This is a genomic window from Sphingomonas sp. CBMAI 2297 (assembly GCF_029870595.1).
Classification (GTDB): Bacteria; Pseudomonadota; Alphaproteobacteria; order Sphingomonadales; family Sphingomonadaceae; genus Sphingomonas.
This window is the reverse complement of record NZ_JAPDIR010000004.1, coordinates 171,419-226,951: the sequence shown is the minus strand read 5'-3', so window position 1 is coordinate 226,951 and position 55,533 is coordinate 171,419. Positions and strand designations below refer to the sequence as shown.

Annotated in this window: 56 protein-coding genes and 2 tRNA genes (1 of these 58 running past the window's edge); 18 read left to right on the top strand and 40 right to left on the bottom strand. The window is 68.5% G+C overall.

Annotated features, from left to right (window positions below; all coding sequences use genetic code 11):
* Positions 1–455: the beginning of a peptidoglycan DD-metalloendopeptidase family protein gene (locus OMP43_RS08010; RefSeq protein WP_280279288.1), read on the bottom strand. Its footprint begins 661 nt before the window's first position; the window shows 455 of its 1,116 coding nt (coding positions 1–455); the start codon lies at positions 453–455; its stop codon lies off the left edge, out of view.
* 85 nt (positions 456–540) lie between these two features.
* Entirely contained in the window at positions 541–1,845 is a 1,305-nt protein-coding gene (serS, locus tag OMP43_RS08005) for a serine--tRNA ligase (RefSeq protein ID WP_280279186.1), read from the bottom strand.
* Positions 1,846–1,934: 89 nt separating this feature from the next.
* Between serS and OMP43_RS08000 the strand changes: the two genes are divergently transcribed.
* Positions 1,935–2,378: a host attachment family protein gene (locus OMP43_RS08000; RefSeq protein ID WP_280279185.1), complete on the top strand. Its 444-nt coding sequence runs from the start codon at positions 1,935–1,937 to the stop codon at positions 2,376–2,378.
* 28 nt (positions 2,379–2,406) lie between these two features.
* Here OMP43_RS08000 and OMP43_RS07995 read toward each other — a convergent pair whose 3' ends face one another.
* Positions 2,407–3,294 (bottom strand): PEP-CTERM sorting domain-containing protein, encoded by an 888-nt coding sequence (locus OMP43_RS07995; RefSeq protein ID WP_280279184.1) that lies wholly within the window; start codon positions 3,292–3,294, stop codon positions 2,407–2,409.
* Between the two features lie 470 nt (positions 3,295–3,764).
* Between OMP43_RS07995 and dksA the strand changes: the two genes are divergently transcribed.
* Complete coding sequence (dksA, locus tag OMP43_RS07990; RefSeq protein WP_086130855.1) at positions 3,765–4,232, top strand: RNA polymerase-binding protein DksA; 468 nt, start codon at positions 3,765–3,767, stop codon at positions 4,230–4,232.
* Positions 4,233–4,368: 136 nt separating this feature from the next.
* Positions 4,369–4,746: a PilZ domain-containing protein gene (locus OMP43_RS07985; RefSeq protein WP_280279183.1), complete on the top strand. Its 378-nt coding sequence runs from the start codon at positions 4,369–4,371 to the stop codon at positions 4,744–4,746.
* Between the two features lie 126 nt (positions 4,747–4,872).
* Here OMP43_RS07985 and OMP43_RS07980 read toward each other — a convergent pair whose 3' ends face one another.
* Positions 4,873–5,025 carry a YdcH family protein gene (locus OMP43_RS07980; protein ID WP_280279287.1) on the bottom strand — a complete coding sequence of 51 codons (153 nt, stop codon included), beginning with the start codon at positions 5,023–5,025 and terminating at the stop codon, positions 4,873–4,875.
* Positions 5,026–5,204: 179 nt separating this feature from the next.
* On the opposite strand from OMP43_RS07980, the gene OMP43_RS07975 reads away from it, so the two are divergent.
* Complete coding sequence (locus OMP43_RS07975) at positions 5,205–5,402, top strand: DUF465 domain-containing protein (protein WP_280279182.1); 198 nt, start codon at positions 5,205–5,207, stop codon at positions 5,400–5,402.
* 71 nt (positions 5,403–5,473) lie between these two features.
* Positions 5,474–5,932, top strand: coding sequence for a DUF1465 family protein (locus OMP43_RS07970; protein WP_280279181.1), 459 nt, complete (start codon positions 5,474–5,476; stop codon positions 5,930–5,932).
* 50 nt (positions 5,933–5,982) lie between these two features.
* Here the strand turns inward: OMP43_RS07970 and OMP43_RS07965 are convergent, their stop codons facing one another.
* The 6 genes from OMP43_RS07965 to OMP43_RS07940 form a co-directional block, all read right to left on the bottom strand.
* A complete protein-coding gene (locus OMP43_RS07965) occupies positions 5,983–6,927 on the bottom strand; it encodes a nitronate monooxygenase family protein (RefSeq protein ID WP_280279180.1) in 945 nt (314 codons plus the stop codon).
* A 347-nt stretch (positions 6,928–7,274) separates the two neighbouring features.
* Positions 7,275–7,700 carry a hypothetical protein gene (locus OMP43_RS07960; protein WP_280279179.1) on the bottom strand — a complete coding sequence of 142 codons (426 nt, stop codon included), beginning with the start codon at positions 7,698–7,700 and terminating at the stop codon, positions 7,275–7,277.
* 77 nt (positions 7,701–7,777) lie between these two features.
* Positions 7,778–8,302, bottom strand: coding sequence for a gamma carbonic anhydrase family protein (locus OMP43_RS07955; RefSeq protein WP_280279178.1), 525 nt, complete (start codon positions 8,300–8,302; stop codon positions 7,778–7,780).
* A 5-nt stretch (positions 8,303–8,307) separates the two neighbouring features.
* Positions 8,308–8,538 (bottom strand): hypothetical protein, encoded by a 231-nt coding sequence (locus OMP43_RS07950; RefSeq protein WP_280279177.1) that lies wholly within the window; start codon positions 8,536–8,538, stop codon positions 8,308–8,310.
* Between the two features lie 113 nt (positions 8,539–8,651).
* Positions 8,652–9,581, bottom strand: a complete 930-nt coding sequence (locus OMP43_RS07945; RefSeq protein WP_280279176.1) for a hypothetical protein — start codon at positions 9,579–9,581, stop codon at positions 8,652–8,654.
* A gap of 114 nt (positions 9,582–9,695) precedes the next feature.
* On the bottom strand, positions 9,696–11,153 hold the full coding sequence (locus OMP43_RS07940) for an altronate dehydratase family protein (RefSeq protein ID WP_280279175.1): 1,458 nt from the start codon (positions 11,151–11,153) through the stop codon (positions 9,696–9,698).
* Between the two features lie 85 nt (positions 11,154–11,238).
* On the opposite strand from OMP43_RS07940, the gene OMP43_RS07935 reads away from it, so the two are divergent.
* Positions 11,239–11,658, top strand: a complete 420-nt coding sequence (locus tag OMP43_RS07935) for a VOC family protein (protein ID WP_280279174.1) — start codon at positions 11,239–11,241, stop codon at positions 11,656–11,658.
* A gap of 129 nt (positions 11,659–11,787) precedes the next feature.
* Here the strand turns inward: OMP43_RS07935 and OMP43_RS07930 are convergent, their stop codons facing one another.
* The 6 genes from OMP43_RS07930 to OMP43_RS07905 are packed head-to-tail and all read right to left on the bottom strand — an operon-like array spanning position 11,788 to position 17,675.
* Positions 11,788–12,672: an RDD family protein gene (locus OMP43_RS07930; protein WP_280279173.1), complete on the bottom strand. Its 885-nt coding sequence runs from the start codon at positions 12,670–12,672 to the stop codon at positions 11,788–11,790.
* Entirely contained in the window at positions 12,665–13,684 is a 1,020-nt protein-coding gene (locus OMP43_RS07925) for a stage II sporulation protein M (RefSeq protein ID WP_280279172.1), read from the bottom strand. Before OMP43_RS07925 ends, OMP43_RS07930 begins: the two co-directional genes overlap by 8 nt.
* Positions 13,681–14,973 carry a DUF58 domain-containing protein gene (locus OMP43_RS07920; RefSeq protein WP_280279171.1) on the bottom strand — a complete coding sequence of 431 codons (1,293 nt, stop codon included), beginning with the start codon at positions 14,971–14,973 and terminating at the stop codon, positions 13,681–13,683. The genes OMP43_RS07925 and OMP43_RS07920 overlap by 4 nt, the downstream gene beginning before the upstream one ends.
* On the bottom strand, positions 14,970–15,926 hold the full coding sequence (locus tag OMP43_RS07915; protein WP_280279170.1) for a MoxR family ATPase: 957 nt from the start codon (positions 15,924–15,926) through the stop codon (positions 14,970–14,972). Before OMP43_RS07915 ends, OMP43_RS07920 begins: the two co-directional genes overlap by 4 nt.
* Positions 15,916–17,061: a hypothetical protein gene (locus tag OMP43_RS07910; protein WP_280279169.1), complete on the bottom strand. Its 1,146-nt coding sequence runs from the start codon at positions 17,059–17,061 to the stop codon at positions 15,916–15,918. The genes OMP43_RS07915 and OMP43_RS07910 overlap by 11 nt, the downstream gene beginning before the upstream one ends.
* The gene (locus OMP43_RS07905) at positions 17,058–17,675 is read right to left on the bottom strand and encodes a hypothetical protein (RefSeq protein ID WP_280279168.1); all 618 of its coding nucleotides are present in this window, start codon (positions 17,673–17,675) and stop codon (positions 17,058–17,060) included. The genes OMP43_RS07910 and OMP43_RS07905 overlap by 4 nt, the downstream gene beginning before the upstream one ends.
* 132 nt (positions 17,676–17,807) lie before the next feature.
* Between OMP43_RS07905 and OMP43_RS07900 the strand changes: the two genes are divergently transcribed.
* Positions 17,808–18,590, top strand: a complete 783-nt coding sequence (locus tag OMP43_RS07900; RefSeq protein ID WP_280279167.1) for a hypothetical protein — start codon at positions 17,808–17,810, stop codon at positions 18,588–18,590.
* Between the two features lie 55 nt (positions 18,591–18,645).
* On the opposite strand, the gene OMP43_RS07895 is transcribed toward OMP43_RS07900, so the two are convergent.
* The 9 genes from OMP43_RS07895 to OMP43_RS07855 all read right to left on the bottom strand — a co-directional run bounded on the left by OMP43_RS07895 (position 18,646) and on the right by OMP43_RS07855 (position 31,522).
* Positions 18,646–19,992, bottom strand: coding sequence for an ATP-binding protein (locus tag OMP43_RS07895; RefSeq protein WP_280279166.1), 1,347 nt, complete (start codon positions 19,990–19,992; stop codon positions 18,646–18,648).
* Positions 19,989–20,669: a response regulator transcription factor gene (locus OMP43_RS07890; RefSeq protein WP_280279165.1), complete on the bottom strand. Its 681-nt coding sequence runs from the start codon at positions 20,667–20,669 to the stop codon at positions 19,989–19,991. Before OMP43_RS07890 ends, OMP43_RS07895 begins: the two co-directional genes overlap by 4 nt.
* Before the next feature lie 14 nt (positions 20,670–20,683).
* Entirely contained in the window at positions 20,684–22,111 is a 1,428-nt protein-coding gene (locus tag OMP43_RS07885; protein ID WP_280279164.1) for a TolC family protein, read from the bottom strand.
* Entirely contained in the window at positions 22,108–25,224 is a 3,117-nt protein-coding gene (locus tag OMP43_RS07880) for an efflux RND transporter permease subunit (protein ID WP_280279163.1), read from the bottom strand. The genes OMP43_RS07885 and OMP43_RS07880 overlap by 4 nt, the downstream gene beginning before the upstream one ends.
* Before the next feature lie 10 nt (positions 25,225–25,234).
* On the bottom strand, positions 25,235–26,314 hold the full coding sequence (locus tag OMP43_RS07875) for an efflux RND transporter periplasmic adaptor subunit (RefSeq protein ID WP_280279162.1): 1,080 nt from the start codon (positions 26,312–26,314) through the stop codon (positions 25,235–25,237).
* 134 nt (positions 26,315–26,448) lie between these two features.
* On the bottom strand, positions 26,449–27,147 hold the full coding sequence (locus OMP43_RS07870) for a hypothetical protein (protein ID WP_280279161.1): 699 nt from the start codon (positions 27,145–27,147) through the stop codon (positions 26,449–26,451).
* Between the two features lie 475 nt (positions 27,148–27,622).
* Positions 27,623–29,968, bottom strand: a complete 2,346-nt coding sequence (locus OMP43_RS07865) for a TonB-dependent receptor (protein WP_280279160.1) — start codon at positions 29,966–29,968, stop codon at positions 27,623–27,625.
* On the bottom strand, positions 29,928–30,860 hold the full coding sequence (locus OMP43_RS07860; protein ID WP_280279159.1) for a FecR domain-containing protein: 933 nt from the start codon (positions 30,858–30,860) through the stop codon (positions 29,928–29,930). Before OMP43_RS07860 ends, OMP43_RS07865 begins: the two co-directional genes overlap by 41 nt.
* Positions 30,861–30,934: 74 nt before the next feature.
* A complete protein-coding gene (locus OMP43_RS07855; protein ID WP_280279158.1) occupies positions 30,935–31,522 on the bottom strand; it encodes an RNA polymerase sigma factor in 588 nt (195 codons plus the stop codon).
* Between the two features lie 132 nt (positions 31,523–31,654).
* On the opposite strand from OMP43_RS07855, the gene OMP43_RS07850 reads away from it, so the two are divergent.
* On the top strand, positions 31,655–32,821 hold the full coding sequence (locus tag OMP43_RS07850; RefSeq protein WP_280279157.1) for a glycosyltransferase: 1,167 nt from the start codon (positions 31,655–31,657) through the stop codon (positions 32,819–32,821).
* A gap of 15 nt (positions 32,822–32,836) precedes the next feature.
* On the opposite strand, the gene rtcR is transcribed toward OMP43_RS07850, so the two are convergent.
* Complete coding sequence (gene rtcR, locus OMP43_RS07845) at positions 32,837–34,432, bottom strand: RNA repair transcriptional activator RtcR (protein ID WP_280279156.1); 1,596 nt, start codon at positions 34,430–34,432, stop codon at positions 32,837–32,839.
* A 261-nt stretch (positions 34,433–34,693) separates the two neighbouring features.
* On the opposite strand from rtcR, the gene OMP43_RS07840 reads away from it, so the two are divergent.
* The 6 genes from OMP43_RS07840 (at position 34,694) to rtcA (ending at position 40,341) form a co-directional block, all read left to right on the top strand.
* Positions 34,694–34,771 (top strand) — tRNA-Pro (locus OMP43_RS07840).
* Positions 34,772–34,788: 17 nt separating this feature from the next.
* Positions 34,789–36,339: an RNA-binding protein gene (locus OMP43_RS07835; protein ID WP_280279155.1), complete on the top strand. Its 1,551-nt coding sequence runs from the start codon at positions 34,789–34,791 to the stop codon at positions 36,337–36,339.
* A 478-nt stretch (positions 36,340–36,817) separates the two neighbouring features.
* Entirely contained in the window at positions 36,818–38,044 is a 1,227-nt protein-coding gene (locus OMP43_RS07830; RefSeq protein ID WP_280279154.1) for an RtcB family protein, read from the top strand.
* Positions 38,045–38,099: 55 nt separating this feature from the next.
* Positions 38,100–38,507 carry a hypothetical protein gene (locus OMP43_RS07825; protein ID WP_280279153.1) on the top strand — a complete coding sequence of 136 codons (408 nt, stop codon included), beginning with the start codon at positions 38,100–38,102 and terminating at the stop codon, positions 38,505–38,507.
* Positions 38,504–39,304, top strand: coding sequence for a nucleotidyltransferase domain-containing protein (locus OMP43_RS07820; protein WP_280279152.1), 801 nt, complete (start codon positions 38,504–38,506; stop codon positions 39,302–39,304). The genes OMP43_RS07825 and OMP43_RS07820 overlap by 4 nt, the downstream gene beginning before the upstream one ends.
* Positions 39,301–40,341, top strand: coding sequence for an RNA 3'-terminal phosphate cyclase (rtcA, locus tag OMP43_RS07815; protein ID WP_280279151.1), 1,041 nt, complete (start codon positions 39,301–39,303; stop codon positions 40,339–40,341). The genes OMP43_RS07820 and rtcA overlap by 4 nt, the downstream gene beginning before the upstream one ends.
* A 171-nt stretch (positions 40,342–40,512) precedes the next feature.
* Here rtcA and OMP43_RS07810 read toward each other — a convergent pair.
* The 6 genes from OMP43_RS07810 to OMP43_RS07785 all read right to left on the bottom strand — a co-directional run bounded on the left by OMP43_RS07810 (position 40,513) and on the right by OMP43_RS07785 (position 46,329).
* Positions 40,513–40,588, bottom strand: a tRNA-Lys gene (locus OMP43_RS07810).
* Between the two features lie 101 nt (positions 40,589–40,689).
* Complete coding sequence (gene rodA / locus OMP43_RS07805) at positions 40,690–41,826, bottom strand: rod shape-determining protein RodA (protein ID WP_280279150.1); 1,137 nt, start codon at positions 41,824–41,826, stop codon at positions 40,690–40,692.
* Positions 41,826–43,859, bottom strand: a complete 2,034-nt coding sequence (mrdA, locus tag OMP43_RS07800; RefSeq protein WP_280279149.1) for a penicillin-binding protein 2 — start codon at positions 43,857–43,859, stop codon at positions 41,826–41,828. The genes rodA and mrdA overlap by 1 nt, the downstream gene beginning before the upstream one ends.
* Positions 43,859–44,365: a rod shape-determining protein MreD gene (gene mreD / locus OMP43_RS07795; RefSeq protein WP_345851622.1), complete on the bottom strand. Its 507-nt coding sequence runs from the start codon at positions 44,363–44,365 to the stop codon at positions 43,859–43,861. The genes mrdA and mreD overlap by 1 nt, the downstream gene beginning before the upstream one ends.
* A 2-nt stretch (positions 44,366–44,367) precedes the next feature.
* Entirely contained in the window at positions 44,368–45,273 is a 906-nt protein-coding gene (mreC, locus tag OMP43_RS07790) for a rod shape-determining protein MreC (RefSeq protein WP_280279148.1), read from the bottom strand.
* A 15-nt stretch (positions 45,274–45,288) separates the two neighbouring features.
* Positions 45,289–46,329 carry a rod shape-determining protein gene (locus OMP43_RS07785; RefSeq protein WP_086129461.1) on the bottom strand — a complete coding sequence of 347 codons (1,041 nt, stop codon included), beginning with the start codon at positions 46,327–46,329 and terminating at the stop codon, positions 45,289–45,291.
* A gap of 152 nt (positions 46,330–46,481) precedes the next feature.
* Between OMP43_RS07785 and mutL the strand changes: the two genes are divergently transcribed.
* The 3 genes from mutL to OMP43_RS07770 are packed head-to-tail and all read left to right on the top strand — an operon-like array spanning position 46,482 to position 49,199.
* Positions 46,482–48,284: a DNA mismatch repair endonuclease MutL gene (gene mutL, locus OMP43_RS07780; protein WP_280279147.1), complete on the top strand. Its 1,803-nt coding sequence runs from the start codon at positions 46,482–46,484 to the stop codon at positions 48,282–48,284.
* Between the two features lie 14 nt (positions 48,285–48,298).
* Complete coding sequence (locus tag OMP43_RS07775) at positions 48,299–48,718, top strand: hypothetical protein (protein WP_280279146.1); 420 nt, start codon at positions 48,299–48,301, stop codon at positions 48,716–48,718.
* Between the two features lies 1 nt (position 48,719).
* On the top strand, positions 48,720–49,199 hold the full coding sequence (locus OMP43_RS07770) for a hypothetical protein (protein WP_280279145.1): 480 nt from the start codon (positions 48,720–48,722) through the stop codon (positions 49,197–49,199).
* A 148-nt stretch (positions 49,200–49,347) separates the two neighbouring features.
* On the opposite strand, the gene OMP43_RS07765 is transcribed toward OMP43_RS07770, so the two are convergent.
* The 8 genes from OMP43_RS07765 to OMP43_RS07730 all read right to left on the bottom strand — a co-directional run bounded on the left by OMP43_RS07765 (position 49,348) and on the right by OMP43_RS07730 (position 54,363).
* Positions 49,348–49,635: a hypothetical protein gene (locus tag OMP43_RS07765; RefSeq protein ID WP_280279144.1), complete on the bottom strand. Its 288-nt coding sequence runs from the start codon at positions 49,633–49,635 to the stop codon at positions 49,348–49,350.
* A gap of 44 nt (positions 49,636–49,679) precedes the next feature.
* Positions 49,680–50,399 (bottom strand): CAP domain-containing protein, encoded by a 720-nt coding sequence (locus tag OMP43_RS07760; protein ID WP_280279143.1) that lies wholly within the window; start codon positions 50,397–50,399, stop codon positions 49,680–49,682.
* A 109-nt stretch (positions 50,400–50,508) separates the two neighbouring features.
* Positions 50,509–51,111: a CAP domain-containing protein gene (locus OMP43_RS07755; RefSeq protein ID WP_280279142.1), complete on the bottom strand. Its 603-nt coding sequence runs from the start codon at positions 51,109–51,111 to the stop codon at positions 50,509–50,511.
* A gap of 345 nt (positions 51,112–51,456) precedes the next feature.
* Entirely contained in the window at positions 51,457–52,074 is a 618-nt protein-coding gene (gene rplI / locus OMP43_RS07750; RefSeq protein ID WP_280279141.1) for a 50S ribosomal protein L9, read from the bottom strand.
* A gap of 12 nt (positions 52,075–52,086) precedes the next feature.
* Positions 52,087–52,311: a 30S ribosomal protein S18 gene (gene rpsR, locus OMP43_RS07745; protein ID WP_010543816.1), complete on the bottom strand. Its 225-nt coding sequence runs from the start codon at positions 52,309–52,311 to the stop codon at positions 52,087–52,089.
* Between the two features lie 15 nt (positions 52,312–52,326).
* A complete protein-coding gene (gene rpsF, locus OMP43_RS07740; RefSeq protein WP_280279140.1) occupies positions 52,327–52,713 on the bottom strand; it encodes a 30S ribosomal protein S6 in 387 nt (128 codons plus the stop codon).
* A gap of 227 nt (positions 52,714–52,940) precedes the next feature.
* A complete protein-coding gene (locus tag OMP43_RS07735) occupies positions 52,941–53,897 on the bottom strand; it encodes a hypothetical protein (RefSeq protein ID WP_280279139.1) in 957 nt (318 codons plus the stop codon).
* Positions 53,898–54,030: 133 nt separating this feature from the next.
* Positions 54,031–54,363 carry an RcnB family protein gene (locus OMP43_RS07730; protein WP_280279138.1) on the bottom strand — a complete coding sequence of 111 codons (333 nt, stop codon included), beginning with the start codon at positions 54,361–54,363 and terminating at the stop codon, positions 54,031–54,033.
* A 221-nt stretch (positions 54,364–54,584) separates the two neighbouring features.
* Here OMP43_RS07730 and fabD point away from each other — a divergent pair, with 221 nt between their 5' ends.
* Positions 54,585–55,520: an ACP S-malonyltransferase gene (gene fabD, locus OMP43_RS07725; protein ID WP_280279137.1), complete on the top strand. Its 936-nt coding sequence runs from the start codon at positions 54,585–54,587 to the stop codon at positions 55,518–55,520.
* Positions 55,521–55,533 lie beyond the last annotated feature (13 nt).

Here is a 55,533-nt window from a genome sequence, read left to right as displayed (position 1 = left end):
TAGGCGATGGCGATGGCGATGCCGGTCTCGCCGTCGCGGACCAGGTGATAGCGGCCGCCCGGGATCGTCAGCTTCTGGCCGACGCGGATCACGAAGGGCGAGGGGATGTTGTTGGCGCGCGCGATCGCTTCCGATCCGGCGCCGGTCTTCACCGAGATCGAACGCAGCGAGTCGCCGGGCTGGACGGTGTAGCTGCTGCCCGCCACGACTCGCGAATCCGCCTGCACCTTGCGCGCCTGCCAGGCGGGCGGCGGGGCGGGGAGGCGGCGGACGTCCTGCTCGTTGCCGAGCGCGGGGCGCTCCCATCCGTCCTGCTCCGGCTGGGAGCGCGGGCGACGGTCCTGCCGCTGCGTGGGCGGGGCATCATAACCCCGATCGCGATAGCCGCCGCCGGTCTGCGGAATGCAGGCGGCCAGCATCAGCAGCGCCACCGGCGCCATCGGCCTTGCCCCCATCATCCCGACCCCCAAATTAACCATATCCGGTCATACCATATCGCGCATTTCCGCGCGCGTCAGGTACGTCTGAATGCGGAGGTGCTCAGTTTGCCGGTTCGAGCCGGTTCAGCCCCTTGAGATAGGGCTTGAGCGCCTCGGGGATCGCCACCGATCCGTCTTCCTGCTGGTAGTTCTCCAGCACGGCGACGAGCGTGCGGCCCACCGCCAGGCCGGAGCCGTTGAGCGTGTGGACGAAGCGGGTCGGGCTTTTGGAGGATCCGGCACCGCCGGCCGGCTCGCCCGCGGGCCGGTAGCGCGCGTTCATCCGGCGCGCCTGGAAATCGCCGCAGGTCGAGCAGGACGAGATCTCGCGATAGCGGCCCTGGCCGGGCAGCCACACTTCCAGGTCATAGGTGCGCGCCGCGGTGAAGCCCATGTCGCCGGTGCACAGCTTCATGCGGCGGAAGGGCAGGCCGAGCGCGGTCAGGATGCCCTCGGCGCACCCGGTCATGCGCTCATGCTCCGCCTCGCTCTGCTCGGGCGTGGTGATCGAGACCATCTCGACCTTCTCGAACTGGTGCTGGCGGATGAAGCCGCGCGTGTCGCGGCCCGCGGCGCCGGCTTCCGAGCGGAAACAGGCGGTGAGCGCAGTGAAGCGCAGCGGCAGTTCCTCCTCGGCGAGGATCTGCTCGCGCACGATATTGGTCAGCGAGACCTCGGCGGTGGGGATCAGCCAGCGGCCGTCGGTGGTCCGGAACAGGTCCTCGGCGAACTTGGGCAGCTGGCCCGTGCCGAATACCGCCTCGTCGCGCACCAGCAGCGGCGGGACGGTCTGCTCATAGCCCTGGGCCTCCAGCGTATCGAGCATGAACTGGCCGAGCGCGCGGTGCAGCCTGGCGGCGGCGCCGCGCACCAGCGTGAAGCGCGCGCCGGAGAGCATCGCGCCCGTCTCGAAATCCAGGCCGAGCGCCGGGCCGATCGCGTCATGCTCCTTCGCCGCGAAGGCGAGGACGGTCGGCGCGCCGACCGCGGCCATCAGGGCATTGTCGTCCTCGTCCGCGCCCTGGGGCACGTCGTCATAGGGAAGGTTGGGCAGGCTGGCGAGCCGGGCCTCCAGCGCCTCGCCGGCTTCCTTCTCCTCGGCCTCGAGCGCGGGCAGGCGCTCCTTGAGGCCGGCTACTTCGGCCATCAGCGCCGCCGCGGCCGCTTCGTCCTTCGCCGCCTTGGCCGCGCCGATCGCCTTGGAGGCTTCGTTGCGGCGGGCCAGGCCGGCCTGCACTTCGGTGATCAGCGCGCGCCGCTTCTCGTCCAGGGCGACGAGCGTGGCCGCCTGCGGCTCCAGTCCGCGCTTCGCCAGGCCGGCGTCGAAGGCAGCGGGATTCTCTCGGATGGCGCGGATGTCGTGCATGCCGGGCGTATGACCGGGCTCCCGCCCGGGCGCAACCCTGGCGCGCGTGGCGGCGTTCAATGTGGCAGGATCAACGAAGGAGACAGGATATGCGGGTTCCCCATGATGCGATCGTTCTGGTTGCCGATGGTCGCAAGCTGCTGATGCTGCGCAACGAGGGCGACGGGCTGCGCCCGAACCTGCAGGTGGAGCGCAAGGAGGAGCAGGAGAACCCGGCCAATGGCGCGCAGGCGAGCGATGCGCCCGGCCGCTCCTTCCAGAGCGTCGGCGCGCGGCGCAGCGCCTATGAGGAGACCGATTTCCACCAGCTCGAGGAGGATCGCTTCGCGGCCGACGCCGCGGCCCTGCTCAAGGCGCGGGCGCTGCGCAACGAGTTCGAATCGCTGATCATTGTCGCTCCGCCGCGCACGCTGGGCGAGCTCCGCAAACATTATCACAAGGAAGTGAGCGACCGCCTGCGGGCCGAGATCGCCAAGGACCTGACCCGCCACACGGTGCCGCAGATCGAGGAAGCGCTGATCAACGCCGAATAGGGCGGGCGACGGGCCGGCCGGGACGGGCTCAGTCCTGCGGCTGGTCGTCCGGCGCCTTCTTCTTCATGAAGCGCTTGCGGGCGACCAGCGCCGCCGCGGCGCCGCCGAACAGCAGGATCATCGGCGGGGCCGGCACCGGTGCCGGACCGCCTGAGCTGCTGCCGCCGCAGTCGCGCCGGCAGCCGCCATGGCTGCTCGATCCATGCCCGCCGTTCGAGCTCCAGCCGCTCGAATTGCTCCAATGGCCGCTCGACGAGGACGAAGTCGACGACGAGTTGGACGAGCTGGTCGAGGAGCTGTTGGACGACGAGGTGCTCGAGCTGGTCGAGGTGGAGGACGAGACGTCGCCGCTCGACGACGAGGTCGAGGTCGAGCTGATCTGGCCGCTCGAAGTGGAGGTGGAGGAGCCGCCCGTGGAGGTGGAGGTCGACGAGCCGCCGGTGGAGGTCGAGGTCGAGGAACCGCCCGTCGAGGTCGAGGAGCCGCCGGTGGAGGTGGAAGTCGAGCCGCCCGACGAGGACGAGTTGGACGACGAGATCTCGATGTTGATGCCGCTGGACCCGCTCGATCCGCCGGAACTGCTCGAGCCGCCGAAAAAGCCGCCGGCGAAGAAGCCGCCCATGAAGCCGCCGCCGCCCGAGCCGCCGATCACGCCCGAGGAGGAGCCGCTGCTGCTCGACGAAACCACCGGCATCTCGCCATAGGGCGGAGGCACCGGGATCGGCGCGCCCTGCGCGGCGACGACTACGACCTGGGGCTGGCCCTGGGTGGTGGTGGTGACCGTGCGCTTGACGACTCGCTTCACCGGGCGCGCCACGGTGCGCTTCACGACGCGCTTCTTCGTGACGGTGACGTGCTTCACCACGCGCGGCTGGTGGATGCGTTCGGTGACGTAGACGCCACCGCCGCCGATCACTGCGCCCCCGCAAGTGCAGGCGCACAGTTTAGCCAAGGCCATGCGAACCGACATTGTTCCCACTCTTCCCGTTGCTGGCGTGTCGCTCCCCGCGGGACCGTCAGCAGCTTCACGCTCGTCAATGCGCGAAAAGTGCAAAACAAATTGTTAAGTGCAATGCCGTTAAGGCCGCTTAACCATATTTACGCGTATTTTTCGGGCTCCGGATTTGTCTCGCGATGGTTAATGTTCTACTTCGGTACGGAACGGGCGCTTCCTGCCCGCCGGCCCGCGAGCATTGTCGGTTAATTCCCGGTGGACGGGCCCCCAATTCAGCCGCCGCTAATTTCCCTCCATTTACGGGGTATTACGCCTGTGGATTAAAATGACGGCGCGCTTGTTAACGCCGCCGCGCGTAAGTATAGGGCCGCGCAGGGCAAACGGTCTCCGTAAGGCTCGGGCCTTATTGAGGACCGTAGTGGAGAGTGGGGATGGCTACTGTTTTGGATCGCTTCGACGAACCGGGTAAACGCGTTCCTCCCGCCGCAAATGACGGCGACGACGGCTATCGGCCGAGCAACGACGAACCCTTCATGAACCCGCGCCAGCTGGAATATTTCCGCAACAAGCTGAACGCGTGGAAGGACGACATCTACCGCGAGGCCGCGGGGACGCTCAACCAGCTGCAGACCGACTCGCTGCGCGAGGCCGATCTCACCGATCGCGCCTCGAGCGAGACCGACTGGTCGATCGAGCTGCGCACCCGCGATCGCCAGCGCAAGCTGATCTCCAAGATCGACGCGGCGCTGCGCCGGATCGAGGACGGCGAATATGGCTATTGCGAGGTGACCGGCGAGCCGATCAGCCTCGGCCGGCTGGAGGCGCGGCCGATCGCGACGATGACCGTCGAGGCGCAGGAACGCCACGAGCGCAACGAGAAGGTATCGCGGGACGAATAGCGGGGGGCTGAAGGCCTCCTTTTTTGTGCCTCCTCCGTTCGGCGGCGGGGGCACATTTTCGGCCTTTGTTTACCGTTTCGACAAGGTTTGCTGCTCTATTCTGCGCGCGTAACCCCCTTGCGTTTCGAGCGACACGATGGACCAGTTTTCCTTTGACCCTCTCACTGCGCTCTCTGCGGACGATTTCGCCGCCAGCCAGCGCAACGGTTCGCGCGACAGCCTGATGCTGGCCGCGCAGTTCCGCGTGGCGGGGCGTCCGGACGAGCAGGTGCGGGTGCGCAATCTCTCGCAGGGCGGGCTGATGGCCGAATATACCCAGCCGATCGAGCGGGGCGCGCCGGTGGAAGTGGAAGTGCGCGGCGTGGGCTGGGTCAGCGGCCGGATCGCCTGGGCGACCGACGGCCGCGTCGGCATCGCCTTCGACACGCCGATCGATCCGCTGCTCGCCCGCAAGCCGGTGGGCGGGGGCACGCAGACGCCGACCTTCGTGAAGCCGATCTTCACGCGCCGCTGACCTCTTCGCGAGCCGGATATTTTCCCGAGCCGGATATCCATCGGCTCGAAGCATTTCGGAACCGGGTTTTGGAGATTTCGCGCAGTCGGGGTGCGGCTTGGGCCACACCCCTGTTGCGCGGCGCTGCTAGCGCGCCATTTCTTCCTTGATGCGAAGCTTCTGCTTCTTCAGGGAAGCCAGAACCAGCTGGTCTGGGCGGGGCCTTTGCGATTCGGCGGCGATTCGCTGGTCGAGCACTGAGTGCTTGGCCGAAAGTGCCGAGAAATGCGCGTTCTGCATCGAAGCAGTCTCCTTCTTCGGGTGGCCGGAACGCATGACTAGATCACTTTTCCACAGCTTTGTCGCGGGGGAAACGCGGCTAACCGGCGGCTAATCGACAGCCTGCGGAAATCGCGCGATGATCCGTTGCGGAGCCTCGCGGGCTGGTGCAGGGAGATCCCGCTACGGGGGCTTTCGCGATGGACGAGAAAGAGATTGTGCGACGGCTCGAAGCGGTGCGGACCGAGCATCGCGACCTGGATGCGGCGATCGATGCGCTGCTCGCCACGGGCACGTCCGACCAGCTTCAGATCGCGCGCCTCAAGAAGCGCAAGCTGATGCTGCGCGACGAGATCGTGCTGCTCGAGGACCAGTTGATCCCCGATATAATCGCCTGATCCGGATCGGGACGAAATCACTGCGAAATTAAGCATTTCGTTACCATGCGGGCTGTGGCAGCGTCATCTTCATGAAGAAACAGGGCGCGACGACGATCCATCGCAAGCTGATCGACACGCTCTATGTCGAGGCGATGCTGCTGGCCGACGAGGCCCGCGCCTATTTCGACGAGCTTGGCCGGGACGAGCGCGAGGCGCTGGAAGCGCTGAACCGGGTCGCCTTTTCCTGCGAGTCGCTCAAGGTGACGACGCGGCTGATGCACATCATCGCCTGGCTGCTCACCCAGCGCGCGGTCGATGCCGGCGAACTGACGCCGCACGACGCGCTTTCCTCCTCGCGCCGGCTGGGGGACGCGCCCGAGACCGAGGAAGCGCTGCTCGCCGCGATGCCGGCCCAGGCCGTGGCGATCATCAACACCAGCATCGATCTGTATCGCCGAGTCGCGCGGCTCGACGAGTCGCTCGAGGAGACGGTGACGATCGAGAGCCCGGCGCGCTCGATGATGGATCGGCTGGCGGCCGCCTTCTGACCCTTGGCACGCCGCCGCGGCCGGGGCGGCGGCGGCTCAGCCGCAGAGCCTTAGCCGCAGAGCGCCGCCCTGGCCGCGGCATATTCCCGCTTCATCCGCTCGATCTTCACCGTGGCGGGCTCGATCGCGTGCACCGCGCCGATGCCCTGGCCCGATCCCCAGATATCCTTCCAGGCCTTGGCCCCGCCGAAATTCATCGCGCTGGGGTCGCTTTCGGGAAGATTGTCCGGATCGAGCCCGGCATTGACGATCGACGCCTTCAGATAATTGCCGTGCACCCCGGTGAAGAGGTTCGAATAGACGATGTCGTCCGCCGTCCCGTCGACGATGCCCTGCTTGTAGGCGGGGGCGGCATTGGCCTCGTCGGTGGCGATGAAGGGCGAGCCGATATAGGCGAGGTCGGCGCCCATCGCCTGGGCGGCCAGCACCGAGCGGCCATTGGCGATCGCACCCGACAGCACCACCGGCCCTTCGAACCATTCGCGCACTTCCTGGACGAGCGCGAAAGGGCTGAGGCGCCCGGCATGGCCGCCGGCGCCCGCCGCGACCAGGATCAGCCCGTCCGCGCCCTTTTCGATCGCCTTGTGGGCGAAGCGATCGTCGATCACGTCGTGCAGCGTGATGCCGCCCCAGCCATGCACCGCGTCGTTGAGCTCGGGCCGCGCGCCGAGCGAAGTGATGACGATCGGCACTTTCCATTTGGCGCAGGCCGCCACGTCATGCTCGAGGCGCGGATTGGAGCGGTGGACGATCTGGTTGACCGCGAAGGGCGCGGCGGGCGTGTCCGGATGATCGCGGTCCCAGGCGGCCAGTTCCTCGGTGACCTGGTGGAGCCATTCGTCAAGCCTGGTGTCCGGCCGCGCGTTGAGCGCCGGGAAGGAGCCGACGATCCCCGCCTTGCACTGGGCGATGACCAGTTCGGGCACGGAGATGATGAACAGCGGCGATCCGATGACGGGAAGGCGCAGGCGATCGAAGAGCGGGGGCAATGCCATGGACCAGTTTTGTAGCGAAACCGGAATGGCCGTCCAGCCCGATGCCAGCGACGCTACGGCAACCCCGCTCGCGACGTGGTCTTGGCCTATGTCGGTGGAGCCGACTCGGGCGGGTGCCGCTTAGGACGAATCGACCTTCGGTTCTGTCCCTTCCACTCCAGGTGGCGAGGGAAGGAATTGAAGGTCGAGCCTTTCTTCCGTCATGCTGAACTCTTTCAGCATCCAATTCTCCACCCGTGATATCGCTCGTGGCACCTTGGACCCTGAAACAAGTTCAGGGTGACGAAGGAGTTGGTTCAAAGTTTTCCGATCCGCCAGCCACGCCCTTACCTGAACGTCGATTGGCCCTAGTCGAACGGCCGCTGCCAGATCACGAAGGTATCGATGTCGGTGGAGCGGATCGCATTGGCATAGGCATCGTGGCGGAAATCCGGCAGCGCGGCGATCCGCTCGACCATCGTGCCTTCGCCGCGCGCGCCCAGCGGCAGGGTGAAGGCGACATCCTCGTCCGGTCCGTAGAACAGCCACCAGGCGCCGCGCCCGTCCGGGCCGGCATCGCTGGTCTCGATCGCGATCGCCATGAGCGCGTCGAGCGCGGCAGCCCGGCGCCCGCCTTCGGGATCGCGGACCCAGAGGCGATCGGCTTCCACGCCGGTCTGCCACCGGCCCTCGGGCTCGGGCTCGGGCTCGGCAACGGCGGGCGGCGGCGCGATCGGCGCGGGCAGGGGGGCCTGCGCCCGGGCGCGGCGTTTCCACCAGTCGAACAAACCCATCGCAACCCCCGACCCGATTCGAAAGAGGTCCGGGCTAGGGCGATATTGTGACGGTTGTCCGAGCGACGGGCGGCGGATCAGTCGACCCGTTTCAGCCCTGCGGCATATTCGCGCTGCTTGGCGGCGTAGAGCGCGGCGCTGGCCTTGAGCAGCGCCTTCTGCATGTCGTCCAGCGGCCGGATCGCCTTGGCGGGCGAGCCGACGATCAGATGGCCGGCGGGGAAGGTCTTGCCCTCGGTCACCAGCGCGCCCGCGCCGACCAGGCAATCCTCGCCGATCGCCGCGCGGTTCAGGATCGTCGCGCCCATGCCGATCAGCGTGCGGTCGCCGATCGTGCAGCCGTGCAGGATCGCATGATGGCCCACGGTCACGTCCTCGCCCACGGTACAGGGCGCGTCGGGGTCCGAATGGAGCATCGCCCCGTCCTGGATGTTCGAGCGCGCTCCCACCAGGATCGGCGTATTGTCCGCACGGATGACCGCGCCGAACCATATCGAGGCCAGCGCGGCCAGGCGCACGTCGCCGATCAGGTCGGCGCTCGGCGCGATCCAGGCATCTTCGGCGATCTGGGGGCGGTGCCCCGCGAATTCGTAAAGCGGCATGCCGCTCAGAATAGCGGCGCTTCGAAGCCCGGGGGAAGGGGGATATTGGCGCCCAGCGCGAGTGCGAGCGCGACCGAGCCGAGCAGCACCGCCAGCGTCGACGAGAGCGAGAACAGCCCCCAGCCGACCATGGTGACCATCTGCGAATCGGCGCGTTGCTCGCGCTTGTTGCGCTGCAGCGACTGGATCACGAACATTGCCAGCATCGCATAAGCGAAGACGAGAAACTCGGTCATCAACCCACCCGGAAAACCCCTGGGGGCGACCCTAGGGGAGGAGCGTTAACGCTTCAATGCCGGGCACCTCCGGTTTATCGCGGTGCAGCAATGTTCCGTCGCCGCCGAAACGATCAGTGATGGGCCGGTGCCGGCGCATCCGCCTTGCAGCTGCAGGCGCAGGCGCAGGGCACCGGGGCGCAATGGCAGGGCCGCGGCGTCACGCAATAGCAGATCTGCGCGGGGACGGGCTTGGGCTCTTCCTTCTTCTTCGGCTTTTCGGGCGGATCGGGCAGGGGCAGCAGGTCGCGGGCATTGGCACCGGCATAGACGCTGTGCTGGCCCCCGCCACAGGCCGGGCAGCCAGGCTCCTGCGCGTCCGGATCGTGATCGCCGCCGCCGAACCTGAAGCCGCCGGACGGCTCCTTCTTGAGCAGCTTCCGCGCCGCGTCGCACACCGCGATCGCATGATTGCCGAGCGTCGACACCGTCTGGCCCATCGCCACCTGCTCGGTGGCGTAGAAATGGACCAGCATCGCGTCGCGGTGCGCGTCGACCGGTTCCTTCACCGCCGGATAGCTCAGCATCTGCTGCAGGTCCGCCAGCTGCGATTCCATCGCGCGGATCTGGCCGCCCCAATTGTTGAAGGCGGCGAACAGCTCATAGTCCGGCCAGGTCGCGGGCGCATGCGGGCGCATCTGCTCGACGAAGTTGACCGGCCCGGCAATGTCCTCGCGCAGCAGGCGCAGGAGAACCCGCAGCGTCACCACGTCGCGCTGGGGCTGGCGCAGGCGCTGGGCGAAGATGTCGGTCACGATGGCCGTGTGCTTCCACACCTGCTTGCAGAGCATGCGGGTGAATTCCTCGTCCCGCTTCCTCGGCTTGGCGAGCAGCGCGGCCTTGAGCGAGGTGAGCACGCCGATCACGGCCAGCAGCGCGATCAGCACGCCGCCCACCAGGATCCAGGCGGGCCAGTAGATTGCCTCGGCGCTGATCGGCCGGGCGGCCGCGGCATGCGCCGCGCCCCCTGCAAGACTGCCGATCGAAGCCAGAATGATCGCCACGCTATTCCCCCTGAGTCGCGCGCGATATGGTTAACAGAAACCGGCGGGCAGCACAGTCATGACTCGCCCGTTTCGAAACGGAGATGTTTCAATCCTTGAGAAGATCGCCGCGCGTCAGAGCGTGACGCCCCGCTTCCAGATCGCGATCTCTCGCTCCCCGTTGCGCTCGGCGGCGGTTTCCCTGCCCGATGCGATCGCGGCGATCGCCTCGAGCAGCGCGTCGGCGGCGTTCTCCATCCCGTCCTCCAGCACCCGGCCGGCATCGAAGTCGATCCAGCCGGGCTTGCGCGCGGCAAGGTCGCGGTTGGAGGCGATCTTGACCGTCGGCACCGGAAAGCCGAGCGGCGTGCCGCGCCCGGTGGTGAACAGGATCGCGGTCGCGCCCGCCGCCGCCAGCGCGGTGGAGGAGACCGCATCGTTGCCGGGCGCCTCGAGCAGCGTCAGGCCGGGGCGGCGCACCCGCCCGCCATAGGGAATCACGTCGGTGACCATGGCATGCCCGGCCTTCTGCACCGCGCCGAGCGACTTTTCCTCCAGCGTGGTGATGCCGCCGGCGATGTTGCCGGGCGAGGGGTTCTCCGAGACCGGTTCGCCGTGGCGCGTGAAATAGGCCTTGAAGTCGTTGACCAGGGTGACGATCGCCCCGAACACCGCCTCGTCGCGGGCGCGCGCCATCAGCAGTTGCTCGGCGCCGAAGATCTCGGGAATCTCGGTGAGGATCGCCGTGCCGCCGGCGGCGGTCACCGCATCCGCCATGCGCCCGACCAGCGGATTGGCGGTGAGCCCGGAAAAACCGTCCGAGCCGCCGCATTTCACGCCGAGCACCAGCTCGGAGAGCGGCGCGGGCGTGCGCTCGGCCCGGGCGCCCTCGACCAGCTCGGCGACCAGCGCCAGGCCGTCCTCCACTTCGTCATCCGCCATCTGCGCGCCCAGGGTGCGCAGATTGGGGTGGTCGATCTCCTCCAGCATGCCCCTGATCTGGTTGTTTTCGCAGCCGAGCCCCACGATCAGCACGCCGCCGGCATTGGGATGACTGGCCAGCGCCGCGAGAATGGCGCGAGTGCCCTGCAGGTCGTCGCCCAGCTGCGAGCAGCCGAACGGATGCGGGAAGGCATGGATGCCGTCGATCCCGCCCGCGTGCAGCGCCGCGGCGCGCTCGGCGATCTTCTGCGCGGTGCGCGCGACACAGCCGACGGTGGGGATCACCCAGATCTCGTTGCGGGTGCCCACCCGGCCATCGGCGCGACGATAGCCCAGAAAGGCCGGGCCCTCGATCCGGGCCGGCGCGCGCGCGGCGGGCGTGAAGGCATAGTCGCCGCCGCCGCCGAGCGCGGTCGCGACATTATGGGTGTGGACATGCTCGCCCGGCGCGATCGCGCGGGTGGCCAGGCCGATCGGGAAACCGAATTTGAGCACCGGCTCGCCCGCCGCGATCGGCTTCACCGCGACCTTGTGCCCCTTCGCCACCGGCCCGGCGAGCGTGACGCCCAGCGCTTCCTCGCCGGCAGCCATGTCGCGCAGCGCCGTGGCGGTACTGTCGTCGGGGGCGATGCGGAACAGGGCAGGGATCATGGCACCCGGTATAAGGCCGCGCACCAGTCATGGAAACCGGTTTCCATGCTTCCGCGATCGCGCGGGCTTTCCTATGCTGGCGTGCATGACCGCGCCGCTCTTCCATCTCGCCATTCCCGTCGACGATATCGAGGCGGCGCGCGCCTTCTATGGCGGCACGCTCGGCTGTCCGCAGGGGCGGGAGGATCCGGGCCACTGGATCGACTTCGATTTCCGCGGACACCAGCTCGTGGTCCACAAGGCGGCGGGCGCAGGCGTGAAGGCGCGCAATGCCGTCGACGGCGACGCGGTGCCCGTGCCGCATTTCGGGCTGGTGCTCGGCTGGGAGGAATGGGAGGCGCTTGCCGGGCGGCTGCGCGCCGCGGGCACCGAATTCGCGATCGAGCCGCACGTCCGCTTTCCGGGCAAGCCCGGCGAGCAGGCGACGATGTTCTTCTTCGATCCGGCCGGCAATGCGCTGGAATTCAAGGCATTCCGGGATTTGGGGCAGCTCTTCGCCATTTAGGGCCACGACTGATCGACGGGAGAGGGACACGCGTTCCCAACTTGGGCCGGGGGCTCATATCCTCCGGCGTCATCCCTGCCCGTACGGGGATGACGGAAGTAATTCCAACAGCTTGTTCGGGCCTTCGGCCTAGCGTTGATATTTGTCCTTCTTGCGCTTGCCGAACAGCATGTTGCGTTCCAATCGCTGGCAGAGCGCGGTGTAATAGGCCTCGAGGAAGGCATGCTCGTCGCCCCCGTCTCCCGCCATGCCGAGCCGCTCGCGGATCGTCCGCGCGACGACGATCATCGAATATTCGTCGTTCCGCCGCAGCACTTCCTCGAGTTTCTGCAGCTCGAACTCGCCATAGACGTTCAGCTGGGCGTCGGTGAAGCCATAGCGGGCCTGTTCGGGCTCGGCGCGTGACGCGACGCTGTGGTTCAGGCTGCGGCGCGGCAAGCGAACCACCCAGGTGCCGGCGATCAGGTCGCCGACGCGCAGCCGGTCGCGGTTGAAGAAGGGGAAGAGCAGGAAGATGCCGGTCCAGAGCAGCCCGAACAGACCGGTGGCGAAGGTCGCCATGCCCGCCGAGCTCTGATAGGCCAGGAAGGAGAGGGGCAGGAACAGCTCCAGCTCGCGCATCGCGTTGCGCGCCACCACCTGATGCCCGCGCAGGCGCGATCCGTCCCGGGCCACCACGCGCAGCCGCATCAGCCGCTTGCCCGGCGTCGCCGCGCGCGGGCCCAGCTCGAAGATCGCGAAATAGCCGTTGCGCAGCGTGAAGAAGCCGAGCAGCCAGATCATCGCCAGGATCTGCGCCAGCGCCTTTCCGGTGCCCACCAGCACCAGCAGCAGGACGATGGTGAGCACCATCAGCGTGAGTATGATCACCGCCAGGTCGAGCATGAAGGCGCCGGCCCGCTCGCCGATGGTGGCGATGTCGAGCTTCAGGTCCACGCCTTCGGGCGTGACGAAGGTGCGGCGATTGCCGTCCTGCGCCCGGCTCCCGCCCGTTGCCGTGTGCGCCTCAGCCATCCGAATCTCCGCTGCGTACCGGCACGACGTAGAAATAGAGCAGCCAGCCGAGCAGCGCGGCGCCGCCGATCGCCACGCGAACCAGGTCGGAGGTGATCATCTGCCGCCCCACGCCTTCGAGCAGCCCGGCCACGGCGAGCATCAGCACCACGCCGATCATGGCGAAGGCGGCGGTGCGCCCCGCCTGGGCGGTGGCGGCGGTGCGCGAGCGCTCGCCCGGAAAGGCCAGGGCCATGCCGATGCGCAGCCCGGCCGCACCGGCGATGGCGATGGCGAACAGCTCGGTGGTGCCGTGGATCGTCAGCCAGGCGAGGAGCGGCAAGCCGAGTCCCTTGGAGACGAACACCGCGAGGAAAGCCCCGATGATGCAGCCATTGTAGACGAGCAGCAGCAGCGTCGGCACCCCGAACGCGAAGCCCAGCGCAAAGCACATCAGCGCGATCTGGGCATTGTGGGTGAACAGATAGGTGGCGAAGGCGCCGAGCATGTTCCCGTCATCGCCCCCGCCGTCATAAAGGCCCTGGCGCAGCTCCGCCGCGCTCGATTGCGGCCCTCGCCCGCCTGCCAGTCCCTCGGGCACGATCGAGTGATACCAGCTGGGATCGCTGGCGACGAGGCAATAGGCCGCGATGCCGCCGAGCAGCATCATCAGCACGGCGATCAGCGTCTCGCGCGCCAGGCTGCGCAGCGCCAGCGGCCAGCTTGCCCCGAAAAATGCCGCGATGCGCCGGCGCAGGGGAGGCTGGACCCCGTAGAGCACGAAATAGGAGCGCGCGCACAGCGCCTCGAGATAGGCGACCAGATCGGCGTCGAGCGAAGTCTCGCGCGCGACCGAGAGCGAGGAAAGCGCGGCCCGATAGAGCACCGGCAGCTCGAGCAGATCCTCGTCCGAAAGCGATCCGGCCCGGCCGCGCTCGATCTGATGGATGCGCTGCTCCAGCTCCAGCCAGTCCACCGTGCGCGCCTCGCGGAAGCGGGCGCTGGCGAACTGGGACAATGCGCCGCCGCTCACAACAGGTTCCTCCGCTTGAAATCGAGATATTGGCGGACGAGCGCCGGGCCGACCTGATCGTGCCGCGCTTCCAGCACATGGATGCCGGCATGGCGGAGCCGCGCCTGGACGATCCGCCGCTCGCGCAGCATCGAGGCGGCGATCACCGCGCGCGATACATCGTCGATCGCCAGGGGCTCGGCGGCGGCCAGCGCCTCCAGCTCGTCATCGGCGAGGATCACGAACAGCACCAGGTGCCCGCGCAGCAGGTTCACCGCGGCGCGCAGCATCAGCTCGGCCCCGGTGGGATCGGTGAACTCGGTGAAGATCACCACCAGCGATCGCCGGGTGAGGTCGCCCGCCAGCGTGGCGAGCCCGAGCGTGTAGTTGGTCTCGGCCGTGCTGTAGTCGAGCTGGCCGGCCAGCCGCTGCATCAGCGGAAAGGCGCGGGTGCCCGAGACCGCGCCCGAGGCCACCCGCGGCTGCGAATCGAAGCCGAACAGCGCCACCCGGTCCCCGAGCTTCAACGCGGCATAGGCGCCGAGCAGCGCCGCGGTGATCGCCCGGTCGACGCGCGGCAGGCCGTCGATCGGCTCGCACATCACCCGGCCGGTATCGATCGCGAAGACGATCTGGTTGTTGCGCTCGATCCGGTTCTCGCGGGCGAGCAGCTTGAGGTGGCGCGCGCTGTGGTTCCAGTCGATCGTGCGGCGCTCCATGCCCGAGCGCCATTCGGTGAGCGCCTCGAACTCGCTGCCCTCGCCGCGATCTACTCGCGCCATCTCGCCCATCTGCGCGTCGCGCAGCAGCAGATGCGCCGAGTTGCGCACCGGCCGGATGTCCGGCGTGATCACCACCAGGCGATCGAGCTTCTCCACCCGCTGGCGCCAGACCAGGCCGAACGGGCCGGTCCAGCGGCTCCACAGCGCCTCCACCTTCTCGGTGCCCCTTCGCACGGGGAGGAAGGCGATCGCGGCATGGTTATCGCCGCGCGCCAGCCGGAGGCGCCCCCTGGCGCGGGGCGCCAGCCTGGGGCCGGTCGCCACCGCCAGCTCCAGCCCGTCGACCGGCCTGTCCGCCACCAGGATCTCGACGATCAGCGGCGCGCCGATCTCGATCGTGCCCGGGCAGGAGGTCTTCAGCACCGGCGCGCGCGGCGCGAGCAGCCCGTCGATCGCGGCAAAGGCGAGGATCATCGGCACCCACACCAGCCCGGCGAACCAGAGCTGCGGCGCGAACACGCCGACGAGCAGCGCCAGCGGCGCTCCCGCCGCCGCCAGCAGCACGCAGCGGATGCTGGGTCGAATCAACGCGGCGCCTCGACCTGCTCGATCAGGCCCGCGACCACCGCATCGGCGGTGCGGCCGTCGATCTCGGCGGCGGGCGAGAGGATCACGCGGTGGCGCAGCGCCGCCGGAGCGAGCTTCTTCACATCGTCGGGCAGCACGAAGTCGCGCCCGTCCAGCGCGGCATGCGCGCGCGCCGCCGCGGCGAGCGTGGCCGCCGCGCGGGGGCTCGCGCCGATCTGCAGGTCGCCGGTGGCGCGGGTCGCGCGGACGAGGCGGACGACATAGTCCACCACTTCCTCGGCCAGCCGGGCGCCGGCCACCGCGTCGGCGGCCGCGCCGATCGTCGCGTGATCGGCGACCCGCGCCACGCCCCATTGCTCGGGCCGGGGCATGCCGAAGCGGCTGCCCTGCTGCGCCACGATCGCGCGTTCCTGTTCCAGGCTCGGATAGCCGACCTCGAACTTGAACAGGAAACGGTCGAGCTGTGCCTCGGGCAGCGGATAGACGCCCTGGCTCTCGATCGGGTTCTGCGTCGCGACGACCATGAACCGGTCCGAGAGCTTGTGGTCGATCCCGTCGATCGTGACGGTGCGCTCCTGCATCGCCTCCAGCAGCGCCGCCTGCGTCTTGGGCGGAGTGCGGTTGATCTCGTCGGCGAGCAGCAGCTCGGTGAAGATCGGCCCGTGCGTCAGGGTGAACTGGCTCGTCTGGAAGTTGAACAGGTTGGAGCCCAATATGTCGCCAGGCAGCAGATCGGGCGTGAACTGGATGCGGCCATAGTCGAGCCCGGCCGCGCGCGCGAAGCACTGGGCGAGGAAGGTCTTCGCAGTCCCCGGCGGGCCTTCGAGCAGGATGTGCCCCGAGGCGAACAGCGCGACGAGCATCAGCTCCACCGCTTCGTCCAGTCCGACCACGGCCTTGCCCACTTCGGCGCGGATCGCATCGCCCAGCGCCTTCACTTCCTCAATGTTCACGCGTGACGGTCCTTTTCCATTGATAGAGGGCGCGGGCGGCATCGAGCAGCGCGCGCGTGTCCTGGGCATGGCCCGCGCTGGAAGCGAGGGCAGTGAAGGGCTCGCCATTCTTGTCGAGCCGGTCGAGATAGCGGTCGAGCGCGTCCGGCTGCAGATTGGCCGGCGCGCCGGTGGCGTTCGCCGCCGCCTCGCGGATCAGCGCGGCATAGCGATCGCCGGTGCGATGCCGCCGCCCGGCCAGGCGCAGCAGCGCCGCGCCATTCTCCGCGATCGCGCGCTTGCCGAAGGCGATGCCGCGAGCCTCGGGCAGGGCGGGGCCGAAGCGCAGCATCGCGTGCCAGCCGGCGAGCAGCGCCGCGATCAGCAGGCACAGGGTGAGCGGCAGGAAGGGCGGCTCGAACGCCAGCTTGAGCAGGTTGGGATTGCTCCCGAAGCCGTGGAGAGTGAGGTCGAAGGCGATGCCGCGCTCGCCATCGTCGAACCAGTCGAGCAATTCCATCGCCCGCTCGGCGCCCGCGAGCGTGCTGAGGCCCTGATTGTCGAGCAGATCGGGATCGGCGACGATCAGCGTCGGCTGGTTCTTCAGCGTGGCGACCAGCGCGCCGCCCTGTCCGTCGTCGATCACGGGCTCGAGCCCGTCGCCGGAGATGGTCCGCAGGCCCTGGGCATTTTCCTGCACCCGGGCTTCGGTGACCTGGGCGATTTGCCGCGAGGCCGCGCCGGGCGGAAGGTTGCCGAGCGAATTCACCCAGGCCGGCTTGTCCGGGCGGGGCATGGTCAGCCATTTGGGCAATACCAGGATCGTCGGCTGCGAGGTGCGGCGATCGATGATCCGCTTGATCATGTCGGGGCTGGTCGTCGGTTCCAGCGTCACCACCAATATGTCGCCGGTGTCGAGGTCGCTGTCGCGGCGCACCATCTTCACCGAGCCGTGCACGCGCCGCACCAGGTCCGCCGCGCCGGCAAAGCCCACCGCCGAAGTGGCGAGCGCGTGGTTGCCCGGGCGCTGCGCGGGTTGCAGGTCGTCGGCATAGGCGGTGAGCAGCAGAAAGGCGACGAAGCCGACCACGCCGAGCAGCACGAGGACCAGCACGGTGCGCAGCGTGAAGGGCGTGGCCGCGGATTCGCCGCTCATCGCCATGCTCCCGGCAGCGCGAACTCGCCATAGGCGGCGCGGGCTTCCTCCCAGTCCGTCCGGGCCAGGCTGCGGCCGCCGAACAGGCTGCGCTCCACCGGCGCGGCCATGGCGGCGAAAGCCCGGCGGACGATGCCGGGCATCCAGTCGGATCCGGCGATCTCGCGACTGGTGAGCGCGGGACGGAGCAGCCGCGGGCGATGGCGCTGAATGTCCTCCAGGCTGCGCCACAGCAGCAGATGGACCGCCTCTTCGTAACGCCCCTGGGCGGCCAGCGCCTCCGCATCGGCGAGCAGCGCGCGCGCGGCCTTTTCGGTGGGGCGCCAGGCGGCGACGTCCTGGGCCGCCGCGGCCTCGGCATCGCCCGAGGGGCGGGCACGGATCAGCGAGCTGATGACGAGATAGAGGATGATGGCCGCGCCGATGACCACGCAGGTCAGGAGGATCCAGCCCATATAGGGCGCGACTTCGCCGAGCTGCCTGGCCAGCCAGCGCATCCATGGCGGAATCTCGGGCGGCTTGGCGGCGCTCATCTCGAACTGGATGTCGGAACGCGCGCGCAAGGCCTCGTGCGCCCTGGCGACGGACTGCGCAGTCGATCCCTGTACGGTCACGTCGAATCCCCCACGCGCCCTTTGCTACCGGAACAGCCTGCCCCGGGAAACCCCGGTAAGACTGGACTTTGCGACCGTTTTTTGTTCAGTCTTTCTTCAGCGTCGATTGCACTTCTATGAAAGAGGGGAATCATGGCTGAAGCGGATATTGGCGGAGCGCGCTACGAAATCGGCGCGGTCATTTCGCGCGCGTTCGAAACCATCGGGTCTAATTTCCTGCTATTCTGCGGGCTTGCGCTGGTACTGGCGGGTACGCCCCAGTTCGTGCTGGGATATTGGCAGGCGAGCAATTTCACCCTGCAGGGCGCCTCGGCGAGCTCCAGCATGTTCTCCAGCGGCTCCTATTGGGGCATGCTGGGCCTCACCTGGCTGGTCTCGATCGTCACCGGGGCGATCCTCCAGGCCGGGCTCACCCGCGCGACGGTGATGCACCTGTCGGGCGAGACGCCGCAGTTCGGCCAGCTGCTCGCCGTCGGGATCAGCATGATCCTGCCGATGATCGCGATCGGCCTGCTCGCCGGCGTCGGCGTGATTATCGGCTTTATGCTGCTGATCGTACCGGGGGTCATCCTGTGGCTGGTATGGGCGGTGGTCACGCCGGCCTATGTCCAGGAGAAGATCGGGATCCTCGATGCGTTCAGCCGCAGCGCGGCGCTGACCAGCGGCGCGCGCTGGCGCATCTTCCTGACGATGCTCATCGTCCTCGTCCTGCTCTGGGTGCTGAGCATCCCGGTGAGCTTCCTCACCGCGGCGATGGAGGCGATCGGCAATGCCTTCCTGACCGCTTTGGTCGGTGCTGCGACAAGCGCGCTCGCCAGCATGGTCATGGTGGCGGTGCAGGCGAGCATCTATGTCGAGCTGCGTCAGCTCAAGGAGGGCATCGCGCCTTCCGATCTTGAGGCGATCTTCGCCTGAGGCGAGAGGGCGGCGGCTCCGCGCAGGGCCGCCGCCTTCTCCCGATCGGGCGGGCTCAGCCGTCGAAGCGGATGACGATCCGCAGGCCGGGGCCCGCGTCGGACAATTCCATCGTCGCGAAATGCGCGCGGGCAATGGCCGCCGCCAGGCTCAAGCCCAGTCCGTGTCCCGGAGTCGAGCGGCTGCGCTCCAGCCGGACGAAGCGCTGGAGGACGCGCGCGCGCTCCGCGGGCGGAATGCCCGGTCCGGTGTCGGCGACGACGAGGCGCACGGCATCCGCCCGTCGCTGCACGCCAATCGCGATCCGCGTGCCGGCAGGCGTGTGCCGGAGCGCATTCTCGACCAGGTTCGCACACATCTGCGCGAGCAGGTGCCGATCGCCCTCGACGATTGCCTCTCCCTCGATATCCAGTGCGATTTCGTGCCCGGTCGCCTCCGCGCTCGCGCGAAAGGCGTCGGCGACCCGCTCGGCCACTTCCGACAGGTCCACGGGCCGGAACCCCTCGCGGACCTGATAGGTCTCCACTTCGGAAATCCGCAGCATGGCCGTGAAGATGTTCAGTATCTCCTCGCTGGAATCCGCGGCGCGGCGGATTGCGTCACGGCATGCGTCCGCGTCGAGATCGGCGTCGAGCGCGGCTTCGAGGATCTGCTGCTGGCGCGCGAGCGGCGTCCGCAGGTCATGCGCGATGTCGGTGGTGACCTGTTGCAGATTCTCGAGCAGCGAGCCGATGCGATCGAGCATGCGGTTGAGGGTTTCGGCCAGCTTGTCGAATTCGTTCGGAACCTCGTCGCGGTCGACGCGGCGGCTCAGATCGCCGTCGATGATCGCCTCCGCCGTCGCATGGATGCGCCCGAGGCGGCGTCGGACCACGAAACCGAGCCCCCAGGCGCAGGTGGCGCCGATCAGCAGCATCGCGCCGAACGCTGCGGCGAAGATCATGAGGATCGAGCGGTCGATCTCGTCGATCGGCGTGCGGTCCGCCGCCACCACCAGCACATATCCGTCGCGCAGCGGCGTCGCGAGGGCCTGGGCAATGTTCGCGCGCTCGCGGGCGTCATGGAAGGGCAGCAGCTCGTGCCAGCCGGGACGCGGCAGCGCCGCATCGAACTTGCCCGCGACCTTGGTGCCGGAACCGGCGAAGAGCATATAGCCCAGCCCGTTCGTGTTGTGGCCGTCCTCGCGCCGCGCGATGGCGGTCCGGAGCGCAGGGATCCCGTCCTGTTCGGCGACGGTCTTCAGGCTGCTGGTCTCGGCGGCGATACGGTGGTCGAGCTGTTGCTCCAGCGCCTCGTGCGACACGAAATAGACGATCCCGCCGAGCAGGATGGTGGCGATGCAGAGCGTGAGGCTGGCGAGCGCGGCGAGCCCGAAGGTGGAGCGGGGCAGGTGCAGCTTCATTCGGTGCGGATCGTGTAGCCGGCGCCCCGCACGGTCAGGATCGCGTCGGTGTCGAACCCGGCGTTGAGCTTCGCGCGCAACCGGCTGATATGGGTCTCGACGATGTTGGTGCGGGGATCGAAATCGAACTCCCAGACCCGTTCGAGCAGCATCGTCTTCGTCATGATCCGGTCGGAATTGCGCATCAGCTCCTCGAGCATCAGCACCTCGCGCGGCTGGAGATCGATCGGAATTCCGCCGCGCGTCACGCGCCGCCGCCGCAGATCCAGCTCGAGATCGCGGACCCGCAGCATGGTTTCGGCGGGCATGGCGGAGGCGGCGGGGCGACGGATCAGCACGTTGAGCCTGGCGCGCAGCTCCGAAAAGGCGAAGGGCTTGACGAGATAGTCGTCGGCGCCGCTCTCCAGCCCCTCGACCCGCTCCGCGATCTTGGCCATCGCGGTGAGGAGCAGGACCGGCGTAGCGATCCCGCCGGCCCGGATCATCCTGAGGATCGCCAGGCCGTCGATCCCCGGCAGCATCCGATCGAGTATGATCGCGTCGAACTGCTGCTGCGTCGCATGGAACAGCGCATCCGGGCCGTTTGCGACGACAGTGACGTTCATCCCGGATTCCGCCAGTCCCTTGGCGAGGTAATCGGCGGTTTCGCGGTCGTCTTCGGCGATCAGGATCTTCATGGCGACGTGCGACTCTATCTGCTGCCGACGGGAAGCGCTTCCCCCCTAGTGGATGCCGCGCCCGGCTGTGAACCCCAGCCTCCACCCAGCGCCCGGAACAGGGCGACCTGGGTGAGGGCGATCCTGAGGTCCGACGCGACCAGCAGCGCCCCGGTGTCGTTGCGGGTGCGTTCGGCGTCGACGACCTGCAGATAGCTGTCGGCGCCCAGGCGGAAGCGCGCTTCGGCGCGAGTCACGACCTTCTCGGATGCCGCGAGCGCGCCGCGCAACTCGGCGTTGCGCCGTTTCTCCGCCTGATAGTCCGCAAGCGCGGTCTCGACTTCCCGCAGGGCGCGCAGCACCGCGACGTCCCAGCCGGCCAGGGCCGCCGCCTGGATTCCCCTGGCCGCGGCGATCCTGGCGCGCGCGGCGCTCTGGTTGGGAAAGGCCCAGCTGATCAGCGGGGTCAGGAAGCCGGTGAAATCGCCGCCGAGCAGGCCGGCCGAACCGCCAAGCTGGAAACGCGGATAGAGATCGGCGGTGGCGACACCGATCCGCGCTGTCGCGGCGGCGAGCTTGCGCTCGGCCTCGCGAATGTCCGGGCGCCGCGCCAGCAGGGCGTTGCCGTCGCCCACCGGCAGGGCGTGGCGCGCGATTGGCGCGGCCATGCAAGGCGGCGCCAGGCGCGGTGCCTCCCTTGGCGGCAGGCCCTCGAGCGTGGCGAGCTGGAACAGCGCGCGTGCTCGGTCCGCGTCGAATGCCGGCAACGCGGCGCGGGCACGGTCGAGCAGGGTCCTGGACTGGGCGAGCTCGAGAGGAGAGACTTCGCCCGCGTCAAGCTGACGGGCGATCAGGTCGTAGCTCCGCTGCTGCGCCGCGAGCTGCGCCTCGGCGATCCGCTTGCCGGCGGTGGCGCCGCACGCCGCCGCATAGGCCGCCGCGGTATCGGCGGCGACGGCGACGCGCACCGTGTCGCGCGCGGCCTCGCTCGCCTCGAGGTCGGCGCGGGCGGCTTCGGTGGTCGCGCGCAGCCGGCCGAACAGATCGACTTCGTAGGCAATGGTCGCGGCGAGGTCGTAGCTGGATTTCGGGACGGCGCTGGTGCTCGGTTGCCGTTGCGCCGGGCTCGGGCCCGCGCCGCTTTCGAGCATGGTGTTCGGAAGCTGGGCCGCCCGGGCGCCGCGCGCAGCGGCGCGGGCTGCTTCGAGATTGGCGAGCGCCACGCGGATATCCGCATTGGCGGCCAGCGCGCGCGCGACATGCGCGTCGAGCGCCGGATCGTCGAACAGCCGCCACCAGTCGTCGGGCATCGGGGCCGCGGCGATTCCCGCCTCCGAAGCGCCGAGGAACGGCCCCTGCGCGGAAGGCGGCGCGGTGGGAGCGACGTGCCGGGGCCCCACCGCGCAGCCCGCCGTCAGAGCGAGCGCGCCGGCCAGGGCGGCCTGGGGGAAACGGATGTTCATGCCGGTACGACCTTTCCTTCGGCCGCCATGCCCTGCTCCTCGCGAGGCTTGCGGTCCTCGCGGCCGAAGCGGCCGTAGAGCGAAGGCATCAGCAGCAGGTTGAGCGCGGTCGAGCTGACCAGGCCACCCAGGATGACGAGCGCCATCGGATGCTCGATCTCGTGCCCCGGGGCGTCCCCGCGCACGACCAGCGGCAGCAGCGCCAGCGCCGCGCAGGTAGCGGTCATCAGGATCGGCACCAGCCGCTCCTCCGCGCCGCGCAGCAGCAGTTCGGGGCCCCAGGGCTCGCCTTCCTCATGCTGGAGATGGCGATAATGGCTGACCAGCATGATGCCGTTGCGCGCGGAGATTCCGAGCACCGTGACGAACCCGACCAGCGAGCCGAGCGAGAGGACCCCGCCCGACAGCAGCACCGCGACCACGCCGCCCACCAGGGCAAAGGGCAGGCTGATGCCGACCAGCGCCGTCACCCGCAGCGAGCGAAACTCGAGCCAGACGAGCAGGAGGATGCCGAGCAGGCAGAGCGCGCCCAGCGTCGCCAGCTGCCGCCGCGATTTCTGCAGCGCTTCGAACTCGCCGATCAGCTCGGGATGATAGCCGGTGCCGAAGGCGAAGCCGTCCACTTTCGCCTGCACAGCCCGGGCGACCGCGCCCAGGTCCGATCCCGACACGTTCATCGTCACGTCGATGCGGCGCGAGCCGTTCTCGCGCTTGATCTCGTTCGCCGCGGGCATGACCATGACGTCGGCGACCTGCGATAGCCGCACCGCGCCGCCGCCGGGCAGCTGGATCAGCGCATCGCGGATCGATTGCACGTCCGCCCGTGCCGCGGGAACGCCCCATACCACCACATCGGTCGAGCGATTGCCCTCGTAGAGCTCGCCTGCCTTGCTGCCCTGGATCAACGTGGCGGCGGTGCGGCGGACATCGCCGGTCGTCAGGCCATAGGTGGCCAGGTCGGCGGGGCGCGGACGCACCTGGATCTGCGGGATAGCGGTCTGCATCTCCACCTTCAGCTCGCTGGTGCCCGGAATGCCCTCCAGCTCCTTCTTGAGCCGGTCGGCGGTCTGGCGGAGCGTCGCGATGTCGGGTCCGTAGACGCGCACGACGATGCTGGCGCCGGCGCCGCTCAGCACTTCCTTGATGCGTTCGCGCAGATAGGTGAGCACGTCGCGATAGAGGCCGGGATAGCCGTCGATCACTTCCTGGATCTTGCGGACCGAGCCGTCATAATCGGCCTTCTCGTCCAGGCTGATCCACAGCTCGGTGAAATTGGGGCCATAGACTTCGTCGCCGGCCTCGGCGCGGCCGATATGCGCGCCGAAATTGCGCACGCCGGGGATTGCGCGCAGCTCCTTCGAGGCGCGGACGGTGATCCGCTCCATCGCTTCCACCGAAGTGCCGGGCTTCTCGACGAAGTGCATCAGGAAGTCGGTCTCGCGGAAATTGGGGAGGAACTGGTCCTTGAGGCCGGCATAGCCGATCCCCGCGAGCAGCAGCCCGCCCGCGACGACGCCGATGGCCCCGCCCGGCCGCGCGATGACGATGGGCAGGAAGCGGCGATAGGCGGACTTCAGGCGAGCGACCAGGCGCGTCTCCTTGTGGACCTGGGTGCCGTTTGGCAGCAGCATCAGGCAGAGCGCCGGGGTGACGGTGAGCGCGACCAGCAGCGAGCAGCCGATCGCAAGGACATAGGCGGTGGCCAGCGGCCTGAAGAAAGTTCCCGACACGCCGTCGAGGAAGAAGATCGGCAGGAACACCAGCATGACGATCAGGCTGGCGAACACCACCGCGGTCCGCACCTCGAGCGAGGCGGCGAGCACCACCGCGAACGGCGAGCGGGGCGACCCGGCCTCGCGATTGAGGCGCAGCCTTCGCCCGATATTCTCGACATCGATGATCGCGTCGTCGACGATCTCGCCCAGCGCGATCACCAGGCCGGCGATCACCATGGTATTGATGCTCATCCCCGATTTGGCGAGGACGAGCGCGGCGCCGAGCAGCGAGAGGGGGATCGCGGTCAGGCTGATGGCCGCCGAGCGCCAGTCGCGCGTGAACAGGACGAGCACCGCCGCGACGAGGATGCAGCCGATCCACAGTGCTTCGGTGAGGTTTCCGATCGAGCGCTCGATGAAGGTGGCCGGGCGGAAGATCGTCGAGTCGATCTCGACGTCCTTGAGCCCGGGCCGCAGCTCCTTCAGCGCCGCCTCGACGCCGCGCGTCACCGCGAGCGTGTTGCCGCCCTGCTGCTTCTCGACGATCAGCAGGATGCCGGCGCCGTCGTTGACGATCGCGCTGCCGATCGGCGCGGCATGGCCCTCGATCACGGTCGCGACGTCACGCAGCCGGACCGGGGCGGTGCCGGCGAGCCGGATCACTGTGTTGCCGAGGTCCTCGGCACCGGCGATTGGCGAGAGGTGGCGCACGGCGAGGCGCTGGTTGGGCGTATCGACGAACCCGCCGCCGAGCGTCACCGCGGCATCGCCCGCGGCCTTCTCTACTTCGGCCATTGTCACGCCCATCTGCTGCAGGCGGTTCGAATCGACGAGCACCTGAAGCTGCCGGTCCCGCTGCCCCCAGACCGCGACATTGGCGACGCCCGGAACACCCATCAGCTTGGGCCGGATCGTCCAGCGCACCAGTTCCGAGAGCTGGATCTGGCTGAGCCGGGAGGATGTGATCCCGATCTTCATCGCGCGGCTCGTGGCCGAAAGCGGCGGCAGCATCACCGGGGGGCGGACATTGGCGGGAAGGCGCGGGGCGGCGACCGCGATGCGCTCCTGCACGAGCTGGCGGGCGCGGACGATGTCGGTGCCCTCCTGGAATATCAACTGCACCGAGGACAGGCCGAGCACCGATTTCGAGCGCAGCGTCCCCAGGCCCGGCGTGCCGTTCACCGCGAACTCGAGCGGGGTGGTGACGAGCGCCTCGACCTCCTCGGTCGACAGTCCCGGCGCCTCGGTCTGCACTTCGACCATCGGCGGCGCGAATTCGGGGAACACGTCGAGCGGCACGTCCCGGCCGGCGCGGATGCCGAAAAAGACCAGGACGAGCGCCAGCGCGATGACGAGCACGCGCTGCCGGAGCGCGGCGGTGATGAGCCAGTTCAGCACGGCGGGACCCTCACTTCGCGCCGAATTCGGTGCCGAACAGCTCGGCGGCACCGGCGGTCACGGCCTGGTCGCCGGGCTTGAGGCCCATGGCGAGCATGGCTCTGTCTCCGCGGATTCCGGCAAGCTGGACGCGCCGGCGCTCGAACGTGCGCGGGGCGGTTCGAACATAGACCCATTCGCCGCCATAGGCGTCGTGCAGGATTGCTGATGCGGCGACGCTGAGGCCGGGCGCGGCATCGCCCGCCGCCGGCAGCTCGACGGCGACGCGCTGGCCGACGCCGAGCGCGCGGGTATTCGGGATCGCGTAATAGAGATCGATGCTGCCCGCGGTGACGTTGGAAGAGGGCGGCGCGGCCACCGGGCGCCCCGACAGGGCTCCGGCCATTCCACCCAGCGGCCGGATCATGGCGGGCGCGCCGCGATCGACACGGGTCAGGTCGGCGGCGAGCACCGGCACGCGCACCCACAGGATGTTCTGGCGCCCAAGCGAAGCGACCGGCGCGCCGAGCAGGTGGCGCTGGGCGCGGGCGGCTGCCAGATCGGCCCGGGCGACTGCGGCGGCGGCGAGCGCGTCGTCGCGCGCCTTGATGCTTCCGGCCTCCTCCCGGACCAGGGCTTCGGCACGCTGCGCATTGACCTGCGCCACGCGCGCCTGTGCCGCGGCACGGGCGATATCGCCATCGGCGCGGGCCTGATTGGCGGCGAGCGTCATCAGGTCGGTCGTGGCGGTGATCGGAACGCCTCCGCTCGCGGCGGGGGGAACGACCACCTCGCCGTGCGTCGCCACCCGGTCCTGCGCCTGGTCGGGGGAGGCGGCGGCAACGGCAATGCCCAGCCGGCGCTCCGCCTCCGGCGTCAGCGTTATCCGCATGAGCTCGGATTCATGCGCTACGGGGTCGACCTTCGCCGGCTTGATGGCACCCTGGGGAGCGCCAGGGCCGCCACAGGCGGAGAGGGCCAGCAGGGCCGGGCACGACGCGAAGCCGTGCAGGGCGATCCGCAGCATGCCGCCGCGCCGCCGGAAATGGCGGAATCGCGCAAGGCATCTCCGCCCACCGGCCGGCGCCTGGAGCGCGAGTTCGAGAAGCATCCGCAACCCTCCACATGGAATCCGTGGCCGGGGTCTAGCGGGCGGCAGCTTCGCGGATTTCCGCCGGAACTATACGAGATGCGAAGGTTGCCGCGGGCACAGAGCGATGCTCCGGCCGGGCGATCGAACGGACTTCAGGCCGAAGTCCGGGCGGCGGGCAGGAACGTCGCGATCGACGTGATCGCCCCCACGGCGAGATGGGTGACCAGCGTCAGCGCCGCGACCAGCATGGTGGCGGCCGCGAGGCCGGATCCCGGCCCCAGCAGCGCGAGGACCAGCGGCGCCAGCAGCGCGTCGCGGGCTGGCACCAGCGGCAAGCGATGGACCATCATGCGCAGCGTCGCCACCGCGATGAGGATCATCGGCGAAAGGCCGGGGAGCAGCAGCTTCCAGAGCAAGGCCGTGAATATCAGGCCCAGCACGATCCGGAGGCTGTGCAGGCCGAAAGTGACGATCAGATCGCGCCGCGAAAGCGTGAGCAGCGAGACGAAGCGCCGCATCACCAATATCCCCAGCGAGGAGAGAATGATGACGGCGACGGATGCGGCGAAGCTGTTGAGCAGCGTGCCGCCGGCGACCGCGTAGAGCAGCGGGGCATTGATCGCCATCATCGCGAGCGTGGCGAGATTGCCGGCCAGCGCGGAAAGGACGGCGACGTCGCGCAGCGTGCCGAAGGCGGAGCCCTTGAGCGGCTGATGCTGCCGCGCCCAGAGATAGAATTGCGCGTCGCCCGAATAGCCGAAGACGATCTCGTTCGCGACCTGCTTGCGGAACAGGGCCGGGAAGGCATCCGCGCGCAGCTTCCACAGCCGGCGGAGGATCAGCCACTCCATCGCGGGGCCCAGCGCATAGAAGAGCGCGAAGCACAGCCAGAACCAGGGATTGGCCGGCGCGGATGCGACGCTCGGCCTCTTCGGCGTCGAGGCCGAGGAACTCCCCTTCGCCCGCCGTCATCCGGCTCGCCTTCACGCGATCCTGCCAGGAAGCATGCTCGGCCTCGTCCCGATGGCTATAGCCATGGAGGAACATCTCCACCCCGTCTTCGGCCCAGCCGCGCAGGCGGGCGGCGAAGGGGGAGCCCGGCCGGATCTCCGCCTCGCGCCAGAAGTCCGGCACCACGAGCAGGGCCGGGCGCTGCACGCCCACCGATGCGAGCTCGCCGAAGAGCCGATCGATCGCCGGCTCGTGCCGCGGCGACACGTCGTGGATCGAGGCCAGGAGCCTGCGGGGCGATGCTGTTCCGGGTCGGGTCACATGGGCAAGACGCCGCCGCCGGCCAATGCCGCAGCCATGACGCGATTTTTTTCGTCAGAAGCTGCGCGAGAGGGAAAGCGAGAAGGTGCGCGGCCGAAGCGGCGTGTACTGATGTTCGCTGCGGATCGAGAAGGGGTTGCCATAGGCGAAGCTGTCCGCGCGCGCGTCGAGCGCATTGTCGAGGTCGAGCGCCAGGGTGAAGGGGCCGATCATGGTCGTGACGCCGATGCGGGCCAGCGCATAGTCGCCCATGCCGCGATCCAGGCCGTCGTCGAAGCTCAGCCGCGAAGCTCCGACATAGTTGAGCGCGGCATAGGGCGTTACCTCGTGCCCGAACAGGCGGAGGGCGCGCGCTATGGTGAAGTCGCCGGCAAGGTCGGGGACGACGGGCAGGCGGCGATCCCTGGGCAGGCGGGTGCCGTCCGCCGCATTGATCAGCCGCGGGCGCTGGATGGTGAAGCCGCCGCGCAATTGCCAGCCGCCGCCCGGCCGCCAGGACGCGCTTCCCTCCACCCCGAATATCATCGCGTCGCCGGCATTGTGCGTGGCGACCAGGCCCGCGGTCTCGAGATAGTCCGACTGGATATTGTGCCAGCCGACATGAAAACCGGCAAAGGCGAGGTCCAGCCGGCCGCCGTCGAAACTCGCCCGTCCGCCGGCTTCGATGCTGCGGACGGAATCCCCGACGTAGCGGCCGGTCCGGCTGTTGCTGGGATCGATGCCGCCCGGCCGGTACGCGGTGCCGAGCCGGACATAGAGAAGGCGATCGTCCGCGAGCTGATAGGAAAGCGAGGCGCTGGGAGTAAAGCCGATCACCGCGTGGTTCACCTTGCGCGCGTCGAGTTCCTCCTGGCGCTCGTCCTCGGTCGTGGCGCGGAACAGGCGCATGCCGATCGCCAGCTTCAGGCGCGCGGTGAGCGGATAGGCGCCGTCGGCGAACAGCGATGTCTCGGTAACGCGGCGATGCAGGACGAAATAATCGGGTACGGTGCCGGTCGCCGTTTCCACCGTGCCCGTCGCGCGCGTCACCGCCGAGATATAGGAGACGCCTGCCGTCCAGGTGAAGGCGCTGCCGGGCGCCGAGGCCAGCCGCACCTCCTGGTCGAGGACGCGATAGGTACGGCCATCGCGATAGCGCAGCGCGCCGGGCACGCCCAGCTGCACGGCCGCGGTGCTGGCATCGAACACGTCATGCTGGTCCTGCCAGGCATGGCTGGTGACCGCGGTGAGCCGCAATGCGCCGATCGGGCCGGCGATGATTCCCTGTGCCAGCCCGAAAGCGCCCTGGCGCGGCTCCCGCTGGGAGATGTTGCGGGTCAGGTCCTCATAGTCGCGATCGACATATTGGCTGTCGGCCGTCCGGCTCAACTGATAGGCGCCGATCAGATCGGCGGTCCATCCGGTCGCCGGCGCGACCCGGAGCGCGGCGCGCCCGCCGGCGATGCGGGTGCGATTCACGTCCGACGGGCCGTTGGCGTCGTCGACCCAGCCGGCGTCGCTGCGCGCATAGCCCACCAGGCGCAGCGCCGCGCGGTCGCTGACGAGCGGCAGGTTGAGCATCGCCTCGGCGCTCGCGCCCACGCCGCCCGATCCCACCTTCTGCGTGCCGAGGGTCGCCGCCGCCGATGTGGAGCCGATCACCGGCCGGTTGGTCACGATGCGATAGACGCCGCCGAGCGCGCCGGTGCCGTAGAGCGGCCCCTGCGGGCCCTTCAGGACTTCGACCCGGGCGATGTCGGTGAGATAGAGGCCGGGCTCGGCCGCGTCATAGGTGACTCGGCCCTCGTCGATCTGAACGCTCACCGTGGACTGGCTGAAGCCGTTGAAGGGGCTGTCCGCGAGACCACGGATGAAGGGCCTTTCGCGGCCGAGCCCGCCATTGGCCACGTTCAGCCCCTCGATGGTGCGGGCGACGTCGCTGGCGCGGGTCGCGCGGTCCCGCCGCGTGGGGTCGCGGGGCACATAGACCGCGATCGCCCCGGCGATCGATGACAGGGCCTCGGGTAGCTTTCGCGCGGTGACCACGATCTCTTCATCGAGCGTGGCGGCGCCCATGGGCTCCAACGGGGCCGGCGGCGCGACCCGGCGCGGGGGGCGGGGGCGTGCGGCGATCCGGAAGGCCCTGGGGCCGATCCGCACCGCATGGACTGGCGTGCCCTGCAATATGCGGTCGAGCGCTTCGCGCACGGACATGCGCCCGCGCGCCGCGCGCGTGGGCCCGGCGGGCAGGCGGACGTCATAGACGAACGACACGCCGGTCTGGGCCGAAAGCGCCTCCAGAATATCGGCAGGGTTGCCGGCGGGCAGGGAAATCGCGAAACGTTCGTCCCGCGCCTGGGCGGGCGGCGGCACCAGTACGCTAGCTGCCAGTACGATCGACCAGCCGGACCGTCTGACCATCGCTGTCCGCATGCAGCCCCGTCAATTGGGTGAGGGTGGAAACCATTGCCTGTCGGTCGCCGGGCGCGAGCACGCCCGAGAAGGAGCGCTGGGCAGCGGAGCCGGATACCGAAACGGGCTGCCCCGTGTAGCGGGCGATATCGGCGGCGACCAGTGCGAGCGGCGTCTGATCATAGACGAAACGTCCGCTCCGCCACGAAGCGATGCCGGTCATGCGAGCCGGGCGCAGCATCACCCTGCCGGCCTGGGCGATCGCCTCCTGGCCGGCCGCGACCAGCGTTTCCGAGGTCTGCCCGGGCAATTGGAGCGCGACCTTGCCCTCCTCGACGGAGAGGCTCAGCACGCCATCGGCGGAGTTGATCGCGAAGCGGGTGCCCACGTCGCGGATGCGATAGCCATCCACCTCGACGACGACGCTGCGCGTGGGATCGTGGCGGATGTTGAAGAAGGCGCTGCCGCTCAGCCGCATCGGGCCGCCCGCTTCGGGCTCCGAGAGTCGCGAGCCGGCGCCGAGCGTGGCGGTGACGTCATGGGCAAGCCGCACGGTGCGCGTCGCCTTGGGCGCGCTGGCGAATTCCCGCGCGGCCGGCGCATCCGGCTGCTCGTCGCGGATGCCGATGCCGATGGCGAGGGTGACCGCCGCCGCGACGGCGATGCCCGAGCCGATCGCCCAGCGCGGGAAGCTGCGCGCGGGCATCTCCGGTGTTCCCATGCCGGCGGAGGGAATCGGAAGCGTCGCGTCGATCCGCGCGTCGAGCAGCGCGATCTCGTCATAGGCGAGGCGGTGGCGCGGATCGGCCTCCAGCCAGGTGGTGAAGCCCCGCCACTTCATGTCGTCATGCTGTTGCGCGCAATGCCAGCGCGCTGCCGCCTCGTGGATATCCTCGTTCATCGCCCGATTCCCGGCACCGGTTCGAGCCGATGCCTCCCTGTTGTCGCATAAGACGCCACCATAACGGTGGCACCTCAGTTCTCCAGCGCGCGGCGCAGATGCGTCATCGCGACGGCGATGTGCTTTTCGACGCCGCTGCGGCTGATGCCCAGCCGCGCCGCCACTTCGGCATGGGGCAGCCCTTCGAGCTTGTGGAGGCGAAACGCGCGGCCCGCGCCCTCCGGCAGGTTCGCGATCGCCGCGTGCAGCGCCGCGCTGTCCTCCTGGGCGATCAGGGCATCGAGCACCCGGGGCTGCGGATCGACGCGGTCGCCGCCGATCGTCTCGGCCTGGCTATCGCTCCAGTCCTTGTCGCGCGTCTCGCGGCGGCGTGCCTCGCGGACGCGGTCGAGCACGAGATTCTGGGCGGCGCGGTAGAGATAGGCGCGGCCATTCGCGATCGGGCCGGGCGGGGTGTCGCGGGTGCGCAGCCACAGCTCCTGGAGCAGGTCCTCGGCCTCGACCGGATTGCCGGTACGCGCGACGAGGAAGCGCAGCAGTTCGCCGCGCAGTTCCTCGTAAAGCTGCGTGAGCCCGGAAGCAGGAGAATGGATCGGTCGACTCCTTCCGATCGCGGCATTTGCCCCATGTCCTCTTGCCGGGCAAGCGGAGACGGAAGACAAAAAATTTCACGGTCTACTGCGGTGCAGCGTAACCGGCGGCGTCCTTGCTCCAGTAATGGAGAAACGAGCGGAATTCATGCCTGTTCTGCGGCAGCCAGGCCCTGATCGCGTCGGTGACGGAGCCGGTGCGAGATGAGGATCGTCGATGTCAGCGCCTTTTACGCCCCCCTGGGCGGGGGCGTGCGGTCTTATGTCGATCGGAAGCTCGCGGCCGCGGCGGCGCTGGGCCATGAGGTCATCGTGCTGGCCCCCGGCAAGCACGATGCCGTGATCCGGCGCGGTGCCGGCGCGGTATTGGAGACGCTGGCGTCCCCGCCATTTCCGCTCGATCGGCGCTATCGCTACTTCGACAACGAAAAGACCCTGCACCGCGCGCTGGATCGCTGGCGTCCCGATTTCGTCGAGGCGTCGTCGCCCTGGAGCAGCGCGTCGATGGTGGCGCGCTGGGACGGGGCCGCGCCGCGCGCGCTGGTCATGCACGCCGATCCGCTGTCCGCCTATGCCTATCGCTGGTTCGGACCGGTCGCGAGCATCGAGACGATCGATCGCGGGTTCGACTTCTTCTGGCGGCATCTCCGTCGCCTGGGCACGGCCTATGACCTGGTGGTCAGCGCCAGCGGGGAATTCGCGGCGCGGCTGAGCGCGGGCGGGATGCCCGGCGTTGTCACCATCCCGATGGGCGTCGAGCCCGGGATCTTCGCGCCCTGGCATCGGGATGCCCAATATCGTGCCGCGCTGCTCGCCGAATGCGATCTCGATCCTTCCGCGACGCTGTTGCTGGGAGTCGGCCGCCACGCGGCGGAGAAGCGCTGGGGCATGGTGATCGACGCGGCGCTTTCCGCGGGCACATTGCATCCGATCGCGCTGCTGCTGGTGGGCGAGGGGCGGTTGCGGGGCCGGCTGGTGGCGCGCGCGGGGGGCTCCCCCCATATCCGGATCCCGGGGCCGGTCGCCGATCGGGCGGCGCTCGCGCGCCTGATGGCGAGCGCGGATGCGCTGGTCCATGGTTGCGAGGCCGAGACCTTCTGCATGGCCGCGGCCGAGGCGCGGGCGAGCGGACTGCCGGTGATCGTGCCCGATCGCGGGGGCGCCGCCGACCATGCCGATCGCGCGCCGAGCCGGCGATATCGCGCGGGGGACGTCCAGTCGCTCCGCGACGCCATTCTCGGCTTCGTTGCGGATCGCTCCGCCATCGTGCCCCGCGCGCTGGACGAGGCGCCGCGAACGATGGACATGCATTTCGCCGAGCTGTTCCAGGCCTATGCTACGCTGCGCTCGAGGGTCAGCCGCGCGGCCTGAGCGGCGCGGACCTGCTTACCCGGACGACGCGCTCGCCCAGTCCAGCCCGAAGCGCGCGAGATATTTGCGCAGCCGATCGGCATCGTTCGCCGATGTCCTGCGCGCGCGCGATGCCGCGAAGAGCGTGCGCCCGGCTTCGGAGAGGGACCGGCTCTTCCGGCAGATCCGGATGGCTTCGGCAAGCTGCACCCGATCGAAAAGGTCGATGCCGGCCAGAATGTCGGGCGCGAGAATTTCCGCCAGCAGGTCCGCGCCCTCGTCGCCCTGGCCGGACCAGAGCCGCTTCAGGCGCTGAATCTCCGCCTCGACGCACTCCATGTCGATCCGGCCCGTGGGGCTGAGCGTCGCCATCCGGGTGATGCTGGCCGCGAGGTCGCGGAAATTGCCGGGCCAATGGGCATCCGGGCCGGTCGCGAACGCCACATAGCGTTGCCGCGCCTCCTTGTTGAAGCTGGCGCGGCTGCCCTCGCGCTCGGCGAAGCGATCCAGCTCATAGTCGAGATTGGGCTCGATGTCCTCGCGCCGCTCGGCCAGGCCGGGCAATTGGAAGGTCCACAGGTTCAGGCGCGCATAGAGATCGTCGCGAAACCCGCCGGTGGCCACGGCCTCGCCCAGACTGCGATTGGTGCCGGCGATCAGCTGGAACTCCGACGCCGCTTCCTTGTCCGAGCCGACGGGCAGGAAGCGCTTGTCCTCGATCGCCCGCAGGATCATCGCCTGCTCGTCCAGCCCGAGCTCGCCGATCTCGTCGAGGAACAGCATGCCCTTGTCGGCGGCGCGCAGCAGCCCGGGCCGATCGGCGACCGCGCCGGTGAAGGCGCCCTTGCGGTGGCCGAACAAGGCCGACATCGCCCCGTCGCCCTTCAGCGTCGCGCAATTCACTTCGACGAAGGTGCCGGCGATCTGGTGCTTGAGCCGCTTCAGCTCGTAGATGCGCCGCGCGAGCTGGCTCTTGCCCGCTCCCGTGGGCCCCATCAGCAGGATCGGTGCCTTGGAGCGCAGCGCCACGCGCTCGATCTCGTCGATCATCCGGTTGAAGGCAGTGTTCCGGGTCTCGATGCCGGACTTGAGGAACGAGGTGCCTTCCTCGGCGGCGGCGGCGAAGCGCGTGGCGATGCTGTCATAGCGTGACAGATCGAGGTCGATCACGTTCCACTGCCCCGCCGCGTCTCCCGGCGTGCCGCGCCGCGGCTGGGTCTGGATCAGGCGGCCGGGCAGGTAGCGCGCCTCCGTCAGCAGGAAGAGGCAGATCTGCGCGACATGGGTGCCGGTGGTGATGTGGATCAGATAGTCCTCGGCATCGGGATCAAGGGGCTCGGCCCGGGCGAAGTCGAGCAACTTGCCGTACACCTGCTCGAAATCCCATGGATCGCCGAAATCGAGCAGGCGCATTTCGACGCGGGTCTCGGGAGAGACCGACGCGATGTCCTCGGCGACATATTCGGCCAGCCGGCGGTGCAGCGAGCCGTGCAGCAGGATGAAGCGATCGACGCGCAGGTCCTCGTGCATGGCGAGCGCGACCGAGGGGCGCCACTTGTTCCAGCGCGACGGGCCGAACTTGCTCGCATCGAGCGTGGAGCCAAGGAATCCGATCACGGTGATGGGCTTCATCATTATCCCATAGGATAAATAACGATCCCTTGCGATAGAAAAATGCTGGATCGCACGATGACGATGAAATCCCGGATCCAGCGATTTCAGAAATAAAATTACGTAATAACAATGTCTTGTTATTTTCTAGTCTGCCGTTCGAAGAAACTGGCACGTCCGCTGCAATGCTTGTGGCGTCGAACGGGGAGTTGTCGAACCTCCCGGTCCGGCAGCGGAAACGCGGGGCGGCCGGAATGGGCTGGCCGCCCCCGGGAAATTTCACAGGGCGTAGCTCAGGCTGCGCAGAGCGCCCGCCTTGGGAGCGGGAGGTCGCAGGTTCGAGTCCTGCCGCCCTGACCATGTTGAGGAGTTGGACGATGGCCAACAAGGGACTGTTCGCTTCGGCGATCGCAAGGCTGATGCCCGTGGCGGACACGGTAAACCGCGAGGGCGCGCCGGCCTATGCCTATGGGCCCGAGCACAAGCTTGCCCAGCTGGCCGCGACCGGCACGCTGGCCGACACTTTCTATGGCGGAGCCGAGGCGCAGCTGGCCGATGTGCTGGCGGCGGCCCAGGCCTGCGACCCGGCCTTCGTGGCGCAGGCGGCGGTCTATGCCCGCCGGTCCGGCGCGATGAAGGACATGCCGGCGCTGCTGGCGGCCTATCTCACGGTGGCGGAGCCCGATCTGGCGATCCCGGTGTTCGACCGGGTGATCGACAATGGGCGGATGCTGCGCAACTTCGTGCAGATCCTGCGCTCGGGGCAGGTGGGGCGCACCTCGCTTGGCTCGCGGCCGAAGCGACTGGTCCAGCACTGGCTGGAGCGGGCGTCGATGCCGCAGCTGATGGCGGCGGCGACCGGCAAGGATCCGAGCCTGGCGGACGTGGTGCGCATGGTGCACCCCAAGCCCGCCGATGCGGGCCGGCGCGCTTTCTATGGCTGGCTGATCGGGCGTCCTTATGACGTGGCCGCTTTGCCCGCCGAGGTCGCGGCGTTCGAGGCGTGGAAGGCCGATCGGTCGCTCCCGCTGCCGCCGGTGCCGTTCGAGTGGCTGACCGCCTTTTCGCTGACCGCGGAAGACTGGGCGGTGCTGGCGACCCGGATCGGGTGGCAGGCGCTGCGGATGAACCTCAACACGCTGGCGCGCAACGGCACGTTCGACGTGAAGGGAGTCACCGAGGCGGTGGCCGCGCGGCTCTCGGATGCGGAGGCGATCGCGAAGGTGCGACCGATGCCGTACCAGCTGATGGTGGCGCTGGACCAGGCGCGCGCGAGCGTGCCGCTCAAGGTCCAGGCGGCGCTGGAGGATGCGCTCGAGCAGTCGCTCGTCCGCGTGCCGAAGGTGCCGGGCCATGTGGTCGTCTGCCCCGATGTGTCGGGATCGATGTCTTCGCCGGTGACGGGCTATCGCAAGGGGGCTTCCTCGGCGGTGCGCTGCATCGATGTCGCGGCCCTGGTCGCGGCGGCGATGCTGCGGACCAACCGCGATACCCAGGTGGTGCCGTTCGAGAACCACGTCGTGGGCGTGAGGCTCGATCCGCGTGCGCGGCTCGCCGTGAATGCGGCGAAGCTGGCGGCGATCGGCGGGGGCGGGACCAATGTCTCGGCGCCGCTGGCGACGCTCAACGCGATGCGTGCCGCCGTCGACCTGGTGGTGATCGTCTCGGACAACCAGTCCTGGGTGGACTCCACCAAAGGCGGGGCGACCGCGACGCTGCGCGAGTGGAACGAGATCAAGCGCCGCAACCCGGCCGCCAAGCTCGTCTGCATCGACATCCAGCCCTACGGCACCGGCCAGGCGCCGCAGGGGCGGGCGGACATTCTCAATGTCGGGGGCTTCTCCGACGCGGTGTTCGACACCATCGCGCGCTTCGTCTCGGGCGACACGCGCGACTGGGTGGGCATCGTCAAGCAGGTGGAGATCTGAAGAACAGGGCCGTGGCGAATGCTGGTGGGATTACATCGCGCCAAACTAGGTCAGGATAATGCGCTTCAGCACCCGCAAGGGACTGAAGAGATGCGGGTTCGAGCCCCGCCTGGCGAAGGTAGCATAACGACCGATCTCACCGATCTCGTCGCCACGGCCCAACATCAACATCACGGCGAATGCCGGGCAAGGACTACATTGGTAATGCGGGTGTCGCGGGTTCAAATCCCGCCTGTCCCTTTCGGGGGACAGTAGCTCAGCGGATAGAGCACCGGCCCTTCGGGGCAGTCTTTCCCAATCCTCGTCGCCGTGACCGAATTCATGCTGGCGAATGCCGGCGGGACTACAGGGTAGAGCACCCGCAGCGATGCGGGAGGTCGGCGGTTCAATTCCGCCTCCGGGCAACCGGATAGCTCAGTAAAAAACGTCTCGTCACTGCTCGTCGCCGGCACCATGATCGCGTTTGCAGGAGGTCGAAATGACCGAGACTTTGTACGATTTCCAGCACGTCGAAGGCGGCGTGCCGATCAAGATGTGGACCCGCGGCGTGCCCGTGGAAGATGGCGCGCGCGCGCAGTTGGCGCGGGCGGCGCAGATGCCGTTCGTGTTCAAGCATGTGGCGGCGATGCCCGACGTCCATGTCGGTATCGGCGCGACCGTGGGCTCGGTGATCCCGACCAAGGGCGCGGTGATCCCGGCGGCGGTGGGCGTCGACATCGGCTGCGGCATGATGGCGGCGCGCACCTCGCTGGTGGCGAGCGACCTGCCCGACAATCTGGAGGGCGTCCGCAGTGCCATCGAGCAGGCGGTGCCGCATGGCCGCTCGGTCGGCCGCGGCAAGCGTGACCAGGGCAGCTGGGGCGATCCGCCCGCGGCGATCGTCGAGGCTTGGGCCACGCTGGCGCAGCGCTTCGAGCGGATCACGGAGAAGTATCCGCGGCTCAAGAACACCAATCACCTGGTGCATCTGGGGACGCTGGGCACGGGCAACCACTTCATCGAGCTGTGCCTGGATCAGGAGCAGCGCGTGTGGGTGATGCTCCATTCGGGGTCGCGCGGCGTGGGCAATGCGATCGGCACGTTCTTCATCGAACTGGCCAAGCAGGACATGCGCAAGTGGCACATCAACCTGCCCGATCAGGACCTGGCCTATTTCCCGGAAGGGACCGACCATTTCGACGACTATGTCGAGGCGGTCGGCTGGGCCCAGGACTTCGCGGCGCTCAATCGGCGGACGATGATGACCAACGTCATCCGTGCGCTGCGCGGGCAGATCGCCAAGCCGTTCGATGCGGAGATGGAGGCAGTCAATTGCCACCATAATTACGTCCAGCGTGAGAATCACTTCGGTGAGAATGTGCTGGTCACCCGCAAGGGCGCGGTCCGCGCGGCCAAGGGCGCGCTGGGGATCATCCCCGGCTCGATGGGCGCCAAGTCGTTCATCGTGCGCGGCCTGGGCAATGCGGAATCGTTCGACAGCTGTAGCCACGGCGCGGGGCGCATCATGTCCCGCACCGCGGCCAAGAAGCTGGTGAGCCTCGACGAGCATATCCGCGACACCGCGGGCGTCGAGTGCCGCAAGGACGAAGGCGTGATCGATGAAACGCCGAAGGCGTACAAGCCGATCGAGGCCGTGATGGCGGCGCAGGCCGACCTGGTCGAGATCGTCCATACGCTCAAGCAGGTGGTGTGCGTGAAGGGCTAAAAGCTCTCGTCAGCCTTTGGCGCACACCGCCATTTCCCCGGACTTGGAACCCATGATGCGAAAGTCCCTGCACTGCGCCGCGTGCGGCGCCCGGCTCAGCGCGCCGCTGGAGATCCTTTCGGGAAAGGATCCGGCGGTACCCGAGCCGGATTTCGAGAATGGCAAGCCGCTGACGGCGCGCGGGATCGGCTTCAAGTCGTACGAGCCGACACCTGTGTTCGGGGACTGCGTGCAACCGGGTTTCACGCCGCAATATTGGCTGAACCCGGAAGATCTCACCGCGGCGGTACGCCTGACCCGCAATCGAAACCGGCTGGGCGGCTGTTGCGGCCTCGCCGGTATCGACGGGCCCAACCAGATGTGCCGATGCGGCGCGGAGATCGGGACCTTGCGCACCGATTGCTGGTCGCCGCGCCTGTTTATTCCCGAACCGACGAAAACCACCTGGATCGACGAACCATGACTGCCCTCGACACATGCAATGCCATCCCTCCCGCCGTCCGGCAGGAGATTGAGACCCGGCTCGACGCGATCGAGGCGACGCATGGCGTGCGCCTGCTGCTCGCGATCGAGTCCGGCTCGCGGGCCTGGGGCTTTCCCTCGCCCGACAGCGATTACGATGTGCGCTTCCTCTATGTGCGCCCGCGCGACTGGTATCTGTCGCTCGCGCCGGGGCGCGACGTGATCGAGACGCCGATCGAGGACGAGATCGACCTGAACGGCTGGGACGTGCGCAAGGCGCTCGGCCTGCTGCTCAAGTCGAACGCCGTGGTGAGCGAATGGATGCTCTCGCCGATCCGCTACCGGACCGACGACCCCTGCATCGCCCGGCTCGCCGAACTGGCGGACGATCTGCTCGATCCGCGGGCGATCGCCTATCATTATGCGCGCTCGGGCAAGCTGGCGGCGGACCGCTGGCTAGACGGCGCGGGGGACGTGCCGGTGAAGAAATATTTCTACGCCCTGCGTCCCGCGCTGGCGATCCGCGCGATCCGGCTGAACCCGGATGCCCGCCCGCCGATGAACCTGCAGGCGCTGGTCGCTGCCAGCGATCTGCCGGCCGTGCTGGTCGAGCAGGTCGAGGCGCTGGTCGAGGCCAAGGCACGCACCAACGAGCGCGCCAACGGCACCCGCCTGCCCGAGATCGACGCGCTGATCCGCGGCGAGCTCGGGCGCGCGGGCGAACTGCCCGCGCGCAAGCTGCGCGACCGCTTCGTCGATCGCGCCAACCAACTTTTTCTCGAACTGGTGAATACATGATCATCATTGACGGATCGGAAGGCGAAGGCGGCGGCCAGATCGTGCGCAATTCCTGCGCACTGTCGCTCGTCACCGGGCAGCCCTTCCGCATCATCAATACTCGCGGCAAGCGCGAGAAGCCCGGGCTGATGCGCCAGCACGTCACCGCGATCGAGGCGGCGTGCGCGATCGGCGGCGCGACTTGCGAGGGCGTGGCGGTCGGTGCCTCCGACTTCAGCTTCACGCCGGGCCGCGTCGCGCCGGGCGAATATCATTTCGCGGTGGGCACCGCGGGCAGCACTGGGCTGGTCCTGCAGACGGTGCTGATGCCTTTGCTCCTCGCCGGCGGCCCCTCGCGGCTGGTCCTCGAGGGGGGCACTCACAACATGCTGGCGCCGCCGTTCGACTTCGTGGCGAAGGCGTTCGCGCCCGTGGTGCGGCGTATGGGCGCGGGGATCGAGATGCGGCTGGTGCGCCACGGTTTCTACCCGCGCGGCGGCGGCCGGATCGAGGTCGATCTCATCCCGCGCGCGCTGGCTCCGATCCACTGCCTCGATCGCGGCGCGCTGCTGTCGGTGACCGGTACGGCATTGTTCGCGGCGTTGCCGCACGGCATCGCGGAGCGCGAACTCGCCACCGCGCGCAAGCTGCTGCCGGACTGGCCCGAACGGTCCTTCGCGGTTCGCGAGCTTCCTGACGCGCAGGGGCCGGGCAATGCGTTGCTGCTCGAGGCGGTCTTCGAGCATGCGACGGAGATCGTCACCGGCTTCGGCCGGCTGGGCGTATCGGCGGAGGCGCTTGCCAAGACCGCGGCGCATCGCATGGCCGGGTTTCTGGAATCGCGGGCGTTCGCCGGGCCGTATCTGGCCGATCAGCTATTGCTGCCTTTCGCGATTGCGGAGGGAGGAAGCTTCACGACGGTCAAGCCGAGCCAGCACGCGCGGACCGCGGCGGATGTGATCGCGCGCTTCACCGGGCAGCGCTGGGGGTTCGAGCAGCAGCCGGACGGCTGCCATCTGGTACGGCGCGTGTCGGGCGATGCGGTTCGCGACAGGTGACCGGGGAGCGGCCGCGCGGGCCCGGGAAATGCGCGGCCGGGGCTGGTTGGCGGCGGGCGCCTGACATCGCAGGCCGGAGCCGTCAGGCAGCTTCGCATGCCGGCTGCTGCCTTCGATATCGGTCTGGAGAATGATCGCCGCTCGCGATGGGCGTCAAAGCACTGAGGAAAATGGTGGACGCACTAGGGCTCGAACCTAGGACCCGCTGATTAAGAGTCAGCTGCTCTACCAACTGAGCTATGCGTCCATTCCGGCTTGTTTCGGCGCCCTTGGTGGGTGCGCCTCCGCAGTGGAGGAGCGCCTTTAGCGGCGCGCTTCGCGGCTTGTAAACCCCCAATCACAAAAAAATCACCAGCGCTGCACGCGGCGGCTCTGGCGGTCGATCGAGAGCAGGATTCCGAAGCAGATCATGAACGTCATCACGGCCGTGCCGCCGAAGCTGATCAGCGGCAGCGGCACGCCCACCACCGGCGCCAGGCCCATCACCATCGCCATGTTGATCGCGCAGTAGAAGAAGATCGTGGCGGAGAGCCCCGCCGCCGTCAGCCGGGCGAAGCGGCTCTGCGCGCGCATGCTCACGCCGATCCCCCAGCGGATCAGGATGCCGAAGCCGACGATCAGGAAGAAGCCGCCCATCAGCCCCCATTCCTCCATCATCGTCGCCAGCGCGAAATCGGTATGCCCCTCGGGCAGATAGTCGAGATGGCTCTGGGTGCCCTGCAGGAAGCCCTTGCCGAACACCCCGCCCGATCCGATCGCCACCTTGGACTGGCTGATGTGATAGCCGGTGCCCAGCGGATCGCTCTCGGGATCGAGGAAGATCAGCACGCGGTTGCGCTGATAGTCGTGCAGGACGAAGTTCACCGCCAGCGGCGCCGCCACCGCCAGCGCCAGCGCGCCGCCGATGAACAGCCGCAGCGGGATGCCGGCCAGGAACATCACCGTCACGCCGCCCGCGGTGATCATCAGCGCGGTGCCGAGATCGGGCTGGAGCATGACCAGGCCGGCCGGAATGCCGATCAGCACGCCGGCGGGCCAGATCGCCCCGAACTTCCGGATCTCGCCCGCGGGCAATATCTCGTAGAAACGCGCCATCGCCATCACGATCACCGGCTTCATCAGCTCGGAAGGCTGCAGTCGGATAAAGCCCAGGTCGAGCCATCGCTGGCTGCCGCCCGCCACCGCGCCCAGCAGCTCCACGCCGACCAGCATCACCACGATGACGATGTACATGGGGAAGGCGCCCAGCGCCCAGAAGCTCTCCGGCACGCGCGACAGGCCGATGGCCATGGCGAGGAAGACGAAGAAGCGCAGCCCCTGGTTGAACGCCCAGGGCGTCATGCTGCCGCTCGCGGCCGAATAGAGCACGACCAGCCCGAACATGCCGATCGCCACCACCAGCCCGATGATCCGCCAGGGCAGCTGCGCGAGCGGCCCGGGAACGATGCCGGAGGGGCCGAGGCCCGAGGATTGGAGCGTGGCCATCAGTCTGCCTCCACGCTGCCGCGTTCGGCCGCGCTGCTGTCGATCGTGTTGCTGGTCGTGGCGTTGGCGGCTTCGGACGCGACGGTGCTCGCCGCCTCGGCCGCATCCTCGGGCGCCTCCGGCGGCGGCGCGCTCTGGGCCGCCTTGAAGGCCCGCGCCTGCTCGGCCATCCGGGTGCGATAGTCGCCGCCCCAGGTCGGCTCCTCGCGGTGCAGCGATTCCATCGCGAGCTTCCGGTCGAACAGGAAGGTCATGATGTCGCGGCCGATCATCGGCGTGTCGAGATTGCGGACGGTGTGGCCGTTATGCTCGAGCACGATGCCGGCGGCATATTTCGGATTGTCCGCCGGGGCGAAGCAGACGAGCAGTGCGTGGTCGCGCAGCTTGAACGGCAGCGAGGCGTTCTTGAGCACGCCGGATGCGCGCTCCGCCATGGTGATGCGGCGGACCTGCGCGGTGCCGGTCTTGCCGGCCAGGGTGACCCCGGGAACCTGGATCCGCGCGGCGCCGCCGGTGCCGCCCGAATTGATCACGCCGAACATCGCGTCGCGGATGATCGCCAGCTGCTCGGGCGTGGAGGCGAGGGGCGGGGCATCCTGGTGCGGAGCATCCGCGAGCAGCCGCGGAATGAGCTGGCGCCCGGACGCCAGCCGGCTCGCCATCACCGCCAGCTGCAGCGGATTGGCGAGCACATAGCCCTGGCCGATCGAGGCGTTGAGCGAATCGGCGACGGTCCATTGCTGCTTGTAGCGCTTCAGCTTCCAGGCGCTGTCGGGCACGGTGCCGAAGCGCTGGGTGGTGAAGGGCAGGTCGAACTTCTGGCCAAGGCCGAGCGCGCGCGCCATCGGAGCCACCGCGTCATAGCCGACGCGGCGGACCATCTCGTAGAAATAGATGTCGCAGCTCTGCATGATGGCATGCTTGAGGTCGAGCGCGCCATGCCCCCCGCGCTTGTGGCAGTGGAACACGCCGTTGCCCACGCGCAGCGCGCCCGAGCAGACCACCCGGGCATTGGGATCGACGCCCGCGTGCAACAGCGCCAGCCCGTTCATCGGCTTCACCGTGGAGCCCGGCGGATAGAGGCCCTGCAGCACCTTGTTCATCAAGGGCACATGGTCGTCCTCGCTCAGCATCTTCCATTCGTTGCGGCTGATGCCGTCGGAGAAGCTGTTGGGATCATAAGCGGGCATCGAGACCATGGCGAGGATGTCGCCATTGCTCACGTCGATCACCACGGCCGAGCCGGAATTGGTGCCCAGCCGGCGCGCGACATATTCCTGGAGCAGCGCGTCGATGGTGAGCTTCACCGTCTCGCCCGGCTGGTCGGGCCGGGTGGCGAGTTCCTTGACCAGCCGGCCATGCGCCGTGACCTCGACGCGCTTGGCGCCCGGAGTGCCGCGCAGGCGATCCTCCAGCGTCTTCTCCAGCCCGTCCTTGCCCAGCTTGAAGCCTGGAGCGACGAGCAGCGGGTCCTTTTCCTTCTGATACTGCTCGGCCGAAGCGGTGCCGACATAGCCGACGAGATGGGCGACACCGGCCGCGAGCGGATAGTTGCGCGAAAAGCCGCGGGTCGGCTGCACGCCGGGCATCTCCGGCACGCGCACGCTCACCGCGGCGAAGCGCTCCCAGTCGAGATTGTCCGAGACCTGCACCGGCTGGAAGCCCGCCGCCCGCTTCAGGTCGGTGCGGATGCGCGACATTTCTTCCTCGGAGAGGCTCAGGATCTGCTGGAGCATGCCCAGCGTCTTCTCCTTGTCCTCCATCCGGTCGGGGATCATGTCGACGCGGAACGCGGTGCGGTTGTTGGCGATCGGGATGCCGCTGCGGTCGACGATCCAGCCCCGCCGCGGCGGCGTGAGCGTGAGGCGCACCCGGTTGCTCTCGGCGGTCAGCCGGTAGCGCTCGTTCTCGAACACGGCGAGCCAGGTCATCCGCCCGGCCAGCACCAGCGCGGCCGCGCCCTGGATCCCGCCGAGCACCAGCGCGCGGCGGGAGAAACTATAAGCCTGCGCTGCTTCGGTGATCCGGGCCATTATTGTCGCTTCTTATCCCGATCGAGCCATGCGCAGAACCGGGCAACCACGGGAAACAGCGCCGCGGAGACGAGAATCTGGATGAGCAGCGCCGTGTCGACATGCGCCGTGAAGGGGACCGCGACTAGTCGCCCGCCGATCAGCACGAAGGCGATCGCGCCGCTGGCGATCAGCCAGTCCTGCCAGAAGTCGCGCCACACCAGCCGCGTATCGAGCACGTCCACCATCAGCACCGCCGCCGACCAGAGCAGCATCGCGCTGCCCAGGGGCTGGCCGCTCAGCATGTCGTCGAAGAAACCCAGCGGCACGGGCATCCACACCTTCATGGCATCGGCCCGCATCAGCCGCCAGGCGAGCAGCAGCAGCAGCCCGAAGGGCGGCAGGAACGGCACGGTCGCCACCACCGGCAACAGGGTCGTCATCGACCCCAGCATCACCGAGAGCGGCGCCAGCCAGATGCTGCGCGGCATCTTCTCGCTGCGACCGAGGGGGATATAGTCGGTCACCGCTATTTCTTCTCGGCCTTGGGCTTTGCGCTGGCCGAGGGGCGAGGGGACGGTGCCGGCGTGGGATCGGGCAGGAACGTCGCCTGGACGAGCGCGAAATCGAGCGCGTCGGGATTGGCCGAGGGCTGGGCCACCGCGATGTCGCGCGAGGTGCGGATCACCCGCGCGACGGGAATGTTCGGCGAGAAGATGCCGCCCGTGCCCGAGGTGACGAAGGTGTCGCCCGGCTGGAAGATCATCGTCGCCACGCTCGCCGAGCGCACGTCGAGCAGCCCGTCGCCGCGCCCGGTGGCGATCGCGGGCAGGCCGTCGCGGGTGCGGCGCACCGGGACGATGCTTTCCGGATCGACGATCAGGAGCACGCGCGCCGTATTGGGGCTGGTCTCCACCACCTGGCCGATCAGCCCGTCGGGCTGGCGCACGGGCTGCCCCGCCTTCACGCCCTGCCAGCCGCCCGCGTTGAGCGTGGCATAGCGCCGGGTGCTGCCCATCGAGCTCGCCACCAGCCGCGCCACCACCACGGCATCGGTGGAGACGTCGTGCAGCTTGAGCATCTCGCGCAGGTGCCGGTTCTCCTGGTTGAGCGTGCGCGCGCGCTCGACCAGCAGCTCGTTATCGGCGATCTGCTTCTTGAGCCGCGCATTCTCGCCGCGAACGTTCACATAGCTGGAGACGCCCTCGGGCACGCCCGCGACGCTGGTGCGCACCCAGGTGAAGGCGGAGGCGATGGGCGTGGTGATCTCGGAGAAGAAGCCACGCACCGCGCCAAAGGCCGGTGGATTGAATATCGAAAGCAGCAAGAGGCCCGCCGCGATCAGCATTCCGCCGACCAGCCCCACATAGCCGAGGAAGAGCCCGTATTGCGCCCGCCGCGAAAACCCCGGGCGCCGGTTGCGTGGCGGCGCCATACCCCTTTGCTCCGATTAGACCGAGATGAGGACGCCGCGGAACACCGGATCTTCCAGCGCACGCCCGGTGCCGAGCGCCACGCAGGTCAGCGGATCCTCGGCGATCGTGACCGGCAGGCCGGTCTCGTCGCGCAGCACTTCGTCGATCCCCTGCAGCAGCGCGCCGCCGCCGGTGAGCACGATGCCCTGGTCGACGATGTCCGCCGCCAGCTCCGGCGCGGTGTTCTCCAGCGCGATGCGCACGCCCTCGACGATCGTGCCGACCGGCTCCGACAACGCCTCGGCGATCTGGCCCTGGTTGATCTGGATTTCCTTGGGAACGCCGTTGACCAGGTCGCGGCCCTTGATGTGGATCGTCTGGCCGATGCCGTCCGCCGGCGGCTTGGCGACGCCGACTTCCTGCTTGATGCGCTCGGCCGTGGCTTCGCCGATCAGCAGATTGTGGTTGCGGCGCACATAGGAGACGATCGACTCGTCCATCTTGTCGCCGCCGACGCGCACGCTCGTGGAATAGGCGAGGCCGCGCAGGGAGAGCACCGCGACTTCGGTGGTGCCGCCGCCGATATCGACCACCATCGAGCCGATCGGCTCGGTCACCGGCATGTCGGCGCCGATCGCGGCCGCCATCGGCTCCTCGATCAGCCACACCTGCGATGCGCCGGCGTTCGACGCGGCGTCACGGATCGCGCGGCGCTCGACCGAGGTCGAGCCCGAGGGCACGCAGATCACGATCTGCGGCCAGCGCATGAAGCGCCGCTGGCCGTGCACCTTGCGGATGAAGTGCTTGATCATCTCCTCGGCGATGTCGATGTCGGCGATCACGCCGTCGCGCAGCGGGCGGATCGCCTCGATGCTGCCCGGGGTCTTGCCCATCATCAGCTTGGCGTCGTCGCCGACCGCCTTGACGCGCTTGACGCCGTTGAGCGTCTCGACCGCCACCACCGACGGTTCGTTGAGGACAACGCCGCGGCCGCGGAGGTACACCACCGTGTTCGCGGTGCCGAGGTCGATCGCCATGTCGTGGGACATGAAATTGAACAAGCGGGGAAATGCCATCTATGTTTCCGTCCTGCCAGGCGGGCGCCCGCCGCCGGCTAATCGCACAAAATATCTAGTCCGGGACCTTTCCGGGACGGACTGGAGAATCCGGCCTGGTTGCCATGCGGTTGGGGTCGCGGGATGCCGCCGCTTGGGCTAGAGCAACGACCATGTCAATACGCCGTCTGCCCGAACACCTTGTCAACCGAATTGCAGCGGGAGAAGTGGTCGAACGCCCCGCCAGCGCGCTGAAAGAACTGGTCGAAAACGCAATCGACGCCGGAGCCACCCGGATCGCCGTCAAACTGGCCGGCGGCGGCACCGACCTGATCGAGGTCACGGATGACGGCTGCGGCATGTCTCCGCCCGAAATGGCGCTCGCGCTGGAGCGCCACGCCACGTCCAAGCTCCCCGACGACGAGATCGACCAGGTCACGACCCTGGGCTTTCGCGGCGAGGCATTGCCCTCGATCGCCAGCGTGGCGCGGATGACGCTGGAGAGCCGGGTGCGCGGCGCCGAGGGCTGGAGCCGGGTGGTCGACAATGGCGCGCTCGTCTCCGAAGGCCCGGCGGCGCTTCCCCCGGGCACGCGCGTGCGAGTCGAGGCGCTGTTCGGCCGTGTGCCGGCGCGCCGCAAGTTCCTGCGCTCGCCGCGTGCGGAATATGCCGCCAGCCTCGACGTGATGAAGCGCCTCGCCATGGCGCGGCCCGATATCGCCTTCTCGGTGGAGCATGACGGCCGCCGGGCGCTGCAGGTGCAGGGCGGGGAGACCGGGCCGGAGCGGGTGGCCGGGCTCACCGATCGCGCGCTGGCCGAGAACAGCGTCGCGGTGGATTTCGAGCGCGAGGGGATCACGCTGGGCGGCGTTGCCGGCCTGCCGACCTTCAATCGCGGCGTGGCCGATCACCAATATCTGTTCGTCAACGGCCGCCCGGTGAAGGACCGGCTGCTCATCGGCGCGCTGCGCGGCGCCTATGCCGAGATGCTGGCGCGCGATCGCCATCCGGTGGTCGCCCTGTTCCTGGACGTGCCGCCCGACCAGGTCGATGTGAACGTCCATCCGGCCAAGACCGAGGTTCGCTTCCGCGATCCGGCGCTGGTGCGCGGGATGATCGTCTCGGGCCTGCGCCGCGCGCTGGACGACGCGGGCCATCGCAGCGCCCAGCGCCCGAGCGAGGCGGCTTTGGGGATGTGGACCAGCGAGACCAATGTGCCGGTGGCGCCTGCGCCGCAGCTATGGGATGCCGGACCCGGCCTCGCGCCGGCACCGCAGTACCACCCGGCGCCGACCTATAGTTACGCGAGCGTCCAGGATCGTCGCCCGAGCTTCTCGGCCCCGCCGCCGCTCGCGCGCGCCGAGCCGGCGGTCGAGCCCGTGCCGCAGAGCGTCCAGCATCCGCTCGGTGTGGCGCGTGGCCAGGTCGCCAGGACCTATATCGTCGCCGAGGCCGAGGACGGCCTGGTCCTGGTCGACCAGCATGCCGCGCATGAGCGGCTCGTGCTCGAGCGGATGCGCCGTGCCATGTCCGAGGGCGGCGTGGCGTCGCAGGGGTTGCTCGTCCCCGAAGTCGTGGAGCTGGACGAGCCCGGCTGCGACCGGCTGGAGGCCCGCGCCGCCGAGCTTTCCGAGTTCGGCCTGGATCTCGAGCGTTTCGGTCCGCGGGCGATGCTGGTCCGCGCGGTGCCGGCCGCGCTCGGCAAGGGCGACGTGCACGCGCTCGTCACCGATCTCGCCGACGAACTCGCCAGCTTCGACGAGGCGCTCAGTCTCAAGGAGAAGCTCGACCATGTCGCGGCGACCATGGCCTGCCATGGCTCGGTGCGGGCAGGGCGCGTGCTGTCGGTGGCCGAGATGAACGCGCTGCTCCGCGAGATGGAAGTCACGCCGCATTCGGGCCAGTGCAACCATGGCCGCCCGACCTGGGTGAAGCTGGCGCATGGCGATATCGAGAAACTGTTCGGGCGGAAGTGATGGCGCGAGACGCGATGCAGCGCGCCATCCTCGCATTGGCGCAGCCGGCCGAAGTGCAGCTTTCGCTGTTCCCCGATTTCGTCTGCAAGGCGGACGAGCTCGCGCTGGATTTCGAGGATGGCCTGTACGAGTTGGTCGGGCATGAGCATGAGGTCACCGCCGAACAGCGCGGGGCGATCGATGCGCTGGATGCGGTGCTCGTATCGATGAGCGGCCCTACCGGCTTCTGGACGGAGGAGGCGCTTCGGACGCATCCGACTTGGGAGCGGATCCGTGAACTGGCCAAGGCGGTTGCTGTCGCGTTCGGCTGGGAACTGCGCATCCCGCCGCCTTCGAACGCGTTCTATGTCGTGGCAGGTCCCGATAAGCGCCCGGCCGGCGACTGGGTAGCGCTTGTTCGCCGTCATATCGAGAAATTGTTCGGGCGGAAGTGAGATGATTCTCAGCACATTCGCCGCGATGATCCTGTCCCTTTGGTCGATCCATGGACCGGCGGCGGATGATCGATCCGGGGCGAAATGCCTGAAGGGGCTCGCCCCTGCATTGATCGCGGGCGCATTTTCGGGCTCGATCGACTGCGGGCGAGACCAGATCGCCGTCCGCAAGATCGGGAATATCCGGGCCGGCGGGCGCAGCTTCGCCATTTACGATTATCGTTACAAGTTGCGGCCCGTTTGCCCGGAGTGCGCCAGCCATGGGGGCCGGCGAATAATCGTCATGACGCATGGCCGTTACATCGGGCAATATGGCGTTCTCGACTATGGGGTGCGCGTGACGATCCGCGGCGGCAAGCTGATATTGTCGCCTGCCGTCGGCGACAGCTTTGCGGGTGCCGCTCCAGCGGCGGTCCGCTTCTCGACCGGTGGCCCGCCGAAGCGGATTTTCTTCGAAGAGCCGATCATTTTCTTCAGATAGGCTTGTTGTCCGGGGGCTGTGCCCGGTCAGCGGTCCCGCGCCAGCGCGCCTCCGACTGCCAGGCAGGAAATGGTGGCGAGCCAGCCCCGCCACGAGGCGACAATATACAAAGCCTGCCCAGCCTCTGAACCAGGGCGCATGCATCGGCCTATCGCCGCACCTTCCCGAAGTGCCACGCGCAATAGCTTCCCAGTACCAGCCAGCCGGCGATCACCGGCCATATGCCATAGATCCGCAGCGAATAGCTGAGCAGCGCCGAGATGCCGATCAGCAGGTTCGCCGAGCCCCAGTAGAAGTTCATCAGCGGCGTTGAGAGCCCCACGCCGCGCGGGCGGGAAAAGGGCGTGGGGAAGGGTTCGCCGCGCAGGCCGGCGGCGAGATGGGGGATCGCGTTGCAGAGCAGCGCCCCCGCGAGGAACAGCACCAGATAAGCCATTTAGGCACGATCCTCACCGATAAGAGAGCGTCTGGCAATGCGCCTCAGCGCTTCGTCGTCGCCGGCATCCGAAAAACCTGGCCGCCGCGTGCCCGGGCCCATTCCGGCACCACCGGCGAGCCGTCGGCGGTGCCGCTGAAATCGACCACGCAGATGCTGCCGAAGCGTCGATGCGCGCCGCAGCCGACGCCGGCGAAGCGGAAGTCCGACTGGAACAGCAGCGCGCGATGCCCCCGGCCGCGCACGCCGTCGTCGATGATCAGGCTGCGGACGACCGCGCCTGCGTCGCCGCTGCCATACCAGATGCCTTCGCCGACATAGATGTCGCCGCCATGCCGCCGCACGCGCTCGCCGGGGCTCAGCCCGTCGCGCGAGACATGGCCGTTGCCGCCGGTGGCGCCCTGGTCGTCGGCATGATCCTGTGCCGCCAGCGTCAGCAACTCAGCCCGGCCGAGCGGCGGCAACGGCTCCTGACGCTCCAGAAAATCGATCGCCTCATCGACTGCGTCGACGCCCTCGTTGGTGATCACGCCGTTCTGGTCGCCCGGCAGGAACAGCACCCGGCCGTCGAAAAAGTCGCGATATTCCCGCAGCGTCTCGGCATATTCGCGGGGGTTCGCGCGCGCGCGATTGATCTCGGTGAGTACGTCATGCTCGAGGCGCGAGGCATTGGTGGCGCGCTCGCCGGCCGAAGCGGCGGTGCCGCCGGCCAGCAACAGGGCGCCCGCGCCGAGCGCGGCGATCCAGCGGCTCTTGGCAATCACGATCGGGCTCCCCCCGGAGCCGGCCGGGCCCCGCGCCCGTCCGTTGCGTCACGGATAGTGACATCCGCTTAACCGCCTGAGAAGGCAAGCGGATATTCGGGAGTTAACCTTAGGGGCGGCCGTCGGCCTGCCGGCCGAGATCGGCGACGCACATCACCCGATACCCCTTGTGCGGCCCGCAGGCGACGCCGGCATGGCGCATCTCGGCCGCGAACAGCGTCCGGCGGTGCCCGCGGCCGGGCACGCCGTCATCGACGATCAGCTGGCGGACCACCTCGACGGCGCTGGGCGGACCATAGGTTATCACTTCGGCGACATAGTCGCCGCCGCCCCGGCGCTGCACGCGGACGCGCGGATTGCCGCCATCGGCCGAGATATGCCCGGTGCGCCCGCTCGGTCCCTGCTCGCGGACATGGTCGCGCGCGGCGCGGGCGAGCAGGGCGGACGGTTCGATCGGTTCCAGGGGCGCCTGACGCTCGAGGAAATGGATCGCTTCGTCCACTGCCCGTGTGCCCTCGTTGGTGCGCAGCCCGTCCGGATTGCCGGGATAGCGGACGATCCTGCCCTTGAAGAGCTTGCGATAGGCGCGGAGGCGTTCGGCATAGTCGTGTGGCCGAGTGCGGGCGAAATTGATCTCGGTGAGTATCGCGGCCTCCAGCCCGGCCTGGGGCGGCGCGACGATCGCGAGCGCAAGGGGGAGGAAAGGTGGCATCCCGCTCCCTATAGACGGTATCGGGGTGAATGCCTCCCGAACAAAAGATTAACGCACGCTGCAACCTTGCTCGGCCCAGCTCGTTCTATGCGGTGAACAACAGGCAAGGTTCTGATCAAGATGAACAAGGTTTTGCCCGTGGTATTGGCCTTGATCCCGTTGGCGGCGGTGATTGGTGCTTGCGTTTCTTGCCCGTGATGCAATGGTTGCATTCATGAGTTCTGGTTGATGCCTGGGTTTTACTTGGGATTTCTCCGGAGTGCTGAAGTCTCCAATGGGTCGCACAAGAAAAGGGCCGCCCCGGCATTCCGGGGCGGCCCTTTCATTTTCCCGTGACGGGGGCGATCAGCCCTCGGCGGTCTCGCCTTCGTCGGCGGCCGGAGCTTCCTCGCGGACCTCGGCAGTCGCGCCCGGCTCGGCGTTCGGATCATAATCCTCGACGAAGCCGGTGGTGTCGCGGCCTTCCTCGAACATCTGGGCCATCACGTCGACGCCCTGGGCCTGCATGTCGGCCTCTTCCGGCGAACGGGCGACGTTGACCTTGACGGTCACCGACACCTCGGGGTGCAGCGCGACGCGCACTTCGTACACGCCGATCGCCTTGATCGGCTTGTCGAGCACGACCTGCGCCTTGGTGACCTTGTGGCCGTCGGCGACGAGCGCCTCGACCAGGTCGCGCACCGCGACCGAGCCGTAGAGCTGGCCGGTGTTCGACGCCTGGCGGATCAGAGTGACGGACACGTCGTTGAACGAGCCGGCTTCCTTCTCCGCGTCCGTGCGGCGCGAAGCGTTCTCGGCCTCGATGCGGGCGCGGTTGGCCTCGAAGACCTTCTTGTTGGCTTCGTTGGCGCGCAGCGCCTTCTTGCGCGGCAGCAGGTAGTTACGGGCGAAGCCGTCCTTGACCTTCACCACGTCGCCGATGCCGCCGAGCTTCTCGACGCGCTCAAGCAGAATAACGTCCATGGGGTGCGCTCCTTACTTAACGATGTAGGGCAGCAGGCCCAGGTGGCGGGCGCGCTTGATGGCCTGGGCCAGCTCGCGCTGCTTCTTGGCGCTCACCGAGGTGATGCGCGACGGGACGATCTTGCCGCGCTCAGAGACGAAGCCCTGGAGCAGACGGACGTCCTTATAGTCGATCCGGGGAGCGTCCTTCGCGGAGAAGGGGCAGCTCTTGCGACGGCGGAAAAACGGGCGTGCCATGTTCTCTCTACTCCCTTACTCGCCGAAACCGGTGTTGCCGGCCTCGTCACGGTCGCGACGGCCACGGCCGCGCTCACGGTCGCCCTTGCGCATCATCACCGACGGGCCCTGCTCCAGCTCGTCGACCTTGACGGTCATGTAGCGGATCACGTCTTCGTTGATCTGGGTCTGGCGCTCCAGCTCGGCGACCACGCCGGCCGGCGCGTCGATCTCGAGCATCACGTAATGCGCCTTGCGGTTCTTGGCGATGCGATAGGCGAGCGAACGAAGGCCCCAAGTCTCGGTCTTGACGACCTTGCCGTTGTTGTCCTCGACGATCTTGGTGGCGGCTTCCGCCAGAGCGTCCACTTGCGCCTGGGCCAGATCCTGGCGCGCAAGGAACACGTGCTCGTAAAGAGCCATGTATTCTCTTCCATGTTGGCCGATCGCTGACGCCACCCCATGCGGCGCCCCTCCGGCTGTCGTCTCAAGTCAATGGTATCGCGCGAACGGGAACCACTTCCTGCTCGAACGAAGGCGCGCCCTTAGCGGAGGCGGGCAGGAGAGGCAAGCGCTAAACCCCGCCGGTGCTTAGGGAGGAGGGAGACGCATCCGGGCCAGGCCGCAAGCCTTGCTCCCATCGGCCCCGCTCAATACCGGTCGCCATTCCCCCGCGGCCGCGGCATCGGCCGGGTGTCGCTCGCCACGATCGGTGCCGGGCTGCGCGAGAGCCAGCCGCCATCATCGTCGAGCCGGGGCTTGGGGAAGTCCGCCGGCGGATGGATCGGGCCGCAGGATTCGTCGTCCCACTGGATGCAGCGGATCCGGTCATTATAGACCACGCCCCGGACGTTGCCGGTGCTGCCGTCCGGCCGGGCATAGCTGCTGTCGAGATACCATTCGCGGTTCTTCCGCGGCTTGCCCGAGCGCACCGGCTCGGCAACCCGCCCCATGTCGATGCCGCGAAAATGGCGCGAGAAGCTGTCGAGCTCGACCGCGGCGCGGAAGCGGCTTTCCGGCGATCCCGGTCCGTCGAGCCGGGGGGTCAGCCAGTTGATCCGGCGGTCGCGCCGCGCCTCTTCCTCGCCCAGCTTGGTGATCCAGCCGGTGTCGCGCACGAACATGCCGACGGTGGAGAAGGTCACTTCGGACTGTTTCGGAATGCCGCGCACCGAGACGATCTGGCCCTGGAAGCCCTTGGCGCCGCAGGTCGTCGCCTGCCACATCGTGCCGTCCGCCTCGTAGAGTTCGCAGCCCACCGCGGTGCGCCGGCCGATCAGCGTGCCTTCGCGCAGCCCGTTCGGCCCCTCGAACCCGCCGACCGAATAATAGAAGCCGGTGACGTGCTCGCCATCGAAGCTGAGCACCACCTTCACGCCGCCGCCGACGACCTGCTGATAGCAGCGCTGGTCGGGATAGGGGCAGGGGGCCTGCTCGCGGCGGCGCAGATCGGCGGTGACCGAGGTCTTGCCGGTATAATTGCCGAAATAGGCGACCTGGCCTTCGAAATCGGGGGCGAGGCCGCCATCGTCGCGGTCCGCCGCAATCGTGGCGAATGGCATCAACACGGCCGCGGCAAGGGCCGTGAGGGCTGCTGCCCTGAACATCCTGCATTCCTCCCTGTCGACGCTCGTTAACCATAACACTAACGGAGCCGAAACGAGGAGTCGGATTCTTCGCGCGAACGTAAAACGGCAGGGCATGGCCCTGCCGTTTCGTGCGTCCGTCCCGGGTTCTGCTTCAGCGGATCGCGCCCGCGAACACCGCCGCGATGATGCCCGAGGTGATGCCCACCAGCACTGCGTCGTTGCCCGACTGGACATAGCGATAGCCGCGCGGCGGGGCCTTCAGGCCGCGATAGTGGCGATAGTCGATCTGGCGATAGTTGCGGGCATAGCGGCTGTCGAAGCGCTCGCCTTTGCGCCAGTTGCGATAGCCCGGCCTGGTGACGACGACCTTCTTCTTGACGACCACCTGTTGCTGCGCCGGCAGACGGCCGTGCTGCGGGGCGGCGGCGAGCACCGGGGTCGCGACCAGCGACGCGGCGACGGCGGCGAGAACGAACTTCTTCATGACTGCACTCCTCTTGTCGGTGGCGCCGGATTGCTCTGGCGTCGGAGGCAATCTGGGCAGGCCGTGTCGCAGGTGTTTCCCGTTCGATACGCGAAATGGTCGCAATGTTTCGCAAGCGCGGCGGCTTCGTTCAGTTTCGGCGCGGCGCGCCCGGGGTTGCGTCGGGCAGGGCGCGGTTCTAACGCGCGGCCCCATTGCAGCGCCGCCGACAGGAGAGAGACATGCGCGCCTTCATCTTCCCCGGCCAGGGCAGCCAGGCCGTCGGCATGGGCAAGGCCCTGGCCGAAGCGAGTGCCACCGCCCGCGAAGTCTTCCAGGAAGTCGACGAGGCGCTGGGCCAGAAGCTGTTCCAGCTGATGGTGGAGGGGCCCGAGGATCAGCTGACCCTCACCGCCAATGCCCAGCCGGCGATCATGGCCAATGCCGTCGCGGTGCTGCGCGTGCTCGAGAAGGAAGGCGGCATCCGCCTTGCCGACAAGGCCGATTTCGTCGCGGGCCATTCGCTCGGCGAATATACCGCGCTCTGCGCCGCCGGTGCCCTGGACCTCGCGACTACCGCGAAGCTGCTCCGCATCCGCGGCGATGCGATGCAGGCGGCCGTGCCCGTCGGCGTCGGCGCGATGGCCGCGATCCTCGGTGCCGACCGCGAAAAGGCCCAGGCTATCGCGGACGCGGCGGCCGAGGGCCAGGTCTGCACCGTCGCCAACGACAATGATCCGTCGCAGGTGGTGATCTCGGGGCACCGCGAGGCGATCGAGCGCGCGCTCCCGATCGCCAAGGAGATGGGCGCCAAGCGGGCGCTGCTCCTGCCGGTCTCGGCGCCGTTTCACTGCCCGCTGATGCAGCCTGCCGCCGACGCGATGGCCGAGGCGCTGGCGGCGGTCTCGATCCAAGCGCCGCTGGTGCCGGTCTATGCCAATGTCACGGCAGCGCCGGTCGCCGATCCCGACACGATCCGCGCGCTGCTCGTGGAGCAGGTGACCGGCATGGTCCGCTGGCGCGAATCGGTGCTGGCGATGTTTGCGGCGGGCGTGACCGATTATGTCGAGTTCGGCGGCAAGGTGCTGGGCGGCATGGTCAAGCGCATCGCCCCCGATGCCGCGCCGGTGAGCGTGGTGACGATGGACGATATCGAGGCGCTGGCGAAGGGGCTGTAAACAGGCAGAGAGT

Bases quoted from the DNA above. Each gene is read 5' to 3' on its own strand.
- OMP43_RS07830 (WP_280279154.1), top strand. From the start codon at position 36,818: ATGACCGAGACTTTGTACGATTTCCAGCACGTCGAAGGCGGCGTGCCG.
- OMP43_RS07825 (WP_280279153.1), top strand. From the start codon at position 38,100: ATGCGAAAGTCCCTGCACTGCGCCGCGTGCGGCGCCCGGCTCAGCGCG.
- OMP43_RS07755 (WP_280279142.1), bottom strand. From the start codon at position 51,111: ATGCCACCTTTCCTCCCCCTTGCGCTCGCGATCGTCGCGCCGCCCCAG.
- OMP43_RS07785 (WP_086129461.1), bottom strand. From the start codon at position 46,329: ATGGCATTTCCCCGCTTGTTCAATTTCATGTCCCACGACATGGCGATC.
- rpsF (WP_280279140.1), bottom strand. From the start codon at position 52,713: ATGGCTCTTTACGAGCACGTGTTCCTTGCGCGCCAGGATCTGGCCCAG.
- OMP43_RS07910 (WP_280279169.1), bottom strand. From the start codon at position 17,061: ATGAGCGGCGAATCCGCGGCCACGCCCTTCACGCTGCGCACCGTGCTG.
- OMP43_RS07890 (WP_280279165.1), bottom strand. From the start codon at position 20,669: ATGAAGATCCTGATCGCCGAAGACGACCGCGAAACCGCCGATTACCTC.
- OMP43_RS07940 (WP_280279175.1), bottom strand. From the start codon at position 11,153: ATGATCCCTGCCCTGTTCCGCATCGCCCCCGACGACAGTACCGCCACG.
- OMP43_RS07985 (WP_280279183.1), top strand. From the start codon at position 4,369: ATGGACCAGTTTTCCTTTGACCCTCTCACTGCGCTCTCTGCGGACGAT.
- dksA (WP_086130855.1), top strand. From the start codon at position 3,765: ATGGCTACTGTTTTGGATCGCTTCGACGAACCGGGTAAACGCGTTCCT.
- rtcR (WP_280279156.1), bottom strand. From the start codon at position 34,432: ATGAAGCCCATCACCGTGATCGGATTCCTTGGCTCCACGCTCGATGCG.
- OMP43_RS07860 (WP_280279159.1), bottom strand. From the start codon at position 30,860: ATGAACGAGGATATCCACGAGGCGGCAGCGCGCTGGCATTGCGCGCAA.
- rpsR (WP_010543816.1), bottom strand. From the start codon at position 52,311: ATGGCACGCCCGTTTTTCCGCCGTCGCAAGAGCTGCCCCTTCTCCGCG.
- OMP43_RS07875 (WP_280279162.1), bottom strand. From the start codon at position 26,314: ATGCTTCTCGAACTCGCGCTCCAGGCGCCGGCCGGTGGGCGGAGATGC.
- mrdA (WP_280279149.1), bottom strand. From the start codon at position 43,859: ATGGCCCGGATCACCGAAGCAGCGCAGGCTTATAGTTTCTCCCGCCGC.
- OMP43_RS07935 (WP_280279174.1), top strand. From the start codon at position 11,239: ATGACCGCGCCGCTCTTCCATCTCGCCATTCCCGTCGACGATATCGAG.
- OMP43_RS07820 (WP_280279152.1), top strand. From the start codon at position 38,504: ATGACTGCCCTCGACACATGCAATGCCATCCCTCCCGCCGTCCGGCAG.
- OMP43_RS07970 (WP_280279181.1), top strand. From the start codon at position 5,474: ATGAAGAAACAGGGCGCGACGACGATCCATCGCAAGCTGATCGACACG.
- mreC (WP_280279148.1), bottom strand. From the start codon at position 45,273: ATGGCGCCGCCACGCAACCGGCGCCCGGGGTTTTCGCGGCGGGCGCAA.
- OMP43_RS07885 (WP_280279164.1), bottom strand. From the start codon at position 22,111: ATGAACATCCGTTTCCCCCAGGCCGCCCTGGCCGGCGCGCTCGCTCTG.
- OMP43_RS08000 (WP_280279185.1), top strand. From the start codon at position 1,935: ATGCGGGTTCCCCATGATGCGATCGTTCTGGTTGCCGATGGTCGCAAG.
- OMP43_RS07950 (WP_280279177.1), bottom strand. From the start codon at position 8,538: ATGACCGAGTTTCTCGTCTTCGCTTATGCGATGCTGGCAATGTTCGTG.
- mutL (WP_280279147.1), top strand. From the start codon at position 46,482: ATGTCAATACGCCGTCTGCCCGAACACCTTGTCAACCGAATTGCAGCG.
- OMP43_RS07900 (WP_280279167.1), top strand. From the start codon at position 17,808: ATGGCTGAAGCGGATATTGGCGGAGCGCGCTACGAAATCGGCGCGGTC.
- OMP43_RS07895 (WP_280279166.1), bottom strand. From the start codon at position 19,992: ATGAAGCTGCACCTGCCCCGCTCCACCTTCGGGCTCGCCGCGCTCGCC.
- rtcA (WP_280279151.1), top strand. From the start codon at position 39,301: ATGATCATCATTGACGGATCGGAAGGCGAAGGCGGCGGCCAGATCGTG.
- OMP43_RS07955 (WP_280279178.1), bottom strand. From the start codon at position 8,302: ATGCCGCTTTACGAATTCGCGGGGCACCGCCCCCAGATCGCCGAAGAT.
- OMP43_RS07770 (WP_280279145.1), top strand. From the start codon at position 48,720: ATGATTCTCAGCACATTCGCCGCGATGATCCTGTCCCTTTGGTCGATC.
- rplI (WP_280279141.1), bottom strand. From the start codon at position 52,074: ATGGACGTTATTCTGCTTGAGCGCGTCGAGAAGCTCGGCGGCATCGGC.
- OMP43_RS07835 (WP_280279155.1), top strand. From the start codon at position 34,789: ATGGCCAACAAGGGACTGTTCGCTTCGGCGATCGCAAGGCTGATGCCC.
- OMP43_RS07980 (WP_280279287.1), bottom strand. From the start codon at position 5,025: ATGCAGAACGCGCATTTCTCGGCACTTTCGGCCAAGCACTCAGTGCTC.
- OMP43_RS07975 (WP_280279182.1), top strand. From the start codon at position 5,205: ATGGACGAGAAAGAGATTGTGCGACGGCTCGAAGCGGTGCGGACCGAG.
- OMP43_RS07730 (WP_280279138.1), bottom strand. From the start codon at position 54,363: ATGAAGAAGTTCGTTCTCGCCGCCGTCGCCGCGTCGCTGGTCGCGACC.
- fabD (WP_280279137.1), top strand. From the start codon at position 54,585: ATGCGCGCCTTCATCTTCCCCGGCCAGGGCAGCCAGGCCGTCGGCATG.
- OMP43_RS07765 (WP_280279144.1), bottom strand. From the start codon at position 49,635: ATGGCTTATCTGGTGCTGTTCCTCGCGGGGGCGCTGCTCTGCAACGCG.
- OMP43_RS07850 (WP_280279157.1), top strand. From the start codon at position 31,655: ATGAGGATCGTCGATGTCAGCGCCTTTTACGCCCCCCTGGGCGGGGGC.
- OMP43_RS07960 (WP_280279179.1), bottom strand. From the start codon at position 7,700: ATGGGTTTGTTCGACTGGTGGAAACGCCGCGCCCGGGCGCAGGCCCCC.
- OMP43_RS07775 (WP_280279146.1), top strand. From the start codon at position 48,299: ATGCAGCGCGCCATCCTCGCATTGGCGCAGCCGGCCGAAGTGCAGCTT.
- OMP43_RS07965 (WP_280279180.1), bottom strand. From the start codon at position 6,927: ATGGCATTGCCCCCGCTCTTCGATCGCCTGCGCCTTCCCGTCATCGGA.
- OMP43_RS07865 (WP_280279160.1), bottom strand. From the start codon at position 29,968: ATGGTCAGACGGTCCGGCTGGTCGATCGTACTGGCAGCTAGCGTACTG.
- OMP43_RS07870 (WP_280279161.1), bottom strand. From the start codon at position 27,147: ATGGAGTGGCTGATCCTCCGCCGGCTGTGGAAGCTGCGCGCGGATGCC.
- OMP43_RS07930 (WP_280279173.1), bottom strand. From the start codon at position 12,672: ATGGCTGAGGCGCACACGGCAACGGGCGGGAGCCGGGCGCAGGACGGC.
- serS (WP_280279186.1), bottom strand. From the start codon at position 1,845: ATGCACGACATCCGCGCCATCCGAGAGAATCCCGCTGCCTTCGACGCC.
- OMP43_RS07735 (WP_280279139.1), bottom strand. From the start codon at position 53,897: ATGTTCAGGGCAGCAGCCCTCACGGCCCTTGCCGCGGCCGTGTTGATG.
- rodA (WP_280279150.1), bottom strand. From the start codon at position 41,826: ATGGCCACGCTCCAATCCTCGGGCCTCGGCCCCTCCGGCATCGTTCCC.